The sequence below is a fragment of the Pseudomonas batumici genome, from assembly GCF_000820515.1.
Classification (GTDB): domain Bacteria; phylum Pseudomonadota; class Gammaproteobacteria; order Pseudomonadales; family Pseudomonadaceae; genus Aquipseudomonas; species Aquipseudomonas batumici.
In genome coordinates this window covers 173,015-229,651 of the sequence record NZ_JXDG01000012.1, presented here as the reverse complement: position 1 = coordinate 229,651, position 56,637 = coordinate 173,015, and the positions used below count along the sequence as shown (strand labels likewise).

At 62.7% G+C, this 56,637-nt stretch carries 54 protein-coding genes and 1 pseudogene (1 of these 55 running past the window's edge); 15 read left to right on the top strand and 40 right to left on the bottom strand.

Going from position 1 to position 56,637, the window contains the following annotated elements:
* Positions 1-627, top strand: the final stretch of a protein-coding gene (gene mprF / locus UCMB321_RS06775) for a bifunctional lysylphosphatidylglycerol flippase/synthetase MprF (protein WP_040064820.1). It extends 2,016 nt beyond the left edge of the window; only the last 627 of its 2,643 coding nucleotides appear in the window; the start codon falls outside the window, past its left edge; it ends in the stop codon at positions 625-627.
* On the top strand, positions 627-1,907 hold the full coding sequence (locus UCMB321_RS06770; protein WP_040064819.1) for a virulence factor family protein: 1,281 nt from the start codon (positions 627-629) through the stop codon (positions 1,905-1,907). Before mprF ends, UCMB321_RS06770 begins: the two co-directional genes overlap by 1 nt.
* A gap of 187 nt (positions 1,908-2,094) precedes the next feature.
* Here the strand turns inward: UCMB321_RS06770 and UCMB321_RS06765 are convergent, their stop codons facing one another.
* On the bottom strand, positions 2,095-3,993 hold the full coding sequence (locus tag UCMB321_RS06765) for a potassium transporter Kup (RefSeq protein ID WP_040064818.1): 1,899 nt from the start codon (positions 3,991-3,993) through the stop codon (positions 2,095-2,097).
* A gap of 301 nt (positions 3,994-4,294) precedes the next feature.
* Between UCMB321_RS06765 and rimO the strand changes: the two genes are divergently transcribed.
* The 5 genes from rimO (at position 4,295) to UCMB321_RS06740 (ending at position 8,368) form a co-directional block, all read left to right on the top strand.
* Entirely contained in the window at positions 4,295-5,632 is a 1,338-nt protein-coding gene (gene rimO, locus UCMB321_RS06760; RefSeq protein WP_040064817.1) for a 30S ribosomal protein S12 methylthiotransferase RimO, read from the top strand.
* A 109-nt stretch (positions 5,633-5,741) separates the two neighbouring features.
* Positions 5,742-6,191, top strand: coding sequence for a GNAT family N-acetyltransferase (locus UCMB321_RS06755; protein ID WP_040064816.1), 450 nt, complete (start codon positions 5,742-5,744; stop codon positions 6,189-6,191).
* Positions 6,192-6,266: 75 nt separating this feature from the next.
* Positions 6,267-6,977, top strand: a complete 711-nt coding sequence (locus tag UCMB321_RS06750; protein WP_040064815.1) for an rRNA pseudouridine synthase — start codon at positions 6,267-6,269, stop codon at positions 6,975-6,977.
* 54 nt (positions 6,978-7,031) lie between these two features.
* A complete protein-coding gene (locus tag UCMB321_RS06745) occupies positions 7,032-7,493 on the top strand; it encodes a YehS family protein (protein WP_040064814.1) in 462 nt (153 codons plus the stop codon).
* A 104-nt stretch (positions 7,494-7,597) separates the two neighbouring features.
* Positions 7,598-8,368: an SDR family oxidoreductase gene (locus UCMB321_RS06740; RefSeq protein WP_040064813.1), complete on the top strand. Its 771-nt coding sequence runs from the start codon at positions 7,598-7,600 to the stop codon at positions 8,366-8,368.
* A gap of 200 nt (positions 8,369-8,568) precedes the next feature.
* Here the strand turns inward: UCMB321_RS06740 and UCMB321_RS06735 are convergent, their stop codons facing one another.
* Entirely contained in the window at positions 8,569-9,666 is a 1,098-nt protein-coding gene (locus UCMB321_RS06735) for a PLP-dependent cysteine synthase family protein (RefSeq protein ID WP_209437134.1), read from the bottom strand.
* Between the two features lie 317 nt (positions 9,667-9,983).
* Between UCMB321_RS06735 and nhaA the strand changes: the two genes are divergently transcribed.
* Positions 9,984-11,165, top strand: a complete 1,182-nt coding sequence (gene nhaA / locus UCMB321_RS06730) for a Na+/H+ antiporter NhaA (protein ID WP_040064811.1) — start codon at positions 9,984-9,986, stop codon at positions 11,163-11,165.
* A 109-nt stretch (positions 11,166-11,274) separates the two neighbouring features.
* Here nhaA and UCMB321_RS06725 read toward each other — a convergent pair whose 3' ends face one another.
* Positions 11,275-11,739, bottom strand: a complete 465-nt coding sequence (locus tag UCMB321_RS06725; RefSeq protein WP_040064810.1) for an outer membrane lipoprotein — start codon at positions 11,737-11,739, stop codon at positions 11,275-11,277.
* A 234-nt stretch (positions 11,740-11,973) separates the two neighbouring features.
* Between UCMB321_RS06725 and UCMB321_RS06720 the strand changes: the two are divergent.
* Positions 11,974-12,207, top strand: a pseudogene (locus UCMB321_RS06720) (hypothetical protein); the annotation flags it as partial.
* A gap of 83 nt (positions 12,208-12,290) precedes the next feature.
* On the opposite strand, the gene pdxH reads toward UCMB321_RS06720, so the two are convergent.
* The 5 genes from pdxH to dinG form a co-directional block, all read right to left on the bottom strand.
* Positions 12,291-12,938, bottom strand: a complete 648-nt coding sequence (pdxH, locus tag UCMB321_RS06715; protein WP_040064809.1) for a pyridoxamine 5'-phosphate oxidase — start codon at positions 12,936-12,938, stop codon at positions 12,291-12,293.
* A 25-nt stretch (positions 12,939-12,963) separates the two neighbouring features.
* Positions 12,964-13,932, bottom strand: coding sequence for an OmpA family protein (locus UCMB321_RS06710; protein ID WP_040064808.1), 969 nt, complete (start codon positions 13,930-13,932; stop codon positions 12,964-12,966).
* Between the two features lie 112 nt (positions 13,933-14,044).
* Positions 14,045-15,190, bottom strand: coding sequence for an EstA family serine hydrolase (locus UCMB321_RS06705; RefSeq protein WP_040064807.1), 1,146 nt, complete (start codon positions 15,188-15,190; stop codon positions 14,045-14,047).
* A gap of 175 nt (positions 15,191-15,365) precedes the next feature.
* A complete protein-coding gene (locus UCMB321_RS06700) occupies positions 15,366-17,732 on the bottom strand; it encodes a beta-galactosidase (protein WP_040064806.1) in 2,367 nt (788 codons plus the stop codon).
* A gap of 97 nt (positions 17,733-17,829) precedes the next feature.
* Positions 17,830-19,974 (bottom strand): ATP-dependent DNA helicase DinG, encoded by a 2,145-nt coding sequence (gene dinG / locus UCMB321_RS06695; protein WP_040064805.1) that lies wholly within the window; start codon positions 19,972-19,974, stop codon positions 17,830-17,832.
* A 99-nt stretch (positions 19,975-20,073) separates the two neighbouring features.
* On the opposite strand from dinG, the gene UCMB321_RS06690 reads away from it, so the two are divergent.
* A complete protein-coding gene (locus UCMB321_RS06690; RefSeq protein WP_040064804.1) occupies positions 20,074-20,538 on the top strand; it encodes a CopD family protein in 465 nt (154 codons plus the stop codon).
* A 142-nt stretch (positions 20,539-20,680) separates the two neighbouring features.
* Here UCMB321_RS06690 and UCMB321_RS06685 read toward each other — a convergent pair whose 3' ends face one another.
* Both UCMB321_RS06685 and UCMB321_RS06680 read right to left on the bottom strand, forming a co-directional pair.
* Complete coding sequence (locus UCMB321_RS06685; protein ID WP_040064803.1) at positions 20,681-21,439, bottom strand: hypothetical protein; 759 nt, start codon at positions 21,437-21,439, stop codon at positions 20,681-20,683.
* A complete protein-coding gene (locus tag UCMB321_RS06680; RefSeq protein ID WP_040064802.1) occupies positions 21,432-21,710 on the bottom strand; it encodes a DUF1145 domain-containing protein in 279 nt (92 codons plus the stop codon). Before UCMB321_RS06680 ends, UCMB321_RS06685 begins: the two co-directional genes overlap by 8 nt.
* 109 nt (positions 21,711-21,819) lie before the next feature.
* Between UCMB321_RS06680 and UCMB321_RS06675 the strand changes: the two genes are divergently transcribed.
* Both UCMB321_RS06675 and UCMB321_RS06670 read left to right on the top strand, forming a co-directional pair.
* Entirely contained in the window at positions 21,820-22,317 is a 498-nt protein-coding gene (locus tag UCMB321_RS06675) for a DUF6231 family protein (RefSeq protein ID WP_040064801.1), read from the top strand.
* A gap of 5 nt (positions 22,318-22,322) precedes the next feature.
* Positions 22,323-22,799 (top strand): YchJ family protein, encoded by a 477-nt coding sequence (locus UCMB321_RS06670; protein ID WP_040064858.1) that lies wholly within the window; start codon positions 22,323-22,325, stop codon positions 22,797-22,799.
* On the opposite strand, the gene UCMB321_RS06665 is transcribed toward UCMB321_RS06670, so the two are convergent.
* Complete coding sequence (locus UCMB321_RS06665; RefSeq protein WP_040064800.1) at positions 22,792-23,295, bottom strand: hypothetical protein; 504 nt, start codon at positions 23,293-23,295, stop codon at positions 22,792-22,794. The two genes, UCMB321_RS06670 and UCMB321_RS06665, sit on opposite strands and share 8 nt — an antisense overlap.
* 134 nt (positions 23,296-23,429) lie before the next feature.
* On the opposite strand from UCMB321_RS06665, the gene UCMB321_RS06660 reads away from it, so the two are divergent.
* Complete coding sequence (locus UCMB321_RS06660) at positions 23,430-23,909, top strand: LEA/WHy family protein (RefSeq protein ID WP_040064799.1); 480 nt, start codon at positions 23,430-23,432, stop codon at positions 23,907-23,909.
* Positions 23,910-23,916: 7 nt separating this feature from the next.
* Positions 23,917-24,117: an SEC-C metal-binding domain-containing protein gene (locus UCMB321_RS29865; RefSeq protein ID WP_040064798.1), complete on the top strand. Its 201-nt coding sequence runs from the start codon at positions 23,917-23,919 to the stop codon at positions 24,115-24,117.
* 135 nt (positions 24,118-24,252) lie between these two features.
* Here UCMB321_RS29865 and rpoS read toward each other — a convergent pair whose 3' ends face one another.
* From rpoS to UCMB321_RS06615, 8 genes are all read right to left on the bottom strand, one after another.
* On the bottom strand, positions 24,253-25,179 hold the full coding sequence (rpoS, locus tag UCMB321_RS06650; protein WP_422393936.1) for an RNA polymerase sigma factor RpoS: 927 nt from the start codon (positions 25,177-25,179) through the stop codon (positions 24,253-24,255).
* Between the two features lie 185 nt (positions 25,180-25,364).
* The gene (locus tag UCMB321_RS06645; protein ID WP_040064796.1) at positions 25,365-26,261 is read right to left on the bottom strand and encodes a peptidoglycan DD-metalloendopeptidase family protein; all 897 of its coding nucleotides are present in this window, start codon (positions 26,259-26,261) and stop codon (positions 25,365-25,367) included.
* A gap of 198 nt (positions 26,262-26,459) precedes the next feature.
* Positions 26,460-27,095 (bottom strand): protein-L-isoaspartate(D-aspartate) O-methyltransferase, encoded by a 636-nt coding sequence (locus tag UCMB321_RS06640; protein WP_209437133.1) that lies wholly within the window; start codon positions 27,093-27,095, stop codon positions 26,460-26,462.
* A gap of 41 nt (positions 27,096-27,136) precedes the next feature.
* The gene (gene surE, locus UCMB321_RS06635) at positions 27,137-27,886 is read right to left on the bottom strand and encodes a 5'/3'-nucleotidase SurE (protein WP_040064793.1); all 750 of its coding nucleotides are present in this window, start codon (positions 27,884-27,886) and stop codon (positions 27,137-27,139) included.
* Positions 27,874-28,932 (bottom strand): tRNA pseudouridine(13) synthase TruD, encoded by a 1,059-nt coding sequence (gene truD, locus UCMB321_RS06630; protein WP_040064790.1) that lies wholly within the window; start codon positions 28,930-28,932, stop codon positions 27,874-27,876. Before truD ends, surE begins: the two co-directional genes overlap by 13 nt.
* Entirely contained in the window at positions 28,929-29,402 is a 474-nt protein-coding gene (ispF, locus tag UCMB321_RS06625) for a 2-C-methyl-D-erythritol 2,4-cyclodiphosphate synthase (RefSeq protein ID WP_040064789.1), read from the bottom strand. The genes truD and ispF overlap by 4 nt, the downstream gene beginning before the upstream one ends.
* A 53-nt stretch (positions 29,403-29,455) precedes the next feature.
* A complete protein-coding gene (gene fghA / locus UCMB321_RS06620; protein WP_040064788.1) occupies positions 29,456-30,301 on the bottom strand; it encodes an S-formylglutathione hydrolase in 846 nt (281 codons plus the stop codon).
* Positions 30,302-30,309: 8 nt separating this feature from the next.
* Positions 30,310-31,422 carry an S-(hydroxymethyl)glutathione dehydrogenase/class III alcohol dehydrogenase gene (locus UCMB321_RS06615; protein WP_040064787.1) on the bottom strand — a complete coding sequence of 371 codons (1,113 nt, stop codon included), beginning with the start codon at positions 31,420-31,422 and terminating at the stop codon, positions 30,310-30,312.
* 107 nt (positions 31,423-31,529) lie between these two features.
* Between UCMB321_RS06615 and UCMB321_RS06610 the strand changes: the two genes are divergently transcribed.
* Positions 31,530-32,426, top strand: coding sequence for a LysR substrate-binding domain-containing protein (locus UCMB321_RS06610; RefSeq protein WP_040064785.1), 897 nt, complete (start codon positions 31,530-31,532; stop codon positions 32,424-32,426).
* Positions 32,427-32,572: 146 nt separating this feature from the next.
* On the opposite strand, the gene ispD is transcribed toward UCMB321_RS06610, so the two are convergent.
* The 21 genes from ispD to pyrH all read right to left on the bottom strand — a co-directional run bounded on the left by ispD (position 32,573) and on the right by pyrH (position 56,637).
* Entirely contained in the window at positions 32,573-33,283 is a 711-nt protein-coding gene (gene ispD, locus UCMB321_RS06605; protein ID WP_040064784.1) for a 2-C-methyl-D-erythritol 4-phosphate cytidylyltransferase, read from the bottom strand.
* Positions 33,280-33,558: a cell division protein FtsB gene (ftsB, locus tag UCMB321_RS06600; RefSeq protein WP_017127138.1), complete on the bottom strand. Its 279-nt coding sequence runs from the start codon at positions 33,556-33,558 to the stop codon at positions 33,280-33,282. Before ftsB ends, ispD begins: the two co-directional genes overlap by 4 nt.
* A gap of 171 nt (positions 33,559-33,729) precedes the next feature.
* On the bottom strand, positions 33,730-35,019 hold the full coding sequence (eno, locus tag UCMB321_RS06595; protein ID WP_040064780.1) for a phosphopyruvate hydratase: 1,290 nt from the start codon (positions 35,017-35,019) through the stop codon (positions 33,730-33,732).
* Positions 35,020-35,175: 156 nt separating this feature from the next.
* Positions 35,176-36,021 (bottom strand): 3-deoxy-8-phosphooctulonate synthase, encoded by an 846-nt coding sequence (gene kdsA / locus UCMB321_RS06590; RefSeq protein WP_040064779.1) that lies wholly within the window; start codon positions 36,019-36,021, stop codon positions 35,176-35,178.
* Positions 36,022-36,039: 18 nt separating this feature from the next.
* Positions 36,040-37,671 carry a CTP synthase gene (locus tag UCMB321_RS06585; RefSeq protein ID WP_040064778.1) on the bottom strand — a complete coding sequence of 544 codons (1,632 nt, stop codon included), beginning with the start codon at positions 37,669-37,671 and terminating at the stop codon, positions 36,040-36,042.
* Between the two features lie 274 nt (positions 37,672-37,945).
* On the bottom strand, positions 37,946-39,274 hold the full coding sequence (gene tilS / locus UCMB321_RS06580) for a tRNA lysidine(34) synthetase TilS (RefSeq protein ID WP_040064777.1): 1,329 nt from the start codon (positions 39,272-39,274) through the stop codon (positions 37,946-37,948).
* Between the two features lie 42 nt (positions 39,275-39,316).
* Positions 39,317-40,264 (bottom strand): acetyl-CoA carboxylase carboxyltransferase subunit alpha, encoded by a 948-nt coding sequence (locus tag UCMB321_RS06575; protein ID WP_040064775.1) that lies wholly within the window; start codon positions 40,262-40,264, stop codon positions 39,317-39,319.
* Between the two features lie 147 nt (positions 40,265-40,411).
* Entirely contained in the window at positions 40,412-43,933 is a 3,522-nt protein-coding gene (gene dnaE, locus UCMB321_RS06570) for a DNA polymerase III subunit alpha (RefSeq protein WP_040064774.1), read from the bottom strand.
* A gap of 72 nt (positions 43,934-44,005) precedes the next feature.
* Positions 44,006-44,632 carry a ribonuclease HII gene (rnhB, locus tag UCMB321_RS06565; RefSeq protein ID WP_040064857.1) on the bottom strand — a complete coding sequence of 209 codons (627 nt, stop codon included), beginning with the start codon at positions 44,630-44,632 and terminating at the stop codon, positions 44,006-44,008.
* A gap of 11 nt (positions 44,633-44,643) precedes the next feature.
* Complete coding sequence (gene lpxB, locus UCMB321_RS06560; RefSeq protein WP_040064773.1) at positions 44,644-45,774, bottom strand: lipid-A-disaccharide synthase; 1,131 nt, start codon at positions 45,772-45,774, stop codon at positions 44,644-44,646.
* A 2-nt stretch (positions 45,775-45,776) separates the two neighbouring features.
* The gene (lpxA, locus tag UCMB321_RS06555; RefSeq protein WP_040064772.1) at positions 45,777-46,553 is read right to left on the bottom strand and encodes an acyl-ACP--UDP-N-acetylglucosamine O-acyltransferase; all 777 of its coding nucleotides are present in this window, start codon (positions 46,551-46,553) and stop codon (positions 45,777-45,779) included.
* The gene (gene fabZ / locus UCMB321_RS06550) at positions 46,550-46,990 is read right to left on the bottom strand and encodes a 3-hydroxyacyl-ACP dehydratase FabZ (protein WP_040064770.1); all 441 of its coding nucleotides are present in this window, start codon (positions 46,988-46,990) and stop codon (positions 46,550-46,552) included. The genes lpxA and fabZ overlap by 4 nt, the downstream gene beginning before the upstream one ends.
* Positions 46,991-47,103: 113 nt before the next feature.
* Positions 47,104-48,159 carry a UDP-3-O-(3-hydroxymyristoyl)glucosamine N-acyltransferase gene (lpxD, locus tag UCMB321_RS06545; protein WP_040064768.1) on the bottom strand — a complete coding sequence of 352 codons (1,056 nt, stop codon included), beginning with the start codon at positions 48,157-48,159 and terminating at the stop codon, positions 47,104-47,106.
* A 3-nt stretch (positions 48,160-48,162) separates the two neighbouring features.
* Entirely contained in the window at positions 48,163-48,666 is a 504-nt protein-coding gene (locus tag UCMB321_RS06540) for an OmpH/Skp family outer membrane protein (RefSeq protein ID WP_040064766.1), read from the bottom strand.
* A 45-nt stretch (positions 48,667-48,711) separates the two neighbouring features.
* Positions 48,712-51,099, bottom strand: a complete 2,388-nt coding sequence (gene bamA, locus UCMB321_RS06535; RefSeq protein ID WP_040064764.1) for an outer membrane protein assembly factor BamA — start codon at positions 51,097-51,099, stop codon at positions 48,712-48,714.
* Between the two features lie 77 nt (positions 51,100-51,176).
* On the bottom strand, positions 51,177-52,529 hold the full coding sequence (rseP, locus tag UCMB321_RS06530; RefSeq protein WP_040064763.1) for a sigma E protease regulator RseP: 1,353 nt from the start codon (positions 52,527-52,529) through the stop codon (positions 51,177-51,179).
* A gap of 45 nt (positions 52,530-52,574) precedes the next feature.
* Positions 52,575-53,765: a 1-deoxy-D-xylulose-5-phosphate reductoisomerase gene (ispC, locus tag UCMB321_RS06525; protein WP_040064762.1), complete on the bottom strand. Its 1,191-nt coding sequence runs from the start codon at positions 53,763-53,765 to the stop codon at positions 52,575-52,577.
* The gene (locus UCMB321_RS06520; protein WP_040064760.1) at positions 53,762-54,568 is read right to left on the bottom strand and encodes a phosphatidate cytidylyltransferase; all 807 of its coding nucleotides are present in this window, start codon (positions 54,566-54,568) and stop codon (positions 53,762-53,764) included. The genes ispC and UCMB321_RS06520 overlap by 4 nt, the downstream gene beginning before the upstream one ends.
* Positions 54,568-55,323, bottom strand: coding sequence for a polyprenyl diphosphate synthase (uppS, locus tag UCMB321_RS06515; RefSeq protein WP_040064759.1), 756 nt, complete (start codon positions 55,321-55,323; stop codon positions 54,568-54,570). The genes UCMB321_RS06520 and uppS overlap by 1 nt, the downstream gene beginning before the upstream one ends.
* A 16-nt stretch (positions 55,324-55,339) precedes the next feature.
* Entirely contained in the window at positions 55,340-55,897 is a 558-nt protein-coding gene (gene frr / locus UCMB321_RS06510) for a ribosome recycling factor (protein ID WP_040064758.1), read from the bottom strand.
* Positions 55,894-56,637, bottom strand: coding sequence for a UMP kinase (gene pyrH / locus UCMB321_RS06505; protein WP_011059526.1), 744 nt, complete (start codon positions 56,635-56,637; stop codon positions 55,894-55,896). The genes frr and pyrH overlap by 4 nt, the downstream gene beginning before the upstream one ends.

Below are 56,637 nucleotides of genomic sequence, written 5' to 3'. Positions count from 1 at the left end.
GAGATGAAGGACCTGCGCTACACCTGGAACCGAGGCAGCCGCGACGGCCTGTCGCTGGAGATCTACGAACCGGGGCAGGCCCCGCTGGATGAACTCAAGGTCATCTCCGACGCCTGGCTCACTGGCAAGAACGTGCGCGAGAAAGGTTTCTCCCTGGGCCGCTTCAGCCCCGAGTACATCAACCACTTCCGCATCGCGATCATCCACTTCGAGGGCCGCCCGGTGGCGTTCGCCAACCTGCTCGAGACCCACAGCCATGAACTGGCCAGTCTCGACCTGATGCGCGCGCACCCCGAAGCCCCCAAGCTGACCATGGAGTTCTTGATGGTCGGCCTGATTCAGCATTATAAGGCTCACGGATACGCGCGCTTCAGCCTGGGCATGGTGCCGCTGTCGGGCCTGCAACCGCGGCGTGGCGCTCCCTTGACCCAGCGCCTGGGCTCGATGGTGTTCCAGCGTGGCGAGCAGCTCTACAACTTCCAGGGCCTGCGTCGCTTCAAGGACAAGTTCCAGCCTGACTGGGAACCCCGTTACATGGCCGTGCCGGCAGGACTCGATCCGCTGGTCGCACTGGCCGATACCGCCGCCCTGATTGCGGGCGGCCTGACTGGATTGGTGAAACGCTGATGATTCGACGCTCCTGGCGATTTTTACTGGTAATCGTGCTGCTCCTGGCTGCGCTCGCGGGAGGCGGCTACTGGTTCTGGAACCGCCCCGCGCCGGAACCCACCCTTGAACACCTGAGCCAGGCCGACGGTTCCACCCTGACCCGCCTGATCCCGGGCACCACGCCCAAGGCCCAGGTGGTGGTGGCGACCCTCGCCGAAGACGCCCTGAGCGACAAGCAATTGTCCGCCCTGAGCCGTGGCGGCGCGGCGCAGATCGTCCAGGTGATCCTGCCCAAGGATAACTGCGTGCTGCAGCAGAAAGCCCTGGACAGCGCCCTGCAACAGCTTAAGGGTCAGGCGACCCTGGTCAGCGGCATCGGCCCGGGCGCGTCCCTGGCCTGGAACTGGCTGGCGGCCCAGACCGACGACAAGGCCCAGGCCATCTCGGTGGGCTTCGTGCTCGAGCAAGAGGGTTGCACCACCCCGGTACCCAAGACCGCCGCCCACGGCCACTGGCTGGTGGCCTGGAACGACGGCCCGGATGATCCGAGCGCGGCGTTCGTGCGCGACCAGCCCAACGCCGAAACCAGCATCAGCGACTATGACGTGCACCTGCCCCAGGTGCTGAACAACGAACTGCGCAAGATGCTGGTGGGTTCGGACAATGGCGGCCTGGCCATTCCCGTGGTGGAAGTCCCGGCGGGCCAGACCACCGACACCGTCACCCTGTTCCTCTCCGGCGACGGCGGCTGGCGCGACCTGGACCGCGACGTGGCGGGGGAAATGGCGAAGATCGGCTACCCGGTGGTGGGCATCGACACCCTGCGTTACTACTGGCAGCACAAGAGCCCGGAGCAGAGTGCCACCGACCTGACCGAACTGATGCAGCACTACCGGCAGAAGTGGGGCACCAAGCGTTTCGTCCTGACCGGCTACTCCTTCGGTGCCGACGTACTACCGGCGATCTACAACCGCATGCCGGCAGCCGAACAGCAGCGGGTCGACGCGATCATCCTGCTGGCGTTCGCCCGCAGCGGCAGTTTCGAGATCCATGTTGACGGCTGGCTGGGCAAGGCCGGCATGGAGCTCGATACCGGTCCGGACATGGCCAAGCTGCCGGCGGCCAAAGTGTTGTGCATCTACGGGCAGGACGAAGTGAAGGAAAGTGGTTGCACCACCACGACCGCGGTGGGTGAAAGCCTCAAGTTGCCAGGGGGTCATCACTTCGACGAGAACTACCCGGCGCTGGCCAAGCGCCTGGTGGATGCGATACAGAAGCGTCAGGGTAAAAGCGAGTGATGCGAGCCCTGTAGGAGCGCCGGTCGACGCTCGATTGCCAGCGATGGCGGTGGTGAATCCAGCATCGTAATCGCCAGCAAGCCGGCTCCTACAGCACGGTGTTTCAGCGCAAATACCGTCCAACCAGCCCCAAAGAAAAAGCCCCCGCTGCCGCAAGGCAACGGGGGCTTTTTCATGCCCGGGACTGTCAGATCTCGACCTGCGTCCCCAGCTCGATCACCCGGTTCACCGGCAGCTTGAAGAAACGCAGGCTACCGTTGGCATTCTTCAGCATGAAGGCGAACAGGTTCTCCCGCCAACGCGCCATCCCGACGATCTTCGAAGCGACCACCGTCTCGCGGCTGAGGAAATAGGTGGTGCGCATCGGGCTGAAATCCAGCTCATCCAGATGGCACAATTTCAGCGCCTGGGGAATATCCGGCTCATCGATGAAGCCGAAGTGCAGGATGACCCGGAAGAAGCCCGTCCCATAGGAAGCCACCTCGAACCGCCGTTGTGCCGGCACCCGTGGAATATCCTCGTAGACCACCGTCAACAACACCACCTGCTCATGCAGCACCTGGTTGTGCAACAAGTTGTGCAACAAGGCATGGGGCACCGCATCCGGCCGACCGGTGAGGAACACCGCCGTACCCTGCACCCGGTGGGGCGGCTGCACCCGAATGCTCTCGATAAAGATCGGCAACGGCAGGGCCCCTTCGTCCAGGCGGTCCACCACCAGCTCCTTGCCGCGTTTCCAGGTGGTCATGAGGATAAACAGCACGATCCCCGCCAGTACCGGAAAGGCACCGCCCTGGACGATCTTGGGCACGTTGGCGGCGAAGAACAGCCCGTCCACCAGCAGGAAGCCCACCAGGATCGGCACGGTCAGGATCGGCGACCATTTCCACAGCAGCAGCATCACCGCCGCCACCAGGATACTGGTGATCAGCATGGTCCCGGTCACCGCCACGCCGTAGGCCGAGGCCAGGGCGTTGGACGAACCGAACCCGATCACCAGCAGGACCACACCGACCATCAGGGTCCAGTTTACCGCGCCGATGTAGATCTGCCCCTGCTCGGCACTGGAGGTGTGCTGGGTATACATGCGCGGGATGTAGCCCAACTGGATCGCCTGGCGAGTCAGGGAGAACGCCCCGGAGATCACCGCCTGGGAAGCGATCACCGTCGCCAGGGTCGATAGCACCACCAGCGGAATCAGCGCCCAGCCCGGCGCCAGCAGATAGAAGGGGTTGCGCGCGGCATCCGGGTTTTCCAGCAGCAAGGCGCCCTGGCCGAAGTAGTTCAGGACCAGCGCCGGCAGCACCAGGGCGAACCAGGCGCGGGCAATCGGCTTGCGCCCGAAGTGGCCCATGTCGGCGTACAAGGCTTCGGCACCGGTCAACGCCAGTACCACCGCCCCCAGGATCGCCACACCCACGCCCGGGTGGGTGGTGAAGAAGCGCACGCACCACATCGGGTTCAACGCACTCAGCACTTCAGGGCGCAGGGAAATACCGTAGGCCCCCATGACCCCCAGTACCACGAACCACGCCACCATTACCGGCCCGAACAGCTTGCCGATACTCGCGGTACCGTGCTTCTGGATCAGGAACAATCCCACCAGCACCACCAATGACAGCGGTACCACCCAGTGCTCCAGCCCGTCGAAGGCGATTTCCAGGCCCTCGACCGCCGAAAGGACCGAAATCGCCGGGGTGATCATGCTGTCACCGTAGAACAGCGCCGCACCGATCAGCCCGAGAATCACCAGCACCGACTGCAATTTCGGGTAGGACGCCGAGGCCCGCCGCGCCAGCGCGGTCAAGGCCATGATCCCGCCTTCGCCCTGGTTGTCGGCACGCAGGATGAACAACACGTACTTGATCGCAACCACCCAGACCAGCGACCAGAAGATCAGCGCCAGAATCCCCAGGACACCGTCTGGGCTGACCTGCACCCCGTAACCGCCAGTGAACACCTCCTTGAGGGTGTATAACGGGCTGGTGCCGATGTCGCCGTACACCACCCCTACCGCCGCTACCAGCATACCCAACGGCTTTGCCGTCGAGTGCCCCTGCCCCTCACTCACTGCGTGACCACCCATCAACTACTCCTACACCCCGGACCAAGGCTTCTTTCAAGAAGCACTATGCTTTTTTTTGCAGCATGCGCTGTTTTTCTTACAGTTGCCGACGATTTACAAGTCATCGGTTATTTTGAAACAAAAAATGACAGCATCTCGCATTGGCGCGAAGCATAGCGCAGCACTCGTCGCATTTCCCCGCATAAAGCTGGTCAAGTGCCTCAGCCATCGCTAGAATTGCGCACTTTTTGATCAGAGGCGCGCCAGCGCCCAAGCGATGCCCTTGCCCCAAGCGGCTCGACACCCTATACCGAGGTTAGACATGTCCACCCCTACCGCGCCAGCCAACCCGAAGGTCGGCTTCGTATCCCTGGGTTGCCCGAAAGCTCTGGTCGACTCCGAGCGCATCCTGACGCAACTGCGCATGGAAGGCTATGATGTGGTGTCCACCTACCAGGACGCCGATGTCGTGGTGGTCAACACCTGCGGCTTTATCGACAGCGCCAAGGCCGAGTCCCTGGAAGTGATCGGCGAAGCCATCAAGGAAAACGGCAAGGTGATCGTCACCGGCTGCATGGGCGTCGAGGAAGGCAACATCCGCGACGTGCACCCCAGCGTACTGGCCGTGACCGGCCCGCAGCAGTACGAGCAGGTGGTCAGCGCCGTGCACGAAGTCGTACCGCCGCGCCAGGACCACAACCCGCTGATCGACCTGGTACCGCCACAGGGCATCAAGCTGACGCCACGCCACTACGCGTACCTGAAGATTTCCGAAGGCTGCAACCACAGCTGCAGCTTCTGCATCATCCCGTCGATGCGCGGCAAGCTGGTCAGCCGTCCGGTGGGCGACGTTCTCGACGAAGCCCAGCGCCTGGTCAAGTCCGGGGTCAAGGAGCTGCTGGTGATCTCCCAGGACACCAGCGCCTACGGCGTCGACGTGAAGTACCGCACCGGCTTCTGGAACGGCGCGCCGGTGAAGACCCGCATGACCGAGCTGTGCGAAGCCCTCGCCACCCTGGGCGTGTGGGTGCGCCTGCACTACGTCTACCCGTACCCGCATGTCGACGAGCTGATCCCGCTGATGGCCGCCGGCAAGATCCTGCCGTACCTGGACATCCCGTTCCAGCACGCCAGCCCGAAAGTGCTCAAGTCGATGAAACGCCCGGCGTTCGAAGACAAGACCCTGGCGCGGATCAAGAACTGGCGCGAAATCTGCCCGGACCTGATCATCCGTTCGACCTTCATCGTCGGTTTCCCCGGCGAAACCGAGGAAGACTTCCAGTACCTGCTCGACTGGCTGACCGAAGCCCAGCTCGACCGCGTCGGCTGCTTCCAGTACTCGCCGGTCGAAGGCGCGCCAGCCAACGACCTGGGCCTGGACGTGGTCCCGGATGACGTCAAGCAGGAGCGCTGGGAGCGCTTCATGGCCCATCAGCAGGCCATCAGCAGCGCCCGCCTGCAACTGCGCATCGGCCGCGACATCGAAGTGCTGATCGACGAGGTCGACGAACAAGGCGCGGTCGGTCGTTGCTTCTTCGACGCCCCGGAAATCGACGGCAACGTGTTCATCGACGGCGCCGGCGACCTCAAGCCCGGCGACAAGGTCTGGTGCCGCGTCACCGATGCCGACGAATACGACCTGTGGGCTGAAACGATCTAAGCGCTGAAAAAACCTGAAAAGCCCCGCCCTTTCAACGAGATGCGGGGCTTTTTTCCGTCTATAGTCTGGCTCATGAATAACAACGACAGCGACGCAAGGAGCCTGCTGCATGCGCCAGCTCACGGTCATCCACACCCCCAAGCCCGGCGACTACCCGGAACTGGCCCGTCTCTGGGAAGCCTCGGTGCGCGCCACCCATGATTTCCTGCCGGACAGCTACATCGAACTGTTGAAGAACATGCTGCTGACCCATTACCTGGATGCGGTCATGCTGATCTGTACCCGCGACTCACGCCAACGCATCACCGGGTTCGCCGGGGTTGCGGCGGGCAAGATCGAAATGCTCTTCATCGACCCGAAAGAGCGTGGCAAAGGCCTGGGCAAGCAGTTGCTCAGCTATGCCATCGAGCACCTGAATGCCGACGAACTGGACGTCAACGAACAGAACCCCCAGGCGATCGGTTTCTATTTCAAGCAGGGCTTCGAGGTCATCGGTCGGTCGGAGAAGGATGGCATGGGCCAACCGTACCCTTTGCTGCATCTGCGCCTGAAACGCTGAGTGCGACAAATGTTGCCGGGCTTAACCGGCGCCAGGCAGGTACAATAGCCGCCCCCCTTTTTTACGGCCGCCGTCATGTCTGAACCCATTCGCCTCTCCAAACGCCTGATCGAACTGGTCGGCTGCTCCCGTCGGGAGGCCGAACTGTTCATCGAAGGCGGCTGGGTCACGGTCGATGGCGAAGTCATCGACGAACCGCAGTACAAGGTCGCGGCCCAGAAAGTCGAACTGGACCCCGAGGCCAAGGCCACCGCGCCGGAACCGGTCACCCTGCTGCTGCACCAACCGGCCGGCCTCGACCTCGACAGCGCGCTGCAACTGCTGCGTGCCGATACGCTCAGCGAGGAGCACCGCTATGGTAAGCGCCCGCTCAAGGGGCACTTCCTGCGCCTGACCGCGGGCGCCGACCTGCAAGCCGGTGCCAGCGGCCTGGTGGTGTTCACCCAGGACTGGAAAATCCTGCGCAAGCTCACCGCCGACGCCGCCAAGATCGAGCAGGAATATGTGGTGGAGGTCAGTGGCGACATCGTCGAGCACGGCCTCAACCGCCTGAGCCATGGCCTGACCTACAAGGGCCGCGAGCTGCCTGCAGTGAAAGCAAGCTGGCAGAACGAGAACCGCCTGCGTTTCGCGATGAAAAATCCGCAACCGGGGGTGATCGCGCTGTTTTGCCAGGCCGTCGGGCTCAAGGTCGTGGCCATCCGCCGGATCCGTATCGGTGGCGTTTCCATCGGCAAGGTGCCCGTGGGCCAATGGCGCTATCTGTCGGCCAAGGAAAAATTCTAACCCCTTTCAACGTCGCGCCAGACGCGCGGCGCCCACCTCTTACGGATGGCTCACATGATTCACAACGATGTACTGCGCAGCGTGCGCTACATGCTCGACATCAGCGACAGCAAGGTCGTCGAGATCATCAAGTTGACCGGCTTCGAAGTGAGCAAGGCGGCTATCGTCACCTACCTGAAAAAGGATGAGGAAGAGGGCTTCGTGCATTGCCCGGACGAAGTGATGGCGCATTTCCTCGACGGTCTGGTGATCTTCAAGCGCGGCAAGGACGAAAGCCGGCCGGCGTTGCCGATCGAGCTGCCGGTGACCAACAACATCATCCTGAAGAAACTGCGGGTCGCCTTCGAACTGAAGGAAGACGACATGCACGCCATTCTCAAGGCCGCCGAGTTCCCGGTGTCCAAGCCCGAGCTGAGCGCGCTGTTCCGCAAGTTCGGCCACACCAACTACCGTCCCTGCGGCGACCAGCTGTTGCGCAACTTCCTCAAGGGCCTGACGCTGCGCGTTCGCGGCTGATCCGCATCGGCGTGCATGGCGCATCATTGCGCCGCCCAATAGTGGCTCCGCTTTTGACACCTGGCGGCTAGGGTATGGAGACCTTTTCGCACTCAGGATTCGCCATGCACCCTTACTTCTCCCTGCAAGGCCGCACCGCACTGGTGACCGGCGGTACCCGCGGTATCGGCAAGATGATCGCCAAGGCCTTTGTCGAGGCCGGTGCCCAGGTCTACGTCTGCGCCCGGGATGCCCAGGCCTGCCAGCAGACCGCCGAGGAACTCGGCGCCCTGGGCCATTGCCAGGCCCTGGCCGCCAACCTGGCGACAGAGGAAGGCGTGCAGGCCTTGGCGACGCGCCTGGGTGAGCAGATCGATCGGCTGGATATCCTGGTCAACAACGCCGGCACCACCTGGGGCGCCCCGCTGGAAAGCTATCCGGTGAAAGGCTGGGAGAAGGTCATGCAACTGAACGTGACCTCGGTCTTCAATTGCATCCAGCAGTTCCTGCCATTGCTGCGCAAGGCCGGTTCGGCGGCGAACCCGGCCAGGATCATCAATATCGGTTCGGTGGCGGGGATTTCGTCATTCGGCGAAGAGGCCTATGCCTACGGCCCGAGCAAAGCCGCCCTGCATCAGTTGTCACGGATCCTGGCGCGGGAACTGGTCAGCCAGCACATCAACGTCAATGTGATTGCGCCGGGACGCTTCCCGAGCAAGATGACCCAGCACATCGGCAACGACGAGCAGGCGCTGGCCGAGGATACGGCCTTGATTCCCATGCAGCGCTGGGGGCGCGAGGAGGAAATGGCGGCGCTGGCGATCAGTTTGGCGAGTACCGCCGGGGCCTATATGACCGGAAATATCATCCCGTTGGATGGTGGGTTCAGCCTGTAACTATAGGAACTGCTGAGGGCTAACTTGTGGCGAGTGGGCTTGCCCACGCTCGACTGCGAAGCAGTCGTAAAACCCATCACCTCGGTCTACCTGATAGACCGAGTTCGCCGGTTTTAGGGGCGCTTCGCACCCCAGCGCGGCGGTGCGGCGTTCCGACAAGCCCGCTCGCCACAGATGTCAATTCCCCAGGAGTACCGGGCTCAGATCCCGGCCCGCAGCACGCTCTCGGGCAACGCCTCACCGCGCTCGACACAGGCCGCCACGGTCTCGATCAGCTCATCCAGCTCATACCCCTGCGCCGCCAGCCATTGCGGATCGTAGTAGGTGGTGGCGTAACGCTCGCCGCCGTCGCACAGGATCGCCACGATCGAGCCACTCTCCCCCGCCTCGACCATCTGCCGCGCCGCCATCAACGCGCCGATCAGGTTGGTGCCGCTGGATCCCCCGACCCGACGCCCCAGGTGCTGCGCCAGATAGTGCATGGCCGCCAGGGACAAGGCATCCGGCACCTTGACCATGGCATCGATCACCGTGGGCAGGAACGACGCCTCAACCCGCGGACGCCCGATCCCTTCGATCCGCGAACCGCAGTCCAGGCGCAGCCCGGCATCGCCGGTCTGGTAGAAATCGAAGAACACCGAACGCTCGGCATCGGCGCACAACACCCGGGTGCAATGCTGGCGATAACGCACATAGCGACCGAGGGTCGCCGTGGTCCCACCGGTACCGGGACTGGAAATCAACCAGCTCGGTTCCGGGTGACGCTCGAAACGCAGTTGCTGGAAAATCGACTCGGCGATGTTGTTGTTCGCCCGCCAGTCCGTGGCCCGCTCGGCATAGGTGAACTGATCCATGAAATGACCGCCGCTCTCCCGGGCCAGGCGCTCGGACTCGGCATAGATCTGCGTCGGATCCTCCACCAGGTGGCTCTTGCCGCCGTAGAAGGCGATCTGCGCGATCTTTTCCTGGGAGGTGGTGGCCGGCATCACCGCGATAAAGGGCAAACCCAGCAGGCGCGCGAAGTAGGCTTCGGAAATTGCCGTCGAGCCGCTGGACGCCTCGATCACCGGCGCTCCCGGATGCAGCCAGCCATTACACAGCGCATAGAGGAACAGCGAACGCGCCAGGCGGTGCTTCAGGCTGCCGGTCGGATGGCTGGATTCGTCCTTGAAGTACAGCTCGATGCCCGGCAGGCCCGGTAGCGGCAACGGGATCAAGTGGGTATCGGCACTGCGCTGGAAGTCGGCTTCAATGATCCGGATGGCTTCCCGGGCCCACTGTCGGTTGTCGATCATGATGGATTACTCGTCTTGGAACGGATGTGCTCGAAAACACTGACGGCTGGCTGCGCCACTGGCCCATGGCCAAACCGTTGGAGGATAAAGAAAGATCGGGTCTCTGACAGGCCCCACCGCGGTCATCCCCTCACTATAGGAAGTTTCCTACGCAGCGCACAGATACAGTGAAGACGCATTTAGACACATAACTGCTAGGCTCTTTGCCATCCACCCCTCAAGCACCCGCTTATAACAAAAAAGAATATAATTTTTGTTTTAACAACTAACAGTACGGGTTAGGGTGTCCTACCTTTTGCATTCACCGATGGAGAGCGACCTTGCCTCTGCGTAGCACTTTCACCCGTTTCTTTCAGTTGGAAGCTGCCAGCGGTCTGCTATTGATTGCCGCTGCAGCCCTGGCCCTGATCATCAACAACTCGCCGCTGTCGCACCTCTACGGCGGCCTGCTGGATGTGCCGGTGGTGGCTCAGGTCGGCGCCCTGAAAATCGCCAAGCCCTTGCTGCTGTGGATCAACGACGGCCTGATGGCACTGTTCTTCCTGCTGATTGGCCTGGAGGTCAAGCGCGAGCTCCTCGAAGGCCACCTGTCCAAGCCGTCCCAGGTCGTGCTGCCGGGCGCGGCGGCCATCGGCGGCATGGTGGTACCGGCGCTGATCTACTGGTTCCTGAACCGTGACAATCCGGCGGCCCTCGGCGGCTGGGCGATTCCCATGGCCACCGACATCGCCTTCGCCCTCGGCGTACTGGCCTTGCTCGGCAAGCGTGTGCCGGTGTCGCTGAAACTGTTCCTGATGACCCTGGCGATCATCGATGACCTGGGCGCGATCATCGTCATCGCGATCTTCTACTCCCATGAACTGTCGACGCTGTCGCTGATACTGGCGGGGGCCTGCCTGGTGGCGCTGATCGCGATGAATCGCCTGGGCGTGGTCAAGCTCGGGCCCTATCTGGTGATCGGCCTGATTCTCTGGGTCTGCGTGCTCAAGAGTGGTGTGCACGCCACGCTGGCCGGCGTGGCCCTGGCGTTCTGTATCCCGTTGCGCACCCGCAACGCCGAAAGCTCGCCGCTGCTGAGCCTGGAGCATGCGCTGCATCCCTGGGTGGCGTTCGGCATCCTGCCGCTGTTCGCCTTTGCCAATGCCGGCGTCTCCCTGGCCGGTGTGCAGTTGGAAAGCTTTACCCATCACGTGCCGATGGGCATCGCCGCGGGCCTGCTGATCGGCAAGACGGTCGGTGTCTTCGGCCTGACCTGGCTGGCGGTCAAGGCCGGTCTGGCGGCGCTGCCGAACGGGGCCAACTGGGGGCAACTGTTCGGCGTGGCGATCCTGTGCGGGATAGGTTTCACCATGAGCCTGTTCGTCGGCTCCCTGGCCTTTATTCCGGGCAGCAGCGACTACGCGGGCATGGACCGCATGGGAATTCTCACCGGCTCGATCCTGGCGGCACTGATCGGCTATGCCGTGACGGCGGCGGCCAGTCGCAAATCCAGCACGACCTGAAGGTCGGTTGCTACAAGGTTCGTAGCGACCTCCAGGCCAGCAACACAAAAAAAAGAAAACCCCGACCAGTTCCCTGGCCGGGGTTTTCTTTTGACAGCGGAAAGTGAAATCAGTGGGTCACGCGGCTGGTGCCGCCAACGGTGGCAATACGCACGCGCTCGCCAACCCGGAAGATTTCGTTCGGTTGCACTTCTTGAACATAGGCACGCATGCTGCCGTCATCTTCACGAACGGTGATTTCAACACCCTGGGCACTGGTGAGGCCTTTTTCAGCCATGTTACCCAGCACGCCACCGGCCACCGCACCGGCCACCGCGGTCACGATACTGCCACGGCCACCGCCGATCGCGCTGCCGCCGACACCACCGATAATTGCACCGGCACCGGCACCGATTGGCGAGTTGGTACCTTCGATTTTCACCGGACGCAGCGACTCGATGGTGCCCATGCGGATGGTCTGGACGCGACGCGCTTCGTCACGGGAATAGGAGTCGCCCGTCAGGCTGCTGGCGCAACCACCCAACAGCATGGCCATCGTGGAGAAGGAAGCAATCAACAAAACAGACTTACGCATAGGATCAACTCCATAGGATATGACTTTAATTAAACTCCGCAGCTTGATCCCTGTCACGGCAGCGCACGGATAAAATGGTTTTCATTCAGCACCCGTACAGCCACGGTGCCCAAATGAGCGGGGATATAGGGTAGCGCGATTTCGATCCGCCTGCCCGGGCTGCCCAGCAGTTGAAACAATCAGCGACAACTGAATCGCTACGACAACCACCGCAACCGGCCAAGAACCAACGACATGGACTACTTCATCATCGCAATCGCTACGGCAGCCGGACTGTATTTCCACGGCTGGCTGTATATCAGGATCAGACGTTGGACGGACCGCGATCTGGCGTTATCGCTAGCGGGAGACAACGAATTACACAAAAAGTTCATGCTCGAACGCCTGACTGCGGCCAGGGAGCAGAAGATCAAGCGCCGGGACTTGCAGCAATGGCTTGAGGCCGCGGCTGCAGGTTATCCGGATCAGGGCCTGGACAAGGATTTGCCAGGGAGGGATCAGGCGAACGCTCTTGCAACGCCGCCTGATCGAACCGCGAACGGCTCGCGCCACTAAGGTGCTAGACGCCGACGCGTCCAGCCCGCCTCTTCCAGACGGTAGTCGAGGCGGTCATGCAGGCGGCTGGCGCGACCTTGCCAGAACTCGATGCGCTCCGGCAGCAGACGATACCCCCCCCAATGCTCGGGGCAATGGGGCTGCGTATCGCTGAAGCGCGCTTCGGTGTTCTTGAGCAAACCCTCGAGTTCCTCCCGGCCGGCAATCACCTGACTTTGCGGCGAGGCCCAGGCCCCCAACCGGCTGCCCAGCGGACGCACCCGGAAGTAAGCATCCGACTCTTGCGCCGAGACCTTGACCACCCGCCCCTCGATCCGCACCTGCCGCTCCAGGGTCGGCCAGAAGAAGGTCATCGCCGCAAAGGGGCGGGCCGCCAGTTGCCGACCCTTGTCGCTGTCGTAGTTGGTGAAGAAGGTAAACCCCGCCTCGTCCAGCCCCTTGAGCAACAGGATGCGGCAATGAGGGCGCCCGTCCTCGTCCACCGTCGCCAGGGTCATGGCATTGGCCTCGACGGGCACCTGCTCGGTCTTCACCGCCTCGGCGAACCACTGGTGGAACAACGCGAACGGCTCGGCCGGGGCCAGGGCCTCGGTGAGACCGTCACGGGTGTAGTCGCGGCGCATATCCGCCAGGGCGTGAGTCATGAAGCGTTCCTTCTCGATCGTCAGGTCAGTTCTTGGTCGAGCTGTCGGCGCCGGCATCTTTCTTCGCCGGCGCAGCTGCCTTGTCCTTGTCCGCCGCGGCCTTGGTTGCCGCCGCTTTCTTGACCGGCGCTTTCTTATGGACCGGAGCTTTCTTGGCCGCGGCCTTGCCCTTGCCCTTCTTGGTCGATGCCGCGGTTTTCTTCGCCGCAGGCGCCGTGGCAGTTGCCGACTTGGCATCCGCAGCCGCTACCTGGGTGACCGGCGCCGGAGGTGGAACCGGAATGCTGTATTTGCTCAGCAGCGCAACCATGGTGTTCTGCGGAGTCAGGATGATTTCCACGCGACGGTTCAACGCACGGCCGTCACTGCTGTCATTGGCGGCACGCGGCATGTCCGCCCCCATGCCACGCAGCATCAGGCGATCACGATGCAGGCCGCTGAGGCCGAAAATCGCCGCCACGGACTGGGCCTGTTGCTGGCTCAGGGCCTTGGTCGATTCGGCGCTGGCGCTGTTGTCGCCATGACCCAGGATCACCACGGCGGTCTTGGGGTCACCCTCGACAGTCTTGGCGATCCGGGTGAAAGGACCGAGGGTGGCCGGCAGCAACAGTTCCGGACGCTTGGGATTGTAGAAACCATCCACCGGGGCAATGACCACCAGCACGTTTTCACGCCGTTCCAGCTTCAGGGAGCTGCCCTGGATCGCGGTACGCAGGCGCGGCTCGTAATCGTCAAGCCAGGCCTGGGTGATTTTCGGGTCGGGCATCGGCACGGCCTTGACCGGCGGCTGGGTAGCTTCCTTGCCACTGGCCTTGTTGTCCGAGCTGCCAAACGGCCACCACCAATGGGTGGCGGAGTCCGCCTGTGGCGCCGGAGTCGTGGCGGCGGCAACCGCCGTAGCCAGCGGCACGGGTTTGTCCGCACTTTGTGGAGTTTGCGCGCAACCGGTCACAATCAGACAGATGGCCAGGGCGAGAGACTTGTTCGATGACATGGGGAGATCCACAAAATGAGATAGAGAAACAAGGGCCGTCAGGCCCTATGGAACAGTGTAATAGAAAGCAAAAAAGTCACAGGGTTCCGGCCCGCGACTTTATGCGCGCATTCTACAGACAGGCGGCCAGAATCCGTACCAGCTTCTGTGCCCGCGGGTCCATCAGGACATAAGGACCGAGGGTATTGGTCACGAATCCGAAGGCGACATCGTGCTCGGGGTCGGCAAAACCGACGGAGCCACCGGCACCCGGGTGACCGAAGGCTTTTGCGCCCAGGCCGAAGGTGGCGTTGGCCACGTCCGGCTGATCGAGCATGCAGCCCAGGCCGAAACGGGTCTGGGTCAGCAGGGTCTTGTCCATGCCCAGGCTGTGCTGGCGCGTCAGTTCATCCAGCATGTCGGCCTCCAGCAGACGGCCGTCGAGCAGGCCACTGTAGAACCCCGCCAGGCTGCGCGCGTTGCCATGGCCGTTGGCGGCCGGCTGCTGCATGCGTCGCCACTCCGGCTTGTTGGTGCTGGTCATGATCGACGGTGGATTGGTGAAAGCCCGGGTGCTCATCGCCTCGGGCTCGCGCATCGTCACTTGCAGCAGGCGCTGGGCCGCCGCGTCGCCGATATTGCCCTTGCCCCGGGCGATATGCGCCACGCGATGGAACTCTGCGTCCGCCAGGCCGACATGGAAATCCAGCCCCAGCGGCTTGGCAATCCGCGCCACGATGGACTCACCCGGCCCGCGACCGTCGGCACGCCGCAGCAACTCGCCCACCAGCCAGCCATAGGTGATCGCGGCGTAGCCATGGCCCTCGCCGGGCGTCCACCAGGGCGCTTCGGCCGCCAGGGCGTCAACCATGGTCTGCCAGTTGTACAGCGCCTCGGGGGGCAGCAACTGGCGCAGGGCGGGCAGACCGGCCTGATGGCAGAGCAACTGGCGCAGGGTGACGCCGGCCTTGCCGGCGGCAGCGAATTCGGGCCAATAGTGGGCAACCGGAACATCCAGCTGCAACTTGCCCTCGGCCACCAGTTGCAGCGCGGTGACGGCGGTAAAGGTCTTGGTGCAGGAAAACAGGTTGGCAATGGTGTCGCTGTGCCAGGCCTCGGCCCCGTCCTTGTCGGCGGTGCCGGCCCAGAGATCGACCACGGTTTCGCCGCCGATCTGGATACAGAGCGCGGCACCGCGCTCCTGGGGATCGTCGAAAAGGGCCGCGAAGGCTTCGCGTACCGCCTCGAATTGAAGCTCGAAATGACCCTGAATCTGCACCCGTGAATCTCCCACCGCAACACCTTACAAAATGGCCTGCATTGTTCCAGCGATTGATGGGTTTGGGAACAGACGTGGATCAGACAATTCGTAACGCCTTGCAAGAACTGTCAGACGTTGCACGAATTGGAATGATCCACCGAAAACACCTCACCCCCAGTGCAAGAGCAACCGATCATTGGCCGTTGCCGGAATGGCCGCCGGGATGGCCGGCCTCTTCCCCGCCCGCACTGCCCGAGCGCCCCTTGGCGCCACTGTCTTCTTCCTGGTCGATACCCTTGGCGGCTTTCTGCTGCGCTTCCACCTTGGCTTTCTCGGCCTCCTTGTCGAGCAGCGCAAGGGCCTGCAGGTTGCTTTTGCGCACGCTCTCGACAAAGCCCTGGAACGGCACATCGGTAATGCCCACCAAACCGAAATGACCGTTTTCGCCGTCCAGCAGACGACCGGTCACCGGCTGGTCGAGGTACTGGAACCAGTGCACACCGACGACCGACGGCTCGGCCACCGCCTGCTTGAGGAACGCCGCATAGGCCGGGCCACGATCCTCTTCCCGGGCCAGTTCCGTTACCCCACCCCAGAACGGGCCGCGGTCCCTGGAACCGAAGTTGAACTCGGTGATCAGCACCGGCTTGTTCAACGCCTCCAACTGATCGAAGTCGTAACCGTCCTGGGGCTTGAGGGTGTAGAAGTTGAAACTCAACACATCGCAGTACTGGGCACAGGAAGCCACGGCTTCAGGGGTGCTGATGGCAAAACGACCGCCAAGCAACAGATGGTTCGGCGCATGCCATTTCAGCGAGTCGGAAATGGTCTTGAAGTAGGTATCGGCAAACGCTTTCTGGAAATACTTCAGGTCCGCCTCGATCTGCGGGTGCGCGGGATCCGGCAGCGGCGCCTCGAAGCCCGGGTCCTCCATCTGCTCCCAGGTGGGAATCTCCACGCCCCAGGCCTTGGACAGGCCCTGCTGGTTGCGGTACTTGTCACGCAACTGCTTGAGGAAAGCACGCTTGGCCGGCACGTCGGTGGTCATGCGCAAGGTACCGTAGGCCAGGGCGTAACGGGACTTCGGATCATCCCCATGAGCGGCCCAGGCCAGTTCGTTGTCGGCAAAATAGCCCACCAGCCAGGGATCGTCGCGATGGTCGCGGGTGGCAATCGCCACCGCGCGTTCGGTGGCCATGGCAAAACGCGGATCGAACGGGTCAGGCATGCCGCCCCACCAGTCGCCGCCAGTGCTGATACTGGCGTAATCGCCGACGATGGACAGCGGCAAGGTGTAAGGCACGCGATCGTTCAGGCCCAGGGCCGGATCGCTCCAGTTGCCGACCGTGTTGAAACCCCAGGCCTGCAGGCGGTCCAGGGTGTGTTTCTGCCAGCGCTGCGCGTCCAGGCCCGGGGCGCACGGCACCTTGGGCTGCTCCGACTCCGCCGCTACACACGGCGAGCCATAGGTCCGTTGCAGGTTGGCGCCATAGAAATCGAACCAGCGTCCGGACTTGAAGGCCCGCCCCTGGGAGGCCCCGGTGGCGATGCTGTTGTCGGCCTTGCCGTAGTAGGCGGCCAGCGGCTCACCCTCCTTGGGCAGGTCACTGAACATGTCTTCACGACCTTCGACATAGGTCTGCTGGTCGTGGGCGGTCACGGTATTCACACCCAGGGAATAGAACGGATGCCCTTCCGGCGTCACCAGGTACCAGCGACCGTCACGCTTTTCGGTCCGGAAGAAGCCCGAGGCCTCGAACTGCGGTCCCTTGAGCGAACCGCCGAACTTGTCCCGGGCACTGTGCTCGCGTTCGGCCAGCCAGGTTTTCAGTTGCTGGCTTTCCTTGCTCGCCGCGGCCTTGAGCTGATCGTCAGTGCTGACTTTTTCCGGCCATCTGGCCCGGGTCGACTGGCCGTAGCCATCCACCAGCGCGCCATAGACGGCCTTGGTCACATCGTCGCCGGCCTGCACGCCGAAACGCTCCAGCAGGATGTTCTGGGCGACCTTGGGCGCGTCCATCGACAGGGTCACGGACACCACCCGCTGGCGGTCCAGTGCGCCCTGGCTGCTGGCCAGCAACACCCGCTGGCCATCAACGGTCATCGGCATCGGTGGACCGGCGCGCATGCCCTGGCTCAACGGCGAACTGGCCTGCAGGGGCACCAGCAAGGTCTGGGCGGGGCCGGCAGGCAGGGTCACGCGGCTGGTGAGGGTCTTGCCGTCACTGCTCTGGATCGTCACATCGAGGGTCAGCGCCCAATCCATCGCACTCTGGATCCGCAGGCTCATGGCACCCGCCTGTGACCAGTCCCAGGCCCCGGTCTGGGGCGTGAGGCGCAGGCTCGGGCGCGCTGCCGGATTGAAAGTGATCCGCCGCAGCACTTCGCCTTCAGCCGTCTGCTCCGCGTTGTATTGCGGCAGGCTGGCATCCACGGTTGCCACCTGCACCACGTCGGCGGGACGAACGAAGTTGAACAACGTCTGTTGCCCCGCCGGCGCAGCCCATAGCGGCGCAGCGAACAACAAGGCGAAAACGGCGGGCAGCGTACGGCCAATCATATGAATCAAACTCTCCCTTACGGCCAGTCGAAGGCCAGCGTGGCGCCAAAGGGCGCCATCCGTAGACAACGAAATTGGTAATTTAGCCTACATCACATTAAGAAATTTCCCGCCGGAACGGCGGCAAGGCATTGAGGATAGCTTTCCCGTAGCGTTGAGTGATCAGACGCCGGTCGAGCAAGGTGATGATGCCCCGGTCCGCCTCGGTACGCAGCAGGCGACCGCAGGCCTGGACCAGCTTGAGTGAGGCGTCCGGCACGGAGATTTCCATGAACGGATTGCCACCCCGGGCCTCGATCCACTCGGCCAGCGCCGCCTCGACCGGATCGTCCGGGACCGAGAAGGGAATCTTGGCGATCACCACGTGTTCACAGTAGGCACCGGGCAAGTCCACCCCTTCGGCGAAGCTGGCCAGGCCGAACAGCACGCTGGAGTCACCGCCGTCGACCCGGGCCTTGTGCTTGTTGAGGGTCTCCTGCTTCGACAGGTTGCCCTGGATGAACACCTGCTTGCGCCAGTCGCGATCCAGGCCGTCGAACACGTCCTGCATCTGCTTGCGCGAGGAGAACAGCACCAGGGTGCCCTTGGAACCTTCCACCAGCTCCGGCAGGTCGCGAATGATCGCCGCGGTATGGGCCATGGCGTCGCGGGGATCGGCGTTGAGGTCCGGCACCCGCAGCACGCCGGCATCGGCATGATGGAAGGGGCTGGGCACCACTGCCGTCACGGCCTTCTTCGGCAGGCCGGCACGCATGCGGAAGCGCTCGAAGGTGCCCAGCGCGGTCAGGGTCGCCGACGTCACCAGGGCGCCATGGGCCACGTTCCACAGGTTGCGCCGGAGCATTTCCGCGGCCAGGATCGGACTGGCGTTGACCTCGATGTCGAACAGCGCACCGCTCTCGGCCAGGCTCAGCCAGCGGGCCATGGGCGGGTTGTCTTCCGGGTCTTCGGCGGTAAAGGCGGTCCACAGCTCCCAGTTGCCCTGGGCCCGGGACAGCAGGCTGCCGAACAGCGGATACCACTCCTCGGCCTGGTGGCTGGCGATGCCGATATTGACCTCGCCGTCCATGCCCTCCTTGAGCAACTCGGTCAGGCGGGTGAAAAGATCGTTGAGGCGGGCGAAGCCTTTCTTCAGCTCGATGCCCATCTCACGGATATGTTCCGGAATCACCCCGCCGACGAAGCGATGGCGTGGCCGCTCGCGGCCCTCGGTGTCTTCGCCGGTCTTGAAATCGGCCAGTTGCTCACAGGCGCTGAACATGAACTGCTGGAGGGTCTTGATCTCCCGTGCCAGTTCCGGCACCTGCTCGATCAGCTTGCCCAGGTCGCCGGGCAGCGGATGCTGGGCCAGCAGCTTGGTCAGGTTCTTGGCGGTCTGCTCCAGCCAGTCGGCGGTGGAGCGCAGGCGCGTGTAGTGGGCGAAGTGGCCGATGGCCTTGTCCGGCAGGTGGTGGCCTTCGTCGAACACATAGAGGGTGTCGCGCGGGTCGGGGAGCACCGCGCCACCGCCCAGGGCCAAGTCGGCGAGGACCATGTCATGGTTGGTGACGATCACATCGACCTTGCCCATGCCTTCGCGGGCCTTGTAGAAGGCGCACTGGCCGAAGTTGGGGCAATGGCGGTTGGTGCACTGGCTGTGATCGGTGGTCAGGCGCGCCCAATCGGCGTCTTCCAGGGCGCTGGGCCAACTGTCGCGGTCGCCGTCCCATCGATTCCCGGCCAGCTTCTCGATCATGCTGGTGAACAGCTTCTGGCTGGCCTCGTCGACCTCGATGCGAAAACCTTCCTCTTCGAACAACTGGGCGGTGGCGGTCTGCGCGTGGCCTTCCTGCAACAGCATATCGAGCTTGGACAGGCACAGGTAGCGCCCGCGCCCCTTGGCCAGGGCGAAGCTGAAGTTCAACCCGCTGTTGCGCATCAGGTCGGGCAGGTCCTTGTAGACGATCTGCTCCTGCAGCGCGACGGTGGCGGTGGCAATCACCAGGCGCTTGCCGGCGGCCTTGGCGGTGGGAATCGCCGCCAGGCTGTAGGCCACGGTCTTGCCGGTACCGGTGCCGGCTTCCACCGCGACCACGGCCGGGTCGCCGCTGCGCCGGCCTTCGTCATCGGTGTCGATATCGCCGAGGACCTTGGCCACTTCGGCGATCATCAGGCGCTGGCCGTAACGCGGCTTGAGGCCCTTGGCTTCGAGAAAACGCGAATAGGCGCCCTGGATCGTGGTTTTGAGTTCGGTGCTGATCATGAGTCTTCGGGCGCAAGAAACGCTGGATAAATTTTCAGTGGTTCGAATAGATGGCTATCATACCCCGCCAAATCCTCGCGTGCCGCACGGAGTACCTGAATGACCGCTTTTGCCCTCGCCTACAGCTTGCATGTCCTGGCCGCACTGGTCTGGGTCGGTGGTATGTTCTTCGCCTGGATGATCCTGCGCCCGGCGGCCATGGCCGCACTGGAGGGGCCGGCCCGGCTGAAGCTGTGGGTCCAGGTATTCCAGCGGTTCTTCGTCTGGGTCTGGGTCGCGGTGGTGCTCCTGCCGATCAGCGGCGTGGGGATGATCCAGTTGCGCTTCAGCGGCTTCGAGACCGCACCGCGTTATGTGCAGGTCATGATGGGCCTGTACATCGTGATGCTTGCACTGTTTATTCGTATCCAGTCGTTGCAACTACCGGATTTGCGCCGCGCGGTGGAGGCCCAGGACTGGGCGGCGGGTGCGTCGGCACTGGGGCGGATTCGCCGGCTGGTGGGGATCAATCTGCTGATCGGGTTGGCGCTGGTGGCCATTGCGGCGGCACGCCCGGGGTTTTGAGTGCTGGAACTAACTGAACGCAGGAGCACATTGTGGGAGCCGGCTTGCTGGCGATGACAATCGCAAAGGCGATGTTGCACTCAAGGGCCTCATCGCCGGCAAGCCAGCTCCTACAGAGGGCGGTGGTGTTTTCGCGGCGGTGTTACAGGCGCTGAACGGTCACACTACCCGCCGGTCCAGCCGGCCCCGGCTTGCCTGCCAACCCCGGACGACCCGGCTTGCCACCCTCGGTCTGGTACACGAAGCAGCCCTTGGCCTTGCCGCCCGCCCCCGGACGCCCCGCCGCTCCGGCAACCCCTCCCGTACCGCCATCGACCAGCACCTGGATCTGCGCCGCCGGGTAATTGCGCGGCAACTGCAGCCGAACCTGCGCCCCCGGCGCCCCCGGATGACCATCGCCGCCATTGTCGCCGTCCGCGCCCTGCCCGGCCGCGCCCCAGGTACACCCCGGCTCATCGCCATTCGCCCCATCGAGCCCGACGTACCCCGGCACGCCCGCGCCACCCCGGGCATCCACTGACAACAAGGAGCCGCTGAGCGCGTCGATCCGCAGATCCAGGTTACGTCCTGGCGAAGGGGCTTTCTGGTAAGTGCCCGGCGCCCCGCGCGCACTGATCTGGCTGCCGCTGCCCAACTCGGCACGGCCAGCCTTGAGCGCGAAAGCCTGCTCGCTCGGCACAATGGCGATACGCGCCTCATGCCCCAGGTGCAGTTCACCGATATTCAGTTGCGTCACGCTGGCGGGAACCAGCAAGGTGCCGAAGTCGGCAACGTCCAGACGCTCCAGTTGCAGCACCGGAGCATTGCCGGGCAAACGCAGCATGGAATTGGTTTCGACGGTCACGGCCTGGGCAAACGCCAGGGGGCTGCACAAGGCAGCCAGCAGACACAGGCTACGCATGTTGGCGCTCCTCACGATTGGGCAAAGGCAGGACTTGCAGGTGGAACATGCCGAACACCAGGATCTGCAGCCGATCGCGCCAGGGACGGGCCCGTTCCTGCACGCTACCGTTGAACAGCATGATCTCCAGCAGATGCGTCAACAACAGCATGCTCCCCGCCAGATCCACCAGAACCCGGAACGGATTGATCAGCGGATGCACCAGGTTGACCAGCACCACCAGCCAGAACACCAGCGTCAACACCTTGCCCAGCCCCCAAAGCACCTTCATACGCCCCCCTGATGAGTTATTCTTTGGCGCACAGTAAGGCGAGTCAGGACAGTTTGCCAGTGGCCGTTGAAAATTCGCCCGTCTTTGCCGTTCCGACCGAGGAATCCCGATGCTAGAAAGCCCTTCAGCCCGCACCCCCCAGCAAGCGCTGGCCGCCCTGCTGGACCGTTACGCCCCGCAAACCCTGCTGCTCGTGGGGGCTGGCAGCTTTCCGGCACTCGAGGCGTTCCAGGCAGCGCACCCCGAAACCCAGGTGGCCTTCGCCGAACCCGGCGCCCTGCCCGACGCCCTGGCCGCCCGACGCTTCGACCTGGCGCTGGTGGTCGACTGCCTGGAGCACCTGCCCAAGCGTGACGGCCGGCAATTGCTCGGCGGCATTCGCAACCTCAATGCCAGCCGCCTGGCGGTGCTGGTGGACATGGCCGCCAGCGGCTGGCAGGACAGCGACTTCTTCGCCCTGGCCATGCAAAGCGCCGAACGCTTTACCCGCGACGAGCAGGTACTGAGGTTGTTCACCTATGATCTGAAGGAATACAAACAGGTGCCGGACTGGCTGAACGCCAAGTTCTGGGCCAATCCGGAAAATTTCGGCAAGTACTGGTGGTGATTCCCGTGAGCACATCCATCTGTCCCTGCGGTAGCGGCAACCTGCTGGAGGCCTGCTGCGGCCATTATCACGCGGGCCATCCCGCGCCCTGCGCCGAAGCCCTGATGCGTTCGCGCTACTGCGCCTATGTGCTGGGACTGGTCGACTACCTGGTGGGCACCACGCTGCCGGTGCAACAACCCGGGCTGGATCGCCAGGCCATCGGTGAATGGAGCGCACAGAGCACCTGGCTGGGTTTGGAGGTGGAAAGTTCGGAAGTCTTCGGCGGCCAGCCCGAACATGCGTTCGTGACCTTTACCGCCCGCTGGCACGACAGCGGCGGCGAGCACAGCCACCGGGAAAAGTCGTCCTTCGTGCAAACCGGCGGGCGCTGGTATTTCATCGACCCCAGCGTGCCCCTCAAGGCCGGGCGCAATGACGCCTGCCCTTGCGGCAGCGGGCAGAAATACAAGAAGTGCTGCGCCAGCTACCTGCTCAACTGAGGCTCAGGTGTGAAATATCGGGTAGCGCAACGACGGGCGCAGCCGGCAGTTGTCCCATGTCGGCCCCCACGGGCGCCACGCTGAACGCCGACAGGTCCAACGCCACGACGACCGGCTCGGGCTTGGGGTCCTGCATGTCACTGCCCACCTCGGCGATCCCGAAGTCCGGCGCATCGACCTCGCTGAACGCGGCCATATAGGCATCGCGCGGCACCACCCGTGCCCGGCCAGGCACCACGGGCGGCGGCGCCATCTCGATTTCCTCCACGGCCATCTCGACCACCGCGACCACTGCCCCGGCCCGCTCGATCGTGGCCCGATATTTTTCGGCGGCGGCGGCATCGAGATTGCTCTTGAGGACCAGGCGCCGCCCGGAAAACAGCAGTTCGATACGCTGGGCATCGGCCTGGAACAGCCGGGCCAGGTTATTCCGGACCTGATCGAGCGGCGCCCCGGGCAGCGACTCGCCACTGAAGACAATCTCGTAAAGACTCATGACCCCACTCCTGTGCGCCTGGCTGATCCGTTGCGCGAATGATCGGCAGTATCACCCAGGTGGATTTACCGCCACAACCATGAGCTTTTTCTGTCACAGGCTTGCTATGCTGGGGCCTCGGCGGGAGGAACCCCATGTATTCACGAACATTTGGCATGCTCGGTCTGCTCATGCTGTTGACGCTTTCCGGCTGCGCGTCCTGGTTCGATACGGGCACCCGCGATCCCGAGGTTCGCCTGGTGCGCGTCGAACTGGTCAAGGCCCGCCTGGTGCAACAGAAGTTTCGCCTGCACTTTCGCGTCGACAACCCCAACGACGACAACCTGACCGTGCGCAGCCTGCACTATCGCCTCTACCTCGACGACTGGCTGCTGAGCGAAGGCGAGTCCGAGGGCTGGTTCACCGTGGAAGCCAACAACCACGCATCCCTGGTGATCCCGGCCAGGACCAATCTCTGGGAACACCTGCGCGACCTGACCAGGCGCCTGAAACATCCCCATGAGCCTATCCCCTACCGACTGGAAGGCGAGCTGGAAACCGGAATATTGCTCAGGCATGACGTGCACCTGGAGCGTAAAGGCGAGATAATTCCCGCCGAAATTACTGCGGAGTGACACCAGCATGACCCAGCAACCCCATGTCCACGGCCCTGATTGCAACCATGATCATGACCACCACGATCACGACCATGGCCACGTCCACGGCCCGAACTGCGGTCACGCTCACCAGGAGCCGGTACGCAACGCGTTGAAAGACGTGGGTCGCAACGATCCTTGCCCGTGCGGCAGCAGCAAGAAGTTCAAGAAGTGCCACGGGGCCTGAGCCCCGAAGGAATGCGTTTTTATTGAGAACGCGAAACCTGTAGGAGCCGGCCTGCCGGCGATGGGGCCCTTGAGCCTTGCGTCGCTCGCGCGCACGCCATCGCTGGCAAGCCAGCCCCCACAGGTGGATGAAGCGCTACTGGAACAGCGCTTCGCTGGACAAGCCGTTCTTCTCGAGAATCTCGCGCAGGCGCTTGAGCCCCTCGACCTGGATCTGCCGGACGCGCTCGCGGGTCAGGCCGATCTCCAGACCGACATCCTCCAGGGTACTGCTCTCGTGCCCGCGCAGGCCGAAGCGCCGTACCACCACCTCACGCTGCTTGTCGGTCAATTCCGACAGCCACTGGTCGATGCTCTGGGACAGGTCATCGTCCTGAAGCAGCTCGCAGGGATCGGTAGGCCGTTCATCGGTGAGGGTATCGAGCAGCGTCTTGTCGGAGTCCGGCCCCAGGGACACGTCCACCGAAGACACCCGCTCATTCAGGCCGAGCATGCGCTTGACCTCACCCACCGGTTTCTCCAGCAGGCTGGCGATTTCTTCCGGGGAAGGTTCGTGATCGAGCTTCTGGGTCAGCTCCCGGGCCGCCCGCAGATAGACGTTCAATTCCTTGACCACATGAATCGGCAGGCGAATGGTCCGGGTCTGATTCATGATCGCCCGTTCAATCGTCTGGCGTATCCACCAGGTGGCGTAGGTCGAGAAGCGAAAGCCACGTTCCGGGTCGAATTTCTCGACGGCCCGGATCAAGCCGAGGTTGCCCTCTTCGATCAGGTCCAGCAGGGAAAGACCTCGATTGACGTAGCGTCGGGCGATTTTCACCACCAGGCGCAGGTTGCTTTCGATCATGCGCTTGCGGCCCGCGGGATCGCCACTCTGCGACAGGCGCGCAAAATGAACTTCTTCTTCCGGGGACAGCAAGGGGGAAAAACCGATTTCATTGAGATACAACTGGGTCGCATCCAGCGCCCGCGTGTAGTCAATGTACTTATGCTGCTTGAGCGAAGCAGCATTTTTGGTCTTGGCACGAACTGGGGCTGGAGAACTGTCGTCCTCCGGCATCATATCCATGACGATGTCGGAGTCCATAAGGAGCACCTCATCATCGATGTCAAACCCCGGCGCTTCTTTGCTGAGAGCCATTGTTATAGTCCTTTGGTGAGTTCGACCTCAAGCTCAAGCGACGCCTTTATCCTTGGCAACGCTGGAACCTGTTCCCGCTACATCAGGAGAACAGGCTGGAAAACGGATCAACGACGCGGCAGGAATTGCAGTGGGTCTACGGGTTTCCCCTGGCGGCGAATCTCAAAATGCAGTTTCACCCGGTCTGTACCAGTTGACCCCATTTCGGCAATTGTCTGTCCGACCTTGACCTGCTGCCCCTCCCGAACCAACAGCCTACGGTTGTGGCCGTAAGCACTGACGTAGGTATCGCTGTGTTTGATGATGACCAGCTCGCCGTAGCCCCGTAACCCACTCCCGGCGTAAACCACTGCCCCATCAGACGCAGCTAAAACAGGCTGTCCCAAATCCCCGGCGATATCAATACCTTTATTCAAACTGCCGTTTGAAGAAAATTTTCCAATCAGGACTCCGTTCGAAGGCCACGCCCAGCCCTTCGGCGCGGGGCCGGCGGGCGCCGCCGGGGTTTCCACTGGAGCCGTCTGGGCCGCGGGTTGTGACGCCGTCGAGGGGGTCGCCGGTGAGTTGGCCGGACGCCGGGTGATGGTGAATTTACCCGAGGGCGAAGCCGTCGACGCCGATGTGGACGTGGAGGCGGACGAGGTCGAGGCGACGGCCGCCGGTGTTGAATTTGAACGGCTGTCGAAGCGAATCGCCTGACCGACGCGAATGGTGTAGGGCTCGGGAATATTGTTGCGCGCGGCCAGGGCTTTCCAGTCCCAACCATAGCGGAAGGCAATCGAGAACAAGGTATCGCCACGGGCGACCACATGCTGGCCGGTGGTGGTCATCGGCTTCTGCGGCGCCGCGCTGGCGGTTGTATTATTGCCGTTACGATCGACGACGCGCACGCCGCCTTTTGGAGCACTGGAGCAACCAGCCAGTAAAGCACTGAGGGCAAGGCCGATCATCAGGCGCTGAACGCTTGCTTTACCCATACGCTGCCGAATGACTGTGAGACTCACCCGCCGCTCCCTTTGTGGTGGCTGAAATAAGAGTGCCTGTACAGGCGATAATGTCGCGTAAGTATAACTGGCTGTTGGATTTTCACGGACAACAAAGCCAAATCGCAAAACGCCGGGCATTTTAAACATTCGTGCCGTGGCAGGTCCCGCTCTAAGACCTACGACCTTAAACAGAATTCATTGCCGTTCAACAAATGTTCAGGCCAGCGGTCCGTTGAGCAGCGGGACGAAACGTACCGCGCCTAATACACGACGGGAAAAACCCTGTTCTTCACGGACGATCAGCATCAGTTGCTGGACTTCGCCGGAGCCCACCGGAATCACCAGGCGTCCGCCCGGTGCCAGTTGATCGAGCAACGCCTGCGGAACATCCGTGGCCACGGCGGTGACAATGATGCCGTTGTAGGGCGCCAGTGCCTGCCAGCCCTCCCAGCCGTCACCCCAGCGGAACACCACGTTGCGCAGGTTGAGCTCGACCAGGCGCTCCTTGGCCCGGTCCTGCAGGACCTTGATCCGCTCCACCGAAAACACCCGCTCCACCAGCTGCGACAGCACCGCCGTCTGGTAGCCGGAGCCGGTGCCGATTTCCAGGACCTTGTCCAGCGGCCCGGCCTCCAGCAGCAGCTCGCTCATGCGCGCCACCATATAAGGCTGGGAAATGGTCTGGTTGTTGCCGATCGGCAGCGCCGTGTCTTCGTAGGCGCGATGGGCCAGCGCTTCGTCGACAAACAGGTGCCGGGGCGTGCGACGGATCACTTCCAGCACCTGGGCGTTGGAGATGCCCTCTTCATAAAGCCGCTGGATCAGGCGTTCGCGGGTTCGCTGGGAGGTCATGCCGATACCGCGGCGCATCAGGTCGTCTTGCTCACGGGTCATCAGGCCAGTCCCTCCAGCCAACCGCCCAGCGACTGGAAGGCACCGTTGAAGGTGCGATCCAGTTGCAGCGGCGTTACCGAGACAAAGCCTTGCATCACGGCATGGAAATCGGTGCCCGGACCGCCGTCTTCGGCATCGCCGGCGGCGGCGATCCAGTAACCGGCCTTGCCCCGCGGATCGACCACCCGGGTCGGCGCCGCCGCCCGGGCACGGTGCCCCAGGCGCGTGAGCTGGATACCGCGAATGCGCTCCAGGGGCAGGTTGGGAATATTCACGTTGAGCACTGTCCGTGGTGGCAGTGCCAGCCCTTCATGGGCCTGTACCAGCAGCCGGGCGAAATGCGCGGCGGTGGCCAGGTTGTCGACCTGGCGCGAGACCAGCGAGAACGCAAACGAAGGCCGCCCCAGGAAGCGCCCTTCCAGGGCCGCCGCCACCGTACCGGAATACAGCACGTCATCCCCCAGGTTGGCCCCCAGGTTGATACCCGACACCACCATGTCCGGCTCCTGCTCCAGCAAGGCATTGAGCCCCAGGTGCACGCAGTCGGTGGGTGTGCCGTTGAGGCTGATAAAGCCGTTGGGCAATGCATGGGGATGCAGCGGACGGTCCAGCGTCAGCGAACTGCTGGCACCGCTTTTGTCCTGGTCCGGGGCAATCACCGTGCACTCGGCATAGTCTGCCAGCGCGGCATGCAGCGCGGCGAGACCGGGTGCGAAAACCCCATCATCGTTGGAAATCAGAATACGCATGAGCTGTCCGTCTGCCCTGCCGGCACCAGATCGACGAGTTCGCGCACCAAAGCAGTGGCGAAGCATCCGGCCGGAAGGACGAATTCCAGTTGCAGAATGTCAGACTCGGGATAATGCCACGACAGCCGACCAATGGGCAGCCGCAGGATGCGACGTTCGTGTTCCATGGCGGCCTTGACCAGCCATTGGCACAGTTCAGCCTCGCGTTCGGCCACCGCCTGTTCCAGCGCAAAGGTCGCGCCCGACGCCGGTGACGGGCCTTCGCCCCACTGCGGACCGGTAGGGTGCAGGTCGAGAATGGCCAGGCGCGGGTCGCTGCACTCGGCCTCGGTGGCCGGGAAGAAACTGCGGCTGTCGGTGAACGCCAGCAGGTCGCCGACCTGGGCACGGTTCCAACTGCCGTCGGCGACCCGCGCCGCCAGCACCTGGTTGAACAGGTAGCTGCGGGCCGTGGACAGCAGCCGCGAGCGCACGTTGCGCTGCTCGGGCAAGGCCTGGCGGGCCGCATAGGCACGGGCCTCGCCCAGGTTACCGCCGAGGTGGCCGAAACGCTGGGCACCGAAATAATTCGGAATACCTTGCCGGGCGATCTGCTCAAGGCGTTGCTGCAGGCCGTCCTTGTCCGCGTTCAATTGGGTCAGGCGCAAGGTGAAGCCGTTGGCAGCATGGGCGCCGCGTTGCAGCTTGCGCTTGTGCCGAGCGGTCTTGAGGATGATCAGGCTGTCGTTCTGCGCCGCCGAAAGGTCCGGATCGGCCTTGCCCGGCAGTTGCACGCTGAACCACTGGCGCGTCAGGGCCTGGCGGTCCTTGAGGCCCGCATAGCTGACCGTGCGCAACGGCACGCCGGCGGCCTTGGCGATACGCCGGGCGGCCTCCTCGGTATTCAGGCCGCGTTTTTCCACCCACAACCACAGGTGCTCGCCTTCCCCGGTCAACGGGATATCGAGGACTTCATCGACCTGGAAGTCTTCAGCCGTGGCCTTGAGCACCGCGCTGCCCAGGACATCGCCATAGGCACGCGGGCCCAGCAGTTCCAGTTCGGTCATGCGCGCAGCAACAAGGCGACGCTATGCACCGCGATGCCTTCTTCACGGCCGGTAAAACCGAGCTTTTCAGTGGTAGTGGCTTTGACGTTCACTTGATCCAACTCAACTTCAAGATCCGCGGCAATCAGCGCGCGCATCGATTCGATATGCGGGGCCATTTTCGGCGCCTGGGCAACGATGGTGTTATCGACGTTGCCGACTTTCCAGCCCAGGGTCTTGATCAGCGACACCACGTGACGCAGCAGCACACGGCTGTCGGCGCCCTTGTAGCTCGGGTCAGTGTCCGGGAAATGCTTGCCGATGTCGCCCAGGGCCGCCGCCCCCAGCAGTGCGTCGCTCAAGGCATGCAGCAGCACGTCGCCGTCGGAATGGGCGAGCAATCCGTGGTGGTGCGCAATCCGCACGCCGCCCAGGGTAATGAAGTCGCCTTCGGCGAAACGGTGCACATCATAGCCGTGGCCAATACGCATAAAAAAACGCCCCGATGTTAGTCAGGGCGTGATTCTACCTGCTTTGCGGGAGATTAACCGCTAAGAGCTGCGCTGTGATGTCGCAGATGATCATCGATGAAACTGGCGATGAAGAAGTAGCTGTGGTCGTAGCCCGGCTGCAGCCGCAAGGTCAGCGGATGTTGCGCCAGCTTCGCCGCCTGCTGCAGCGCCTCGGGCTTGAGCTGGCTGGCCAGGAAATCGTCGCGATCGCCCTGATCCACCAGGATCGGCAGCTTTTCAGCGGCCTCGGCGATCAGCGCGCAGGCATCCCACTCACGCCAGCGCGAGCGCTCTTCGCCCAGATAACGGGAAAAGGCCTTCTGCCCCCAGGGACAATCCATCGGGTTGCTGATCGGCGCGAAGGCCGACAGCGACTGATAACGCCCGGGGTTGCGCAAGGCGCAGACCAGCGCGCCATGTCCGCCCATGGAATGCCCGCTGATGCCGCGCTTGTCCGAGGCCGGGAAATGCGCCTCGACCAGCGCCGGCAGCTCATGCACCACGTAATCGTGCATCCGGTAGTGCTGGGCCCAGGGTTGCTGGGTGGCGTTGAGATAGAAGCCGGCGCCCAGGCCGAAGTCCCAGGCCTTGTCCGGGTCGCCGGGCACGTCGGCGCCGCGCGGGCTGGTGTCCGGCGCCACGATGATCAGCCCCAGCTCGGCCGCCAGACGCTGGGCGCCGGCCTTGTGCATGAAGTTCTCGTCGGTGCAGGTCAAGCCGGACAGCCAGTACAGCACCGGCAGCTTGCCGCCCTGCTCGGCCTGCGGCGGCAGATAGACCGCGAACACCATGTCGCAGCCGAGGACTTCGGAATGATGCTTGTAACGTTTGTGCCAGCCGCCGAAGCTTTTCTGGCAGGACAGGTTTTCCAGGCTCATGACCGACCTCAGAAATGGATGACGCTGCGAATGCTCTTGCCTTCATGCATCAGGTCGAACGCCTTGTTGATATCTTCCAGGCCCATGGTGTGGGTGATGAAGGTATCCAGCGGGATCTCGCCCGTCTGCGCCATCTCCACGTAGCTCGGCAACTCGCTGCGCCCGCGCACGCCACCGAAGGCCGAACCGCGCCAGACGCGCCCGGTCACCAACTGGAACGGACGGGTGGCGATTTCCTGGCCGGCACCGGCCACGCCGATGATCACCGACTCGCCCCAGCCCTTGTGGCAGCATTCCAGCGCGGCACGCATCAGTTGCACATTGCCGATGCACTCGAAGGAAAAATCCACGCCGCCATCGGTCATGTCGACAATCACTTCCTGGATCGGCCGATCGAAGTCTTTCGGGTTGACGCAGTCGGTGGCGCCCAGTTGCCGGGCGATTTCGAACTTGGCCGGGTTGATGTCGATGGCAATGATGCGCCCGGCCTTGGCCTTGACCGCACCGATCACCGCCGACAGGCCGATGCCACCCAGGCCGAAGATCGCCACGGTGTCGCCCGGCTTGACCTTGGCGGTGTTGATCACCGCGCCGATCCCGGTGGTGACGCCGCAACCCAGCAGGCAGACCTTCTCCAGCGGGGCGTCTTTCGAAATCTTGGCCACGGAAATTTCCGGCAGCACGGTGTACTCGGAGAAGGTCGAGGTGCCCATGTAGTGGAAAATCGTCTCGCCCTTGTAGGAGAAACGCGAAGTGCCGTCCGGCATCAGGCCTTTGCCCTGGGTGGCGCGAATGGCCTGGCAGAGGTTGGTCTTGCCCGACAGGCAGAATTTGCACTTACCGCATTCCGGGGTGTAGAGCGGGATGACGTGGTCGCCCACCGCCACCGAGGTCACGCCTTCGCCGATCGCCTCGACAATCGCGCCGCCTTCATGACCGAGGATCGCCGGGAAGATGCCTTCCGGGTCCGCACCGGACAGGGTGTAGGCGTCGGTATGGCAAACGCCGGAGGCCACGACACGCAACAGCACTTCGCCGGCCTTGGGCAGGGCGACATCGACTTCGACGATCTCGAGGGGTTTCTTGGCCTCGAAGGCAACGGCAGCACGTGACTTGATCATCCAGCAACTCCTGAAAAGTGGATACGAAAGGCCCAAGTGTAAATCATCGACTATTGGTGGATAATTCAGCCAAAAGCAAAACATTATTGCTGTACAGGGATAATTGAATGAGCGAAAACCGCTGGGAAGGCATCGACGAGTTTGTCGCCGTGGCCGAGTGCAGCCAGTTCACCGCGGCGGCGGAGCGTCTGGGGGTGTCTTCTTCGCATATCAGCCGGCAGATCGCCCGGCTCGAGGAACGCCTGCAAACCCGCCTGCTCTACCGCAGTACGCGGCGTGTCACGCTGACGGAAGCCGGGCAGACGTTTCTGCAGCATTGCCAGCGCCTGCAGGATGGTCGCGAGGAGGCCCTGCGGGCGGTGGGCGACCTGACCAGCGAACCCAAGGGCATGTTGCGCATGACCTGCGCCGTGGCCTATGGCGAGCGCTTTATCGTGCCGCTGGTCACCACCTTCATGGGGCTGTACCCGCAACTGCGGGTGGATATCGAGCTGAGCAATCGCACCCTGGACCTGGTGCATGAAGGGTTGGACCTGGCGATTCGGCTGGGTCGCTTGCAGGATTCACGACTGGTGGCGACCCGGCTGGCGCCACGGCGGATGTATCTGTGCGCGTCACCGTCCTACCTGGCGCGTTATGGTCGCCCCCATAGCCTGTCGGAACTGAGCCGGCATAACTGCCTGATCGGCAGTTCGGATATCTGGCAACTGGAGCAGGACGGGCGGGAGTTTTCCCAACGGGTGCAGGGCAACTGGCGCTGCAACAGCGGCCAGGCGGTACTGGATGCGGCGCTGCAAGGGGTTGGGTTGTGTCAGTTGCCGGACTATTACGTGCTGGAGCATTTGTACAACGGCACGCTGATTTCCCTGCTCGAAGCCCATCAACCGCCGAACACCGCGGTGTGGGCGCTGTATCCGCAACAGCGGCACCTGTCACCGAAAGTGCGCAAGCTGGTGGATTACCTCAAGGAAGGCTTGGCCAAACGGCCCGAGTACACCACCTGATCCGCTTTTGTGGGAGCCGGCTTGCCGGCGATGAGGCCGGCAAGTCTTGCATCGATCTTGCGGACGCCATCGCCAGCAAGCCGGCTCCTACAGGTCCGTGTGTCATCGCAAAAATAGCGTCGTGCCGAGCTGCGGGCCAAGCGCCCTCAGTGTCGGTTCGCCCAGCGCAAACGCAACCACTCCAGGTCTTCGGGACGGGTGACCTTGATATTGTCCGAACGCCCTTCGATCAGGCGTGGTGCCTGCCCGGCCCATTCCATCGCCGAGGCTTCATCGGTGACGGTCGCATCGGCCACCAGGCTGTCGGCCAGGGCCCGATGCAAGGCGCCCAGGCGGAACATCTGCGGCGTGTAGGCCTGCCAGATCGAGGCCCGGTCGACGGTTTCCAGCACCCGCCCCTGCTTGTCCACGCGTTTGAGCGTGTCCCGGGCCGGCACGGCCAGCAAGCCGCCCACCGGATCATCGGCGAGTTCGGCCAGCAAGGTGTCGAGGTCGTGACGCGACAGATTCGGCCGCGCCGCATCGTGGACCAGCACCCAGTCATTGTCCGCCGCCCCCAGGGTATGCAGGTGCAGCAAGGCATTGAGAACCGAGTCGGCCCGCTCGCCGCCGCCATCGACCCGCTGGATACGCGGGTCCGTGGCACAGAGCAGGCCCGGCCAGTAGGGATCTTGCGCAGCCAGGGCAATCACCAGGCCCTTCAAGCCCGGATGATCGAGGAAACAGCCGAGGCTGTGTTCGAGAATCGTGCGCCCGCCCAGTGACAGATACTGCTTGGGACGGTCCGCGGCCATACGGGCACCCACGCCCGCGGCAGGAATCACGGCCCAGAAGGCCGGTAGAGAGAAGTCAGTCATTGCGCCAACTGATAGAGGGTTTCACCGTCCTTGACCATGCCCAGTTCATGGCGAGCGCGTTCTTCCACGGTCTCCATGCCTTTCTTCAGTTCAAGAACTTCCGCGTCGAGAACGCGATTGCGCTCCAGCAGACGCTCGTTTTCGGCGTGCTGGTCGGCAATCTGCTGTGTCAGGTCGGCCACCTGCGCCAGGCTCCCATTGCCCACCCAAAGGCGGTACTGCAGGCCAGCCAGCAGCAAGAGCAGAACGAGGAACAACCAATTGGGACTGCGCATCGAATTTCAGTTATCCAGTGGAAAAGACAGCCATGCCAACCATTTCGAACCGACTGATAGCACGAAGCCTGGAAGAACCAGGCTTGTGCTCTCAAAGCATCAGATTAGTGGTAAAAAACTCGCCATAGCGACTTTTCCGACACAATCCGGTGTCTTTTTACCATCTACCGCTTAACCGCGAAACTCGGAGCGACCGTTGTACTTGGCCTTGGCGCCCAGTTGCTCTTCGATACGCAGCAGTTGGTTGTACTTGGAAACGCGATCGGAACGGCACAGCGAACCGGTCTTGATCTGGCCCGCGGCGGTGCCTACGGCCAGGTCGGCGATGGTCGAATCCTCGGTTTCACCGGAACGGTGCGAGATCACCGCGGTGTAGCCGGCGGCCTTGGCCATCTGGATGGCTTCCAGGGTTTCGGTCAGGGTACCGATCTGGTTGAACTTGATCAGGATCGAGTTGGCGATCTTCTTGTCGATGCCTTCTTTCAGGATCTTGGTGTTGGTCACGAACAGGTCGTCGCCCACCAGCTGGGTCTTCTCGCCGATCTTGTCGGTGAGGATTTTCCAGCCGGCCCAGTCGGACTCGTCCAGGCCATCTTCGATGGAGATGATCGGGTAGCGCTGGGTCAAGCCTTTCAGGTACTCGGCGAAACCTTCGGCGCTGAACACCTGGCCTTCGCCGGACAGGTTGTACTGGCCGTCTTCGAAGAATTCGCTGGCCGCGCAGTCCAGGGCCAGGGTCACGTCGGTGCCCAGCTTGTAACCGGCATTGGCGACGGCTTCGGCGATGACTTTCAGGGCATCTTCGTTGGACGCCAGGTTCGGTGCGAAACCACCTTCGTCACCCACCGCGGTGCTCAGGCCACGGGCCTTCAGCACAGCCTTAAGGTGATGGAAAATCTCGGTGCCCATGCGCAGGCCTTCCGAGAAGGACTTGGCGCCCACCGGCTGGACCATGAATTCCTGGATGTCGACGTTGTTGTCGGCATGCTCGCCGCCGTTGATGATGTTCATCATCGGGACCGGCATCGAGTAGACGCCCGGCGTGCCATTGAGGTTGGCGATGTGCGCGTACAGCGGCAGGTCGTGGTCCTGGGCGGCGGCCTTGGCGGCAGCCAGGGACACGGCGAGGATGGCGTTGGCGCCCAGGCTTGCCTTGTTCTCGGTACCGTCCAGCGCGATCATCGCGTGGTCCAGGGCCTTCTGGTCGGCTGGATCCTTGCCCAGCAGCAGTTCACGGATCGGGCCGTTGATGTTGCCGACGGCCTTCAGCACGCCCTTGCCCAGGTAACGGCTCTTGTCGCCATCACGCAGCTCAAGTGCTTCACGCGAGCCGGTGGAAGCACCCGACGGCGCGCAGGCGCTGCCGATGATGCCGTTGTCCAGAAGCACGTCCGCTTCCACGGTGGGGTTGCCACGGGAGTCGAGAACTTCACGACCTTTGATGTCGACGATTTTTGCCATTGTTGTAAACACTCCAAAGTTGACGAAAACGACGCAGCTGAAGGAAATTTTTTATCGTCGGCAAGCGAATGAAAACGGGCAGTCTTGCAGACGAAAAGGCTCTGAACCAGGGTTCAGAGCCATGAATCGTGCGGTACTTTACCGGAGATTTAAGGATTACGCGGTTTCTACCGTCGGAAAACTCTTCACCAGTTCATCCAAAGCCTTGAGTTGGGTCAGGAACGGTTCCAGCTTGTCCAGACGCAGGGCGCAAGGACCATCACACTTGGCGTTGTCCGGATCCGGATGCGCTTCCAGGAACAGCCCGGCCAGGCCCTGGCTCATGCCGGCCTTGGCCAGGTCGGTAACCTGGGCCCGACGACCACCGGCGGAATCCGAACGACCGCCCGGCATTTGCAGGGCGTGGGTCACGTCGAAGAACACCGGGTATTCGAACTGCTTCATGATCCCGAAGCCGAGCATGTCGACCACCAGGTTGTTGTAGCCGAAGCTCGAACCGCGCTCGCAGAGGATCAACTGGTCATTGCCCGCTTCCACGCACTTGTTCAGGATGTGTTTCATTTCCTGGGGCGCGAGGAACTGGGCCTTCTTGATGTTGATCACCGCGCCGGTCCTGGCCATGGCCACCACCAGGTCGGTCTGGCGCGACAGGAAGGCCGGCAACTGGATGATGTCGCAGACCTCGGCGACCACGGCGGCCTGGGCCGGCTCGTGGACGTCGGTAATGATCGGCACGCCGAACGCCTGCTTGATGTCCTCGAAGATCCGCATCCCTTCTTCCAGGCCGGGGCCACGGTAGGAGGTGACGGAGGAACGGTTGGCCTTGTCGAAGCTGGCCTTGAACACGTAGGGCATACCGAGTTTTTCGGTGACCTTCACGTACGCCTCGCAGACCTGCATCGCCATGTCACGGCTTTCCAGCACGTTCATGCCGCCGAACAGCACCATCGGCTTGTCGTTGGCAATCTCGATGTCGCCTACGCGGATGATCTTTTGGGCCATGCTTCTATCTCTCCGAGATCACGCGTTCTTCTGGTGTTGAGCCAAGGCCGCCTTGACGAAACCGCTGAACAGCGGATGGCCGTCGCGCGGGGTCGAGGTGAACTCGGGGTGGAACTGGCAAGCGACGAACCATGGATGATCCGGGGCCTCGACCACTTCCACCAGCGCGCCATCACCGGAGCGACCGGAAATCTTCAGGCCGGCTTCGATGATCTGCGGCAGCAGCTTGTTGTTCACTTCGTAGCGGTGACGGTGACGCTCGACGATCACGTCCTTGGCATAGCAGTCGTGCACCAGGGAGCCGGCTTCGAGCAGGCAGTCCTGGGCGCCGAGGCGCATGGTACCGCCCAGGTCGGAGCTTTCGGTACGGGTCTCGACCGCGCCGGTGGCATCTTCCCACTCAGTGATCAGGCCGACCACCGGGTGAGCGCTGCTGCGATCGAACTCGGTGGAGTTGGCGTCTTTCCAACCCATCACGTTACGGGCGAACTCGATCACCGCCACTTGCATGCCCAGGCAGATACCCAGGTAAGGCACCTTGTTTTCCCGAGCGTACTGGACGGCGGTGATCTTGCCTTCCACACCACGCAGACCGAAGCCGCCTGGAACCAGGATCGCGTCGACCCCTTCCAGCAGCGCGGTGCCCTGGTTTTCGATGTCTTCGGAGTCGATGTAACGCAGGTTGACCTTGGTACGGTTGGTGATGCCGGCGTGACTCATCGCTTCGATCAGCGACTTGTAGGCGTCCAGCAGCTCCATGTACTTGCCGACCATCGCGATGGTGACTTCGTGTTCCGGGTTCAGCTTGGCGTCAACCACCGCCTCCCACTCGGACAGGTCGGCACCGCCGCATTGCAGGCCAAAACGCTCGACGACGAAATCGTCCAGGCCCTGGGAGTGCAGGATGCCCGGGATCTTGTAAATGGTGTCGGCGTCTTCCAGGGCGATCACCGCACGCTCTTCGACGTTGGTGAACTGGGCGATCTTGCGACGCGACGAGACATCGATCGGATGGTCGGAACGGCAGACCAGCACGTCCGGCTGCAGGCCGATGGAACGCAGTTCCTTGACCGAGTGCTGGGTCGGCTTGGTCTTGGTTTCACCAGCGGTGGCGATGTACGGCACCAGGGTCAGGTGCATCAGCATCGCGCGCTTGGCACCGACTTCGAAACGCAACTGGCGGATGGCTTCGAGGAACGGTTGCGACTCGATGTCGCCCACGGTACCGCCGATTTCCACCAGGGCCACGTCGGCATCGCCGGCACCCTTGATGATGCGGCGCTTGATCTCGTCGGTGATGTGCGGGATCACCTGGATGGTGGCGCCCAGGTAGTCGCCACGACGTTCCTTGCGCAGCACGTGCTCGTAGACACGGCCGGTGGTGAAGTTGTTGTTCTGGGTCATGGTGGTGCGGATGAACCGCTCGTAGTGACCCAGGTCCAGGTCGGTCTCGGCACCGTCGTGGGTGACGAAGACTTCACCGTGCTGGAACGGGCTCATGGTGCCCGGATCGACGTTGATGTACGGGTCCAGTTTGAGCATGGTGACTTTCAGCCCCCGCGCCTCCAGGATGGCCGCCAATGAAGCCGAGGCAATGCCTTTCCCCAATGAAGAAACAACACCGCCCGTGACGAATATGTAGCGCGTCATGAAAAACCCTAGAAGTCTGCGTTAAAGCGGTCCGAGCCGCCGGGGAAAGCGAAGGAAGGCCGAAGCCCCCGATTACCTGCGATCATCACAGTGCACCTTTCGAAAAACTGCTGCGTTGAAACGGTCCACGGGTCAAAACCCGCAGTACGGTACGCGCTACACATTTTTTGGAATCGCCCGGCAAAGACAGCCTGGTAATCGGCAACTCCTGCAATTGCTGGCAATCCACAGAAGTTGTATCAAGAAGGGAGCGTAGTCTACCGGAAAGCACCTTTCAGCTCAAACCTTGATCGCTCGAAGGTGGCTGCCAATGTAAATGCCAGTCGCCCAAGGCCCCGCCGTCCAGGCCCGGCAGGTTCGCCACGGCCAGCAGCTCCTCGCCCCGGTAGAGCAGCGGCAATCGGCCGCGGACAAACCAGGGCACGCCGCTTTCGTTAAGCAGGCGCTTCAGATCACGGTGTCCGCGGTCCGGCAGGTGCAGCACTTCGCCGCCCTGGCGATAGCGCACCTGCAAGGGACCTGCCGGCGCCTCGCCAACCACCAGCAGCTCGCCATTGTCCGGCAGTTCCAGTGGACGACTCGGACAGTTCCAGGCGATATCCGCCAGCGGCTGGCGCAACCAGGAACCGCTCAACCACCACAGGTGCTCGTCGGCCCGGTGCAGCTCGCCCTCGGCCAGGCGCCATTTGGGCCGGGCGTCGTGGGCGGCATCGCGCAGATCGTCCCAGCCGGCCCAGTGGTCGCTGTCCGGCAGCCGGGTCAGCGGTGCCAGCCAATGCCGCAGGGCGTTGCGCTGCCGGGCCGGGGACAGGTCGATCAAGGCGTCGAGGGCCAGCGACGGCATGCCCAGCCAGACGTGCCGGGAATGCGCCAAGGCATCGTCGAGGTCGACTTCGGCCAGCTCGTCGAGCAGTTCCTGGGCTTCGCGCAGGTGCGCGGCGCTGCGCACCATGCTGGTCACCGCCTGCGGCCAGCGCTCGGTCAGCCCGGGGAACGTCTGCTGGCGCAGGAAGTTGCGCGAGAACTGCTGGTCGGCATTGGACGGGTCTTCGATCCAGCGCAGGCCATGCTTATGGGCATAGCGCTCGAGTTCGGCCCGGGAGACATCCAGCAACGGCCGCACCAGATAGCCACCCCCAACCTCGCGCTGCGCCGGCATGGCGGCCAGGCCGCGCACCCCAGCACCGCGCAACAGACGGAAGAGCAAGGTTTCGGCCTGGTCTTCACGATGCTGGGCGGTCAGCAACACGTCATGCAACTGGGTGACGCCGGCAAAGGCCAGGTAGCGGGCATCGCGGGCGGCGCGTTCGAGGCTGGCGCCCAGCTGGACGCTGACCCGGATGACCTGCAAAGGCACCCCCAGCTCATCGCAGACCGCCTGGCAATGGGCCGGCCAGCCGTCGGCGACCGCCTGCAGTCCGTGATGGACATGCAAGGCGGCAAGCCTGGGCAGGGGCCGGGTTTTCGCCAGGGTGGCGAGCAGGTGCAGCAGGACGGTGGAGTCCAGGCCGCCGGAGAAGCCGATCCGCCAGGTCTGGGCAGTGCGCCAGGGCGAAAGGGCTTCGAGCAGCCTGGAGGGCAAATCGATATCAGGCTGACGCATGGGTTGCCCCCCGCGCTGGCTCACGAACGATAACGCGCGCTATCAGAGACCGTAGCTCATCAGACGCTCGTAACGACGAGCCAGCAGCGCATCGTTGTCGAACTTCTTCAGCATAGCCAACTGCGCGCTGAGTTCAGCACGGATCGACGCCGCGGCCGCGGCCGGATCGCGATGCGCGCCGCCCAGGGGCTCGGCGATCACCTTGTCGACAATGCCCAGGCCCTTGAGGCGCTCGGCGGTGATGCCCATGGCTTCGGCCGCATCCGGGGCCTTCTCGGCGGTTTTCCACAGGATCGAGGCACAGCCTTCAGGGGAGATCACCGCGTAGGTGGAGTACTGCAGCATGTTCAACTGGTCGCACACGCCAATGGCCAGGGCACCGCCGGAACCGCCCTCACCGATCACGGTGGCGATGATCGGCGTTTTCAGCCGCGCCATCACCCGCAGGTTCCAGGCAATGGCTTCGCTCTGGTTGCGCTCTTCGGCGTCGATGCCCGGGTAGGCGCCCGGGGTGTCGATGAAGGTCAGGATCGGCATCTTGAAGCGCTCGGCCATTTCCATCAGGCGGCAAGCCTTGCGATAGCCTTCCGGACGCGGCATGCCGAAGTTGCGACGGACCTTCTCACGCACTTCGCGGCCTTTCTGGTGACCGATGACCATCACCGGCTGGTCGTCCAGACGGGCAATACCGCCGACAATCGCCGCGTCGTCGGCGAAATGCCGGTCGCCGTGCAGTTCGTCGAACTCAGTGAAGATGTGGTCGATGTAGTCCAGGGTATAGGGACGACGCGGGTGCCGCGCCAGACGCGCGATCTGCCAGCTGGTCAGCTTGCCGAAAATATCTTCGGTCAGCGTGCTGCTCTTGTCCTGCAGGCGGGAAATCTCATCGCCGATATTCAGCGAATTGTCGTTACCGACCAAGCGCAGCTCTTCGATCTTGGCTTGCAGGTCAGCGATCGGCTGTTCGAAATCAAGAAAATTCGGGTTCATAAGCATCCGTCTTGGGTCGAGCACAGTAGTTTTTACACAGCCTGGCCGGCCGATTGATCTGTATCGCGCCCTACCTTACGGGATATGGCGCGCTCAGGTCGAGATTAAAAATAGGGTCAAGGTCGGAACGCAGCATGCGCCACCGTCCTAACGGTATTGGAGGAAGACGTTGTCTCGCCCGAACTGGTCACGCAATGCCTGAATCAGACTGTCCGCCGGGTCGATCCGCCAGCTCTCGCCGAACTGCAACAAGGCCTTGGCGTCAGTGCCGGTGTACTCCAGGGTGATCGGGCAGGCGCCGCGGTGCTTGCCGAGCAACTCGCCCAGCCAGCGCAGCTGATCGCCCTTGAGCGCGGCACTGCGCACTTTCAGGCGCAGGCTCTCGGCCAGGTTGGTCCGGGCATCCTCCATGCTCATCACGCGCTTGACCCGCAGGCGCAGGCCGCCGGAGAAGTCGTCGTTGCTGACCTCGCCCTCGACCACCACCATGGCATCGGTCTGCAACAGCGATTGGGCCGACATGAAGGCATCGGCGAACAGCGAGGCCTCGATCCGTGCCGAGCGGTCATCCAGGGTGATGAAGCCCATCTTGTCGCCCTTTTTGTTTTTCATCACCCGCAGGTTGATGATCATCCCGGCCACGGTCTGGGTATCGCGCGCCGGCTTCAGGTCGATGATGCGCTGACGGGCGAAGCGGCGAATCTCGCCTTCGTACTCGTCGATCGGGTGACCGGTGAGGTACAGGCCCAGGGTGTCCTTCTCGCCCTTCAGGCGCTCCTTGAGGGTCAGTTCCTTGGCCTTGCGGTGATTGGCGTAGACATCGGCATCCTCTTCGACGAACAGCCCGCCGAACAGGTCGGCATGGCCGCTGTCATGGGTGCGCGCGGTCTGTTCGGCGGCCTTGATCGCCTCCTCCATCGCCGCCAGCAACACGGCGCGGTTACGGTCGATATTGGCGTGGTAGGCCTTCGACTCGTCATGGAAATGCGGGCCGAGACGATCCAGCGCACCGCTGCGGATCAGGCCGTCCAGGGTGCGCTTGTTGATGCGTTTGAGGTCGACCCGGGCGCAGAAATCGAACAGGTCCTTGAACGGGCCGTCCTGGCGCGCCTCGGTAATCGCTTCCACCGGCCCTTCGCCGACGCCCTTGATGGCACCGAGGCCATAGATGATCCGACCCTCGTCGTTCACCGTGAACTTGAACTCCGAGGCGTTCACATCCGGCGCGTCGAGACGCAGCTTCATGGTGCGCACTTCCTCGATCAAGGTCACGACCTTGTCGGTGTTGTGCATATCCGCCGAGAGTACCGCGGCCATGAAGGGCGCCGGGTAATGGGCCTTCAGCCAGGCGGTCTGGTAAGACACCAGCCCGTAGGCGGCGGAGTGGGATTTGTTGAAACCGTAACCGGCGAACTTCTCCACCAGGTCGAAGATGTTACCGGCCAGGTCGGCGTCGATATTGTTGTTGGCACACCCTTCGATAAAGCCGCCACGCTGCTTGGCCATCTCCTCGGGTTTCTTTTTACCCATCGCCCGGCGCAGCATGTCCGCACCGCCCAGGGTATAACCGGCCATGACCTGGGCAATCTGCATCACCTGCTCCTGATACAGGATGATGCCGTAGGTCGGTGCCAGAACCGGCTGGAGGCCGTCGTACTGGTAATCCGGATGCGGGTACGCCAGTTCGGCGCGACCGTGCTTGCGGTTGATGAAGTCATCCACCATGCCGGACTGCAACGGGCCCGGGCGGAACAGGGCCACCAGTGCGATCAGGTCTTCCAGGCAGTCGGGCTTGAGCTTCTTGATCAGCTCCTTCATGCCCCGGGATTCAAGCTGGAACACCGCCGTGGTCTCGGCCTTCTGCAGCAGGCTGTAGGTCGGCTTGTCGTCCAACGGGATGAAGGCGATATCCAGCGGCGCCTCGCCGACCTTGGCGCGATCGCGGTTGATGGTCTTCAACGCCCAGTCGATGATCGTCAGGGTCCGCAGGCCGAGGAAGTCGAACTTCACCAGGCCGGCCGCCTCCACGTCGTCCTTGTCGAACTGGGTCACCAGGCCGTCGCCTTCCTCGTCGCAATAGATCGGCGAGAAGTCGGTCAGCTTGGTCGGCGCGATCACCACGCCACCGGCGTGTTTACCGACGTTACGCACCACGCCTTCGAGCTTGCGCGCCATCTCCCAGATTTCCGCCGCCTCTTCATCGACCTTGATGAAGTCACGGAGGATCTCTTCCTGCTCGTAGGCTTTTTCCAGGGTCATGCCGACTTCGAAGGGGATCATCTTCGACAGGCGGTCCGCCAGGCCGTAGGACTTGCCCTGCACCCGCGCCACGTCACGCACCACCGCCTTGGCGGCCATGGAACCGAAGGTGATGATCTGGCTCACCGCGTTGCGGCCATACTTCTCGGCCACGTAGTCGATCACCCGGTCGCGACCGTCCATGCAGAAGTCGACGTCGAAGTCGGGCATGGAAACCCGTTCCGGATTGAGGAAACGTTCGAACAGCAGGTCGTATTCCAGCGGGTCGAGGTCGGTGATCTTCTGCACGTAGGCCACCAGGGAACCGGCACCCGACCCCCGGCCGGGACCGACCGGCACGCCGTTGTTCTTGGCCCACTGGATAAAGTCCATCACGATCAGGAAGTAACCGGGGAAGCCCATCTGGATGATGATATCCAGCTCGAAATTCAGCCGGTCGACATAGACCTGACGCTTGGCGTCGTAATCTTCGGTGGTGTCCCTGGGCAGCAGCACCGACAGGCGCTCGTCGAGGCCGTCGAAGGACACCTTGCGGAAATACTCGTCGATGGTCATGCCATCGGGGATCGGGAAGTTGGGCAGGAAGTGCTTGCCCAGCTTCACTTCGATGTTGCAGCGCTTGGCGATCTCGACGGTGTTTTCCAGAGCGTCGGGCAGGTCGCTGAACAGCTCGGCCATTTCCTCGGCACTTTTGAGGTATTGCTGGTCGCTGTAGTTCTTCGAGCGGCGTGGATCGTCAAGGGCCCGGCCCTCACCGATGCAGACGCGGGTTTCGTGAGCCTCGAAGTCTTCCTGCTTGATGAAGCGCACATCGTTGGTCGCCACCAGCGGCGCGCCCAGCTTGTCGGCCAGGGCCACGGCACCGTGCAACTGCTCTTCGTCGTTGGGGCGATTGGTGCGCTGGATCTCCAGGTAGAAACGGTCCGGGAACACCGCCATCCAGTCGCGGGCCAGGGCCTCGGCCTCGGCGGCGTTGTCGCCGAGCAGGGCCATGCCGATCTCGCCCTCCTTGGCCGCCGAGAGCATGATCAGGCCTTCGTTGGCCTCGGCCACCCACTCGCGCTCGATGATGATCATGCCGTTACGCTGACCGTCGATAAAGCCGCGGGAAATCAGTTCGGTGAGGTTGCGGTAGCCGACGGCGTTCATCACCAGCAGGCTGATGCGGCTCAAGGGCGCATCGGGGTCCTTGTTCGACAGCCACAGGTCGGCACCGCAGATCGGCTTGATCCCGGCGCCCATGGCGGTCTTGTAGAACTTGACCAGGGAACACATGTTGTTCTGGTCGGTCACCGCCACGGCGGGCATGTTCAGGCCGGCCAGGGCCTTGACCAGCGGTTTGATCCGGACCAGGCCGTCGACCAGGGAGTACTCAGTGTGCAGGCGTAGATGAACGAATGAAGCCGGCATAGTGATCCTGTCTAATCTGTAAGAACAACAAGGCCCGGATTGTACCGGGCCTTGGATAAAACATCAGCAGCGTTAAAGTTCGCTCGACGACTCACGAGCCTCATAGGCCTGGCGCACGGGAGCGAAGGAACGTCGATGAATCGGCGTCGGCCCCAGCCGGCTCAAGGCTTCCAGGTGCACCGGCGTCGGATAGCCTTTATGCCCGCCGATGCCATAGCCCGGGTAGATGGCTTCGAAAGCCGCCATTTCACGATCACGACTGACCTTGGCCAGGATCGACGCCGCCGCGATGGCCGGCACCTTGCTATCACCCTTGACCACCGCTTCGGCCGGCATCGACAGTTTCGGACAGCGGTTACCGTCGATCATCGCCAGCTTCGGCTGGATGTGCAGGCCTGCGACTGCCCGCTGCATGGCCAGCATGGTGGCATGCAGAATGTTCAGCTCGTCGATTTCCTCCACCTCGGCTCGCGCGATGCACCAGCTCAGGGCCTTTTCACGGATTTCGTCGTAGAGCTTTTCGCGCCGGGCTTCGGTGAGTTTCTTCGAATCGTTCAGGCCAAGAATCGGACGCTTGGGATCGAGGATCACCGCCGCGGTGACCACCGCGCCGCAGAGCGGGCCACGGCCGACTTCATCGACACCGGCCACCAGGTCTTCGGCATCGGCCACCAGGGTGAAGTCCAAGCCCATCTGCATCTTCAGGTTACTCACAATGTCTCGCCGATCAGTTTCAACACCCCGTCGGCGGCCTGGTTCGAGGCATCCAGGCGCAGGGTGCGATGGATTTCGTCGAAGCCGCGGGTCTGCTCTTCGCCGTCTTCGATCAGCGGCGACAGGGTCTGCGCCAGGGTTTCGGGCGTGGCGTCATCCTGCAGCAACTCGGGCACCAGCAGGCGCTGGGCCAGCAGGTTTGGCAGGGAGATGTAGGGGCTTTTCACCAGCCGTTTGAGAATCCAGAAGGTCAGCGGTGCCAGGCGATAGGCGACGACCATCGGACGCTTGTACAGCAGCGCCTCCAGCGTCGCCGTACCGGAGGCGATCAACACCGCGTCGCAGGCGGCCAGGGCCTTGTGGGACTGACCGTCGAGCAGGGTCAGCGGCAGGTCGCGACCGACCAGCAAGGCCTCGATCTGGGTGCGCCGCTGCGGGCTGGCGCAAGGCATGACAAAACGAATCCCGGGGTGCATCTCGCGCAGCCGTTGCGCCGTGTCGAGGAACAAGCCCCCCAGGCGCCCGACCTCGCCACCGCGACTGCCGGGCATCAACGCCACCAGGGGACCGCCCGGCAGGCCGAGTTCCGCCCGGGCCGCGGCACGGTCGGCCTGCAAGGGAATGGCATCGGCCAGGGAATGCCCGACAAACCGTACCGGCACGCCCTTCTCTTCATAGAACCGCGCTTCGAACGGGAACAGCGTCAGCATCAGGTCGCAACCTTCGCGGATCTTCAGCACCCGCTTCTGCCGCCAGGCCCAGACCGACGGACTGACGTAATGCACGGTCCTGATCCCGGCACGCCGCAGTTTGAGCTCGATATTCAGGGTGAAATCCGGCGCATCGATGCCAATGAACACATCGGGCTTTTCGGCGATCAGCGTCTGGATCAGCAACTTGCGGCGCTTGAGCAGCTCCGGCAGGCGGCCCAGCACTTCCACCAGGCCCATGACCGACAAGCGCTCCATGGGGAAATAGGACACCAGGCCTTCGGCCTGCATCAGCGGGCCGCCGACCCCGATGAACTCGACTTCGGGATGCCGGGCCTTGAGCGCCCGCATCAGACCGGAACCGAGAATATCGCCGGAGGCTTCCCCGGCGACCAGCGCAATACGCAAAGTCGCCATGATCAGCGGGTGATGCCGCGGGTCGAGGACTGGATCGACTTGAGGAACACGTCCACTTCGGGGTACTGCGCGGCGGACTCGGCCAGTTCGGCGACGGCTTGTTCCACCGTCAGCCCCTGGCGGTACACCACTTTGTACGCCCGGCGCAGGGCATGGATCACTTCCTCGCTGAAACCACGACGGCGCATGCCTTCGAAGTTCATGCTGCGGGCTTCGGCGGGGCTGCCGAACACCGTGACGTAGGCCGGAACATCCTTGCCGATGGCGGTGCCCATGCCGGAAAAGCTGTGGGCGCCGATATGGCAGAACTGATGGACCAGGGTGAAACCCGACAGGATCGCCCAATCGTCCATATGTACATGGCCGGCCAACGCGGTGTTGTTGACCAGGATGCAGTGGTTGCCGATGACACTGTCGTGACCGATATGCGCATAGGCCATGATCAGGTTGTGGTCGCCCAGGGTGGTTTCCGAGCGATCCTGTACCGTGCCCCGGTGAATGGTCACACCCTCGCGGATAACGTTGTGGTCACCGATGACCAGGCGTGTCTCTTCGCCCTTGTACTTGAGATCGGGGGTGTCTTCGCCTACCGAGGAAAACTGGTAGATACGGTTGTATTTGCCGATCCGGGTCGGGCCCTTGAGGATCACATGCGGCCCGATCACTGTCCCCTCGCCGATTTCCACACCTGCGCCGACGATCGACCAGGGGCCGACCTCAACGCCCTCGGCCAGTACGGCCGTCGGATCGATGATTGCGCGAGGGTCAATCAAACTCATACTTTCTGTTCCGCACAGATGATTTCGGCCGAGCAGACCGGCTTGCCATCAACCGAAGCCTGGCACTCGAACTTCCAGATCTTGCGCTTGCAACTGATGAACTTGGCTTCGAGGATCAACTGGTCGCCCGGCAGCACCGGCTGGCGGAAGCGCAGTTTGTCGGAACCGACGAAGTAGTAAAGGGTGCCATCGGAAGGCTTCACGTCCAGCATCTTGAAGCCCAGGATGCCGGCAGCCTGAGCCATGGCTTCGATGATCAGCACGCCCGGCATGATCGGATGCGCCGGGAAATGGCCATTGAAGAAAGGCTCGTTGATGCTGACATTCTTGTAGGCACGAATGCGCTGGGCCTCGACATCCAGTTCCACCACCCGGTCCACCAGCAGGAACGGGTAACGGTGAGGCAGGTATTCGCGAATCTCTTTGATGTCCATCATTTCGTGGGGAAGCCTGTAGTAAAGAGTGGGAGCGCGCCACGCGCGGCTCCTCTAGCAAATCAAGAAGGCACATTCGTACAGACTTTGGCGGCTACTTGATATGGAAAATGGTTTCAGCCATCTGATGAAGCATTACCGTCCGGGGTCACGTCCCCTACTCGCTTTTCCAGCTGCCGCAACCGCCGTGCCATGTCGTCGAGCTGGCGAATACGTGCCGCGCTCTTGCGCCACTCGGCGGCAGGTTGCATCGCCGTGCCGGAAGAATAGGCGCCCGGCTCGGTAATCGAGTGGGTCACCATGGTCATCCCGGTGAGGAAGACGTTATCGCAGATCTCGATATGCCCCACCAGGCCAACGCCACCGGCGAGCATGCAGTGCTTGCCGATCTTGGTGCTGCCGGAAATCCCGCAGCAGGCGGCCATGGCCGTGTGATCCCCCACCTGAACGTTGTGGGCGATCTGGATCTGGTTGTCGAGCTTGACCCCATTGCCGATGATCGTATCGGCCAGGGCACCGCGGTCGATGGCAGTGTTGACGCCGATCTCCACGTCGTCACCGATGGTCACGCCGCCGATCTGGGCGATCTTCTGCCAGACACCCTTTTCGTTGGCGAAACCGAAACCTTCGCCGCCGAGCACGGCACCGGACTGGATCACCACGCGCTTGCCGATGCGCACGTCATGGTAAAGCGTCACGCGTGGCGCCAGCCAACCGCCTTCACCGATTTCACTGCGGGCGCCAATAAAGCACTGGGCCCCGACGGTGACGCCGGCGGCAATACGCGCACCGCTCTCGATCACCACAAAGGCACCAATACTGGCGGCCGGATCGACCTGCGCATCGGCAGCGATCACCGCGCTCGGGTGAATCCCGGCAGGCGCCTTGGGCTTGGGATCGAACAGGTGCGAAATACGCGCATAGGCCAGGTAGGGGTCGGCCACCACCAGCGAATCCCCGCCATAACCTTCGGCATCGGCGGCCTTGAGCAGCACGGCGCCAGCCTGGCTGTCAGCGAGGTATTTACGGTACTGGGGATTTGCCAGAAAGCTCAACTGAGCTGGGCCAGCCTCCTGCAAGGTGGCTAGCCCAGTGATTGGCTTCTCCTCGTTGCCACGCAGGGTGGCACCGAGGATCTCGGCCAATTGGCCAAGCTTGATGGTCGCTGTCATGGATTACTTCAGCTGGTTCATACGCTCAATCACCTGACGGGTGATGTCGTACTGAGGCTTGACGTCAATCACCGCGCCACGTTCCAACACCAGGTCAAAGGCACCTTTCTTGATGACTTCTTCCACGGCGCTGTCCAGCTTTGGCTTGAGCTGCTTGAGCATTTCACGGTCAGCAACGGCTTTTTGCTCGTTCAGTTCCTTGGACTGGAACTGGAAGTCACGGGCCTTTTGCTTGAATTCCAGCTCAAGACGCTCGCGCTCGCCCTGCTGCATCTTGTCGCCACCGGCCACCAGGCGATCCTGGATGCCCTTGGCACTGCTTTCCAGAGCCTTGAGCTTGGTCAGTTGCGGGCCGAATTTCTTCTCGGCATCGACGGCGTACTTCTTGGCTGCGTCGGATTCCAGCAAGGCCATCTGATAGTTCAGGACCGCGATTTTCATTTCGGCAAAGGCCGGGGTCGCGACCAGAACAGTGGCCAGCAGAACCAGTTGAGTCAACTTACGCACGATAAACTCCTACAAAATCCATTGTCGTTATCTTGGGTCAGGCCGTTAGAAGGTCTGACCGAGGGAAAATTGGAACACCTGGGTTTCAGCGTTGTTCGGTTGCTTGATTGGCGCCGCCACGGCAAAGCTCAATGGCCCCAGAGCAGTCACCCAGGTCAGGCCCACACCCACGGAGCTGGCCATGTTGCTGAAACTGATGTCGTTGCACTGAGTCTGGGACAGCGTGCCATTGGTGTTCTTGACCTGCTCGCACTTGGAGTCGAACACGTTACCCACGTCCCAGAACAACGAGGTACGCAGCGAACGCTGGTCTTTCACGAATGGCAGTGGGAACAACAGCTCCGCACCACCCTGAATCAGCACGTTACCACCGAACGGCAACGGGTTCGTACTCGTATCGGCCACCGTACCGGCGTTACCGGTCACATCAACGCCACGGCTCGGCGTACCGCGAGGACCGAGGGTGCTGTCCTTGAAGCCACGTACCGAGTTGAAACCACCCGCATAGTAGTTTTCATAGAATGGCAGACCGCTGGTCGAACCGTAGCCGTCGCCATAACCCAATTCGGTGTGGAACCGCATGGTGTAGGTGTCGCTCAACGGCGCGAATACCTGGCCGCGGTAGTCGAGCTTGAAGAACAACAGGTCGCTGCCCGGGATGGTGCTTTCCAGGGTCAGGCTCTGGGAGTGACCACGGGTCGCCAGGACGCCCTTGTTCAGGGTCGACTCCGACCAGCCGGCCGAGGCCTTGTAGTTCAGGAACTGGTCGCCCTGGGTATTCACGAAGTTGAAGATTTCGTCAACGGTGTACAGGCCGGTCTTGATCTTGTCCTGCTGGGCCGTCAGGCCGAAGGTCAGGCGCGACGTCTCGTTGATCGGGTAGCCCATGCTGACACCGGCACCCAGGCTGTCCACGGCATAGCTGGCGACGCTGACATCGAGCTGGCTGTAGTCGGTGGTGCGGTAGAACACGTTGTAACCCAGGCTGACACCGTCCGGCGTCCAGTAGGGGTCGACATAACCGAAGTTGTAGCGGCTCTGGTACTGGCTGCGGGTCAGGCCGATGCTGACTTTGTTACCGGTACCGAGGAAGTTGTTCTGGGTAATCGAACCACCCAGGATCAGACCGGCACTCTGGGCAAAACCGACGCTGGCGGTGATCGAGCCCGACGCCTGTTCTTCCACGGCATAGTTCACATCGACCTGGTCGTCGACACCCGGAACGGCCGGGGTCTCGACGTTCACTTCCTTGAAGAAGCCCAGGCGCTCGAGACGGGTCTTGGACTGGTCGATCAGGTAGGTGGAAGCCCAACCGCCTTCCATCTGGCGCATTTCACGACGCAGCACTTCGTCCGCGGACTTGGTGTTGCCACGGAAGTTGATACGGTTGACGTAGGCACGCTTGCCCGGGTCGACCACGAAGGTGATATCGACGGTGTGATCGTCATCGTGCGGCGTCGGTACGCCGTTGACGTTGGCGAAGGTATAGCCATCGTTACCCAGGCGGCGGGTGATCAGTTCCGAGGTGGTGGTCATCAGCTTGCGCGAGAACACCTGACCCTTCTCCACCAGCAACAGGGACTTGACCTGGTCTTCAGGGACTTTCAGGTCGCCGCTGAGCTTCACGTCACGGACCTTGTACTTCTGGCCTTCGGTGACGTTGATGGTGATGTAGACGCTTTTCTTGTCCGGGGTGATGGACACCTGGGTCGAGGCGATATCCATGTTGATATAGCCACGGTCCAGGTAGTAGGAACGCAGGCGCTCCAGGTCACCGGACAGCTTTTCGCGGGCGTACTTGTCATCGTTCTTGAAGAACGACAGCCAGTTGGTGGTCTTGAGCTCGAACAGGTCGATCAGGTCTTCGTCCTTGAATACCGTGTTGCCCACCACGTTGATGTGCTGGATCGCGGCGACGGTGCCTTCATTGATCTTGATCTTCAGGCCAACGCGGTTACGTGGCTGGGGAACGACTTCGGTCTCGACCTCGGCCGAGTAGCGGCCTTGGGCCACATACTGACGCTGAAGCTCGTTACGCACGCCTTCAAGGGTCGCACGCTGGAAGATTTCACCCTCGGCCAGACCGGACTGCTTCAGACCCTTCATCAGGTCGTCGGTAGAGATCGCCTTGTTGCCTTCGATATCGATGCTGGCCACCGAAGGTCGTTCAACGACCGTGATGACCAGGACGTTACCTTCGCGCCCCAGTTGGATATCCTGGAAGAAACCGGTTTTGAACAGCGCACGAGTGGATTCCACCAGGCGACGGTCATCCGCTTGCTCCCCGACATTCAACGGTAACGCACCAAAGACGCTACCGGCGGATACCCGCTGGAGGCCATTGATGCGAATATCGGAGATAGTGAAGGACTCGGCGTGAACTTCAGCGATCATCAATACGGTGAGGACCGCAGTTAGCAGCAGACGTTTCATGAAGTCCTTTCTTATTCCAACTGGCAATAAACAAACTGCCGCACAATGCGGCAGATTCGCAATTTTTTCGCGAAGCGTTACAGTCGACCCAGATCGTTGACCAGGGCAAGCAACATCACCCCAACCACCAAACTGATCCCGATCTGCATCCCCCAACCTTGCACCCGATCCGACAAGGGACGACCACGCGCCCACTCGATCAGATAAAACAGCAAATGCCCCCCATCCAGTACCGGGATGGGCAACAAATTCAGAACCCCGAGGCTGATACTCAGATAAGCCAGGAAATTCAGGAAGTCAGCGACGCCCGACTGGGCCGAAGCGCCCGCCACTTTAGCAATGGTTATCGGTCCGCTCAAGTTTTTTACCGAGAGCTCGCCGAACAACATTTTCTTCAGCGAGTCCAGGGTCAGGACGCTCATGGTCCAGGTGCGTCGTGCACCCTCGCCAATGGCGACCAGGGGACCGTAACTCACTTCACGGACCATCTCCGGCGGCCAATCCACCGCCTTGACCCCCGCCCCCAGGTAACCGCTCGCCGCCTTGCCGGCGCCACGGCTGGCCAGGGTCAGCGGGACGTCGATTTGAGCACCATCACGCTCGACGCGCAGCACAATTTTGGTATCAGGACGTACACGGACCCAATCCACCACCTGCTGCCAATCGTTCAGGGACTGGTCATTCAAGGCCAGCAGACGGTCGCCGGTCCGCAAGCCGGCGGCCTGGGCCGGGCCTTTCGGATCGAGTTCAGCCAGCACCGGCGGCAGCGCCGGACGCCACGGGCGAATCCCCAGGGCCTTGATCGGATCGGGCTCATCGGCCCCTTTCAACCAGTGATCCAGCGCCAGTTCGCGCGGCGAGTCGGCCGTGGTGCCGGGCTCACGGACCCGCAACTGCAAGGTGCCGCTTTCCCCCAGGCGCCGCACGAGCTGGAGGTTGACCGCGCCCCAGCCGGTGGTGGGTTCGCCATCGATGGCGACAATTTCCTGACCGCTGCTCAACCCGGCCCTCTCGGCCAGACTGCCACTTTCCACGGCACCGATGACCGGACGCACCTGCTGGCTGCCCAGCATCGCCAGGACCCAGAAAAACACGATGGCCAGCAGAAAGTTGGCAATCGGGCCGGCAGCCACGATCGCGATACGCTGGCGGACCGACTTGCGGTTGAACGCCTGGTCGAGCAGATGCGGCGGTACTTCAGCCTCGCGCTCGTCGAGCATTTTCACATAGCCGCCCAACGGAATGGCGGCTACCACGAACTCGGTACCCTGGCGATCATGCCAACGCAGCAGCGGCATGCCGAAGCCCACGGAAAAACGCAGAACCTTGACGCCGCAACGACGGGCCACCCAGAAGTGGCCGAACTCGTGGAAGGTCACCAGCACGCCCAGGGCCACCAGGGTGCCGACTATCATATAGAGCGCGCTCATTTACTTTCTCCGCAATCCCAGGTGCCGACAGGCCCGAAGGCAGATTCATCGCCCGTGGCGACTGAGCCACTGTTCAGCCAGGGCCCGAGCCTTGGCGTCTGCCGCGAATACCGCGTCGAGTTCATTGACCGCGACCACCGGCTCCAGATTCAACACCTCTTCGATGATACTCGCGATCTCGAGGTAGCGGATGCGCCGTTCGAGAAATGCCGCCACCGCCACTTCATTGGCCGCATTCAACATCGCCGGTGCACTGTCACCGGCTTCGGCGGCCTCGCGGGCCAGACGCAGGCAGGGAAAGCGCTGCTCGTCCGGCGCTTCGAAGTCCAGCCGCGCCACGGCAAACAGGTCCAGCGGCGCCACCCCGGAGTCGATGCGCTCAGGCCAGGCCAGGGCATTGGCGATCGGCGTGCGCATGTCCGGGTTGCCCAACTGTGCCAGCACCGAACCGTCGACATAATCGACCAGCGAGTGGATCACGCTCTGCGGGTGGACCACCACCTCGACCTGGGCGGGCCGGGCATCGAACAGCCAGCACGCCTCGATCAGTTCCAGGCCCTTGTTCATCATACTCGCCGAGTCGACCGAGATCTTGCGCCCCATCGACCAGTTGGGATGGGCGCAGGCCTGTTCGGGGGTGACATCGGCCAATGCCTCCAGCGGCGTTTGTCGGAAGGGGCCACCTGAGGCCGTCAGAAGAATCCGGCGCACACCGACCGCCGCCAGACCACGGGCATGATCCTGGGGCAAGCACTGGAAAATCGCATTGTGTTCGCTGTCGATCGGCAGCAACACCGAACCGCTCTTGCGCACCGCCTGCATGAACAGCGCGCCGCTCATCACCAGCGCTTCCTTGTTGGCCAGCAGGATCTTCTTGCCCGCCTCGACCGCCGCCAGGGTTGGACGCAAGCCGGCCGCGCCGACGATCGCCGCCATCACCGCGTCGACCTCGGGATCGGCCGAGACCTGGCACAGCCCCGCCTCTCCCACCAGCACGACGGTCGCCAGGCCGGCGTCGCGTAATTGCGCCTGCAGGCCACGGGCCGCGGCCGCCTCAGGCACCACCGCATAGCGTGGGCGATGCCGCACGCACAGGGCAAACAGCTCCGCCAGCCGGCTGAAACCGCTCAAGGCAAAGGCCTGGTAACGCTGCGGATGGCGCGCGATGACATCCAGGGTGCTCAAGCCGATGGAGCCGGTAGCACCCAGCACGGTAACCTGCTGTGGCCGACTCACGATGCGGCGATCCACAGGAGCACGGCGAAGGTCGGAATGGCCGCCGTCAGGCTATCGATGCGATCGAGGATACCGCCATGCCCGGGCAACAGATGGCTACTGTCCTTGATCCCCGACTGGCGCTTGAACATGCTCTCGGTTAGGTCACCGACCACCGAGATCACCACGATCAGCGCCGCGCCCAGCAGGCTGGCAATCATCTGCCCCGCACCCCAGCCGCGCACGATCCCGACCACCGCGGTGATCACCAGGCTCACGACCAGGCCGCCATAGACGCCCTCCCAGCTCTTGCCCGGGCTGACCGACGGCGCCAGCTTGCGCTTGCCGAAGGCCTTGCCGGAAAAGTAGGCACCGATATCGGCGCCCCACACCAGGATCATCACCGCCATGATCAACCAGTTGCCCAACGGCTCCTGCTTGATCAGGATCAGCCCCTGCCAGGCTGGCAACAGGATCAGGAAGCCGATCACCAGCTTGCTGGCAGTCGTCGACCAGTGGACGCTGGTGCGCGGATAGGTCAGCACCAGGAATGCCGCCAGGCCCCACCACAACACCGCCGCCCCCAGCACCCAGGGTGCCAGGGTGGGCAGTATGTACATGAAGAACAGCAGCACCGCGACCAGCGCCGCATAGCCCACCCGGGCCGGCTGCGCCTCGAACCCCGCCAGGCGTGCCCATTCCCAGGCGCCGAGGGTGACGACCAGGCCGATGAACAGCGCAAAGCCGGCCCCTTCGAGCAGGAAAAACCCGCACAAGGCAATCGGCAGGAGGATGAGTGCCGTGATGATGCGTTGCTTGAGCATTAAAACCGGGCTCCCGCTTCGACCTGTTCGCTCGTTTTACCGAAACGACGCTGGCGGGAAGCAAAATCAGCCAACGCGGTGCGCATGGCCTCGTGTTTGAAGTCCGGCCAGAACAGGTCGGAGAAATACAGCTCGGCATACGCCAGCTGCCACAGCAGGAAATTGCTGATGCGATGCTCGCCACCGGTGCGGATACACAGGTCCGGCAACGGCAGGTCGCCGGTCGCCAGGCACGTCTGCAGCAGTTGCGGGGTAATATCGTCCGGACGCAGGTGCCCGGCCTGCACTTCACGGGCCAGACGCTGGGCCGCCTGGGCAATATCCCATTGCCCGCCGTAGTTGGCGGCGATCTGCAGAATGAAACGATTGCTGCCGACCGTCGCCGCTTCCGCCTCGCGCATGGCCGCCTGCAACTCAGGGTGGAAGCGCGAGCGGTCGCCAATGATCCGCAGGCTGATATTGTTCTCATTGAGACGCTTGGCCTCGCGGCGCAACGCCTTGAAGAACAGATCCATCAAGGCACTGACTTCATCGGCGGGGCGCTGCCAGTTCTCGCTGGAGAACGCGAACAGGGTCAATACCTCGACCCCGGCCTCGGCACACACTTCAATGACGGCGCGCACCGCGTCGACGCCCGCCTTGTGCCCGGCAACACCGGGCAAAAAGCGTTTCTTCGCCCAACGGTTATTGCCGTCCATGATGATCGCAACATGGCGCGGCACCGCGGACGGCACAGCTTGCTTGGTCTTTTCCATGAAAACGTCCTGACCCTTATACGGCCATCAGGTCCGCTTCTTTTTGCTTCACGGCCACTTCGATTTCCGCCACGAACTTGTCGGTCAGCTTCTGGATATCGTCAGCCGCACGACGCTCTTCGTCTTCACTGATCTCTTTTTCCTTGACCAGGTCCTTCAGGTCGCCGAGCACGTCGCGACGGATATTGCGCACGGCAACGCGAGCGTTTTCCGCCTCTTCACGCGCCTGCTTGGTGAAACCACGACGGGTCTCTTCGGTCAGCGCCGGCATCGAGATCAGCAGCAGTTCGCCCAGGTTGGTCGGATTGAGGTTCAGGCCCGCGCTGCCGATCGCCTTGTCCACGGCACCGAGCATGTTGCGCTCGAACGCCACGACCTGCAGGGTGCGTGCGTCCTTGACGGTGATGTTGGCCACCTGCTTGATCGGGGTGTCCGCACCATAATAAGGCACCATCACGCCTTCCAGAATGCTCGGGTGAGCCTGTCCGGTACGAATCCGGCCAAACGCGTGGGCCAGGGACTCCAGGGACTTCTTCATGCGCTCTTGAGCGTCTTTCTTGATTTCATTGATCATTGTTCGCCTTCCTCGATCAGGGTTCCTTCAGCACCGCCATGCACGATGTTCAGCAGGGCGCCGGGCTTGTTCATGTTAAATACGCGCAGCGGCATCTTGTGGTCGCGGCACAGGCAGATAGCGGTGAGGTCCATGACACCCAGCTTGCGATCCAGCACTTCATCGTAGGTCAGATGATCGAACTTCTCGGCATGCGGGTCTTTGAATGGGTCCGCGGTATAAACGCCATCGACCTTGGTCGCCTTGAGCACCACATCGGCATCGATTTCGATCGCACGCAGGCAGGCCGCCGAATCCGTGGTGAAGAACGGATTGCCGGTGCCGGCCGCGAAAATCACCACTTCCTTGCTGTTGAGGTGGCGCATGGCCTTGCGGCGATCATAGTGATCGGTCACACCGACCATGGAAATAGCCGACATCACGATGGCAGAGATATTCGCACGTTCCAGCGCGTCGCGCATTGCCAGCGCGTTCATCACAGTGGCCAGCATGCCCATGTGATCGCCGGTGACGCGATCCATCCCGGCGGCACTCAAGGCGGCGCCGCGGAACAGGTTGCCGCCACCGATCACCAGACCGACCTGCACACCGATGCCGACCAGTTGACCGACTTCCAGCGCCATGCGATCCAGAACCTTCGGGTCGATCCCGAACTCTTCCGAGCCCATCAGGGCCTCGCCGCTAAGTTTGAGTAGAATGCGTTTATAGCGAGCTTGATAACCACTGCCCTGCTGAGCCAT

Coding starts and splice junctions, on each gene's coding strand:
- UCMB321_RS06770 (WP_040064819.1), top strand. CDS start 627: ATGATTCGACGCTCCTGGCGATTTTTACTGGTAATCGTGCTGCTCCTG.
- UCMB321_RS06765 (WP_040064818.1), bottom strand. CDS start 3,993: ATGGGTGGTCACGCAGTGAGTGAGGGGCAGGGGCACTCGACGGCAAAG.
- rimO (WP_040064817.1), top strand. CDS start 4,295: ATGTCCACCCCTACCGCGCCAGCCAACCCGAAGGTCGGCTTCGTATCC.
- UCMB321_RS06755 (WP_040064816.1), top strand. CDS start 5,742: ATGCGCCAGCTCACGGTCATCCACACCCCCAAGCCCGGCGACTACCCG.
- UCMB321_RS06750 (WP_040064815.1), top strand. CDS start 6,267: ATGTCTGAACCCATTCGCCTCTCCAAACGCCTGATCGAACTGGTCGGC.
- UCMB321_RS06745 (WP_040064814.1), top strand. CDS start 7,032: ATGATTCACAACGATGTACTGCGCAGCGTGCGCTACATGCTCGACATC.
- UCMB321_RS06740 (WP_040064813.1), top strand. CDS start 7,598: ATGCACCCTTACTTCTCCCTGCAAGGCCGCACCGCACTGGTGACCGGC.
- UCMB321_RS06725 (WP_040064810.1), bottom strand. CDS start 11,739: ATGCGTAAGTCTGTTTTGTTGATTGCTTCCTTCTCCACGATGGCCATG.
- pdxH (WP_040064809.1), bottom strand. CDS start 12,938: ATGACTCACGCCCTGGCGGATATGCGCCGCGACTACACCCGTGACGGT.
- UCMB321_RS06710 (WP_040064808.1), bottom strand. CDS start 13,932: ATGTCATCGAACAAGTCTCTCGCCCTGGCCATCTGTCTGATTGTGACC.
- UCMB321_RS06700 (WP_040064806.1), bottom strand. CDS start 17,732: ATGATTGGCCGTACGCTGCCCGCCGTTTTCGCCTTGTTGTTCGCTGCG.
- dinG (WP_040064805.1), bottom strand. CDS start 19,974: ATGATCAGCACCGAACTCAAAACCACGATCCAGGGCGCCTATTCGCGT.
- UCMB321_RS06690 (WP_040064804.1), top strand. CDS start 20,074: ATGACCGCTTTTGCCCTCGCCTACAGCTTGCATGTCCTGGCCGCACTG.
- UCMB321_RS06685 (WP_040064803.1), bottom strand. CDS start 21,439: ATGCGTAGCCTGTGTCTGCTGGCTGCCTTGTGCAGCCCCCTGGCGTTT.
- UCMB321_RS06680 (WP_040064802.1), bottom strand. CDS start 21,710: ATGAAGGTGCTTTGGGGGCTGGGCAAGGTGTTGACGCTGGTGTTCTGG.
- UCMB321_RS06675 (WP_040064801.1), top strand. CDS start 21,820: ATGCTAGAAAGCCCTTCAGCCCGCACCCCCCAGCAAGCGCTGGCCGCC.
- UCMB321_RS06665 (WP_040064800.1), bottom strand. CDS start 23,295: ATGAGTCTTTACGAGATTGTCTTCAGTGGCGAGTCGCTGCCCGGGGCG.
- UCMB321_RS06660 (WP_040064799.1), top strand. CDS start 23,430: ATGTATTCACGAACATTTGGCATGCTCGGTCTGCTCATGCTGTTGACG.
- UCMB321_RS29865 (WP_040064798.1), top strand. CDS start 23,917: ATGACCCAGCAACCCCATGTCCACGGCCCTGATTGCAACCATGATCAT.
- rpoS (WP_422393936.1), bottom strand. CDS start 25,179: ATGATGCCGGAGGACGACAGTTCTCCAGCCCCAGTTCGTGCCAAGACC.
- UCMB321_RS06640 (WP_209437133.1), bottom strand. CDS start 27,095: ATGACCTCCCAGCGAACCCGCGAACGCCTGATCCAGCGGCTTTATGAA.
- surE (WP_040064793.1), bottom strand. CDS start 27,886: ATGCGTATTCTGATTTCCAACGATGATGGGGTTTTCGCACCCGGTCTC.
- truD (WP_040064790.1), bottom strand. CDS start 28,932: ATGACCGAACTGGAACTGCTGGGCCCGCGTGCCTATGGCGATGTCCTG.
- ispF (WP_040064789.1), bottom strand. CDS start 29,402: ATGCGTATTGGCCACGGCTATGATGTGCACCGTTTCGCCGAAGGCGAC.
- fghA (WP_040064788.1), bottom strand. CDS start 30,301: ATGAGCCTGGAAAACCTGTCCTGCCAGAAAAGCTTCGGCGGCTGGCAC.
- UCMB321_RS06615 (WP_040064787.1), bottom strand. CDS start 31,422: ATGATCAAGTCACGTGCTGCCGTTGCCTTCGAGGCCAAGAAACCCCTC.
- UCMB321_RS06610 (WP_040064785.1), top strand. CDS start 31,530: ATGAGCGAAAACCGCTGGGAAGGCATCGACGAGTTTGTCGCCGTGGCC.
- ispD (WP_040064784.1), bottom strand. CDS start 33,283: ATGACTGACTTCTCTCTACCGGCCTTCTGGGCCGTGATTCCTGCCGCG.
- ftsB (WP_017127138.1), bottom strand. CDS start 33,558: ATGCGCAGTCCCAATTGGTTGTTCCTCGTTCTGCTCTTGCTGCTGGCT.
- eno (WP_040064780.1), bottom strand. CDS start 35,019: ATGGCAAAAATCGTCGACATCAAAGGTCGTGAAGTTCTCGACTCCCGT.
- kdsA (WP_040064779.1), bottom strand. CDS start 36,021: ATGGCCCAAAAGATCATCCGCGTAGGCGACATCGAGATTGCCAACGAC.
- UCMB321_RS06585 (WP_040064778.1), bottom strand. CDS start 37,671: ATGACGCGCTACATATTCGTCACGGGCGGTGTTGTTTCTTCATTGGGG.
- tilS (WP_040064777.1), bottom strand. CDS start 39,274: ATGCGTCAGCCTGATATCGATTTGCCCTCCAGGCTGCTCGAAGCCCTT.
- UCMB321_RS06575 (WP_040064775.1), bottom strand. CDS start 40,264: ATGAACCCGAATTTTCTTGATTTCGAACAGCCGATCGCTGACCTGCAA.
- dnaE (WP_040064774.1), bottom strand. CDS start 43,933: ATGCCGGCTTCATTCGTTCATCTACGCCTGCACACTGAGTACTCCCTG.
- rnhB (WP_040064857.1), bottom strand. CDS start 44,632: ATGCAGATGGGCTTGGACTTCACCCTGGTGGCCGATGCCGAAGACCTG.
- lpxB (WP_040064773.1), bottom strand. CDS start 45,774: ATGGCGACTTTGCGTATTGCGCTGGTCGCCGGGGAAGCCTCCGGCGAT.
- lpxA (WP_040064772.1), bottom strand. CDS start 46,553: ATGAGTTTGATTGACCCTCGCGCAATCATCGATCCGACGGCCGTACTG.
- fabZ (WP_040064770.1), bottom strand. CDS start 46,990: ATGATGGACATCAAAGAGATTCGCGAATACCTGCCTCACCGTTACCCG.
- lpxD (WP_040064768.1), bottom strand. CDS start 48,159: ATGACAGCGACCATCAAGCTTGGCCAATTGGCCGAGATCCTCGGTGCC.
- bamA (WP_040064764.1), bottom strand. CDS start 51,099: ATGAAACGTCTGCTGCTAACTGCGGTCCTCACCGTATTGATGATCGCT.
- rseP (WP_040064763.1), bottom strand. CDS start 52,529: ATGAGCGCGCTCTATATGATAGTCGGCACCCTGGTGGCCCTGGGCGTG.
- UCMB321_RS06520 (WP_040064760.1), bottom strand. CDS start 54,568: ATGCTCAAGCAACGCATCATCACGGCACTCATCCTCCTGCCGATTGCC.
- uppS (WP_040064759.1), bottom strand. CDS start 55,323: ATGGAAAAGACCAAGCAAGCTGTGCCGTCCGCGGTGCCGCGCCATGTT.
- frr (WP_040064758.1), bottom strand. CDS start 55,897: ATGATCAATGAAATCAAGAAAGACGCTCAAGAGCGCATGAAGAAGTCC.
- pyrH (WP_011059526.1), bottom strand. CDS start 56,637: ATGGCTCAGCAGGGCAGTGGTTATCAAGCTCGCTATAAACGCATTCTA.